This window comes from Streptomyces sp. NPDC047880 (genome assembly GCF_040706515.1).
Classification (GTDB): domain Bacteria; phylum Actinomycetota; class Actinomycetes; order Streptomycetales; family Streptomycetaceae; genus Streptomyces.
The window spans coordinates 522023-579072 of record NZ_JBEZOK010000001.1 but is presented as its reverse complement, the minus strand read 5'-3'; the positions used below and the strand labels follow the sequence as shown (position 1 = coordinate 579072).

Below are 57050 nucleotides of genomic sequence, written 5' to 3'. Positions count from 1 at the left end.
AGTTCGGGCATCCGGGACTTGAGGGAGTCGAGGACGCCGTACGCCGTGCGGGCGAGGACGTGCTGCCGGGCCGCGGGGTCCTGGGCCTGGTGGACCAGCCAGGTGCGCAGCTGGGCGACGGCGGAGGCCGGCAGGAGCCCGCCGCCCCAGGCGGACTCGGGGAGTTCTGGCACGGTGAAGCGGGGCACCTCGCCGAGCCCGGCCTTGGTGAGCAGGGCGCCGTACTGGCGCGACACCTCGTGCACGACCTGGTGGGGCACGCGGTCGAGCACGGTCACCAGGGTGACGTCGTACTCCTTGGCGGTGCGCAGCATGTGCCAGGGGACGGCGTCGGCGTAGCGGGCGGCGGTGGTGACCATGACCCAGATGTCGGCGGCGCAGATGAGTTCGGCGGCCAGGACGCGGTTATCGGAGACCAGCGAGTCGATGTCGGGCGCGTCGAGGAGGGCGAGGCCGGGCGGCAGCGTCTCCGCGGTCTCGACGCGCAGCACGCGCGCGGGGTTCTCGCCGGGGAGCAACAGGTCGTCGGTGGCGTCCTGCTGGGGCACCCACAGGCGGGTGAGATCGGGCAGCACTCTCATCCCGCTGAACCAGTGGTGGTCCTCCGGATGGCAGACCAGCACGGGGGTGCGTGTCGTCGGCCGCAGCACGCCCGCCTCGCTGACCCGCCGTCCCACGAGGGAGTTCACGAGCGTCGATTTCCCGGCTCCGGTGGACCCGCCCACGACGGCCAGAAGCGGCGCTTCGGGCTCCCGCAAGCGGGGCACCAAGTAGTCGTCGAGCTGCGCGAGGAGTTCGTCGCGGTTGGCACGCGCGCGTGGGGCCCCCGCCAGGGGCAGCGGGAAGCGTGCGGCGGCGACACGGTCGCGCAGGGCGGAGAGTGCGTCGAGCAGCTGAGGCCGTACGTCCAAGGTCACCACATGTGAAGAATGCCCAATTTTAGGGGAATTCTGAAGCATATGAGCATGTCTGCGCGCCGACGGAACACAAGGGACGGAAGGGACGACTGGGACACCGGTCCACTCCAGGCATAACGAGTGCACAACACCCGATGCCTGTGACGGCAAAAGCGGTGCACGATTCGTACCTGCCTGCGATTATCAGGACCGCTTCACTGAACCTCCACATCGAGCCACGGAGGCGAAGCAACAGGGACAAGGACGCGGGAGCCCTATCCTTGTCCCCGGCAACGTCACGGATCGGCCCACACCAGGGCACCAGGACAGAGGCCACCACACCCGGCCCCCGTAGCTCAGTGGATAGAGCAGGCGCCTTCTAAGCGCTTGGCCGCAGGTTCGAGTCCTGCCGGGGGCGCTCACACCACTTGACCAGCGGAAACGCTGGTCTCGTCCTTTTTCTCGACCTGTCCACATCGCTATCAGGCCAAGCGCCTTGATCGTCCACGAGCGTGGACACACACCGCCATCGGAGCTGCGGTTCGAGCTGACGGACGCTTGGCTACCGCTCCTCGTCCAGCACTTGGGCAGCCGCGCGTGGGTCCATGAGGTTGGACCACGCCTGTTCGGCCGGGAGCAGGTCCCGCTCGGGCAGGGCGTACTCCGGATACCAGCCCTCAGCCTCGCAGCCGGGGACGTTGCGCAGGATCAGCACGGTCAGGTTCGGCGGTACGGAGCCGGTGATCCGGACGGCGAGGTAGGTCTCGTGGCCGTCGTCCGCCCGCACCTGGAGGCCAAGCGTGAAAGTGTCGAACTCGCGCGTGTGTTCTCGGCCGTCGCGCAGCGTGGCGCGCGCCAGGTCCAGCAGAGTCGCCCGCAGGCGGCGCACGAAGCGGACACCTGCCTCGGCGCGGTACCGGACGTGGTCCTCGCGCGCGGGCAGGAGGTAAGCGGTGTGCGTCGTGGTCTTCAGACCGTCGGAATGTTCCGCGTTGTAGCGCGCACGGGCGGCGCGGCCATCAGCCTCAAGACCTACATAGAAGTCATCGCCCGAGCCGTCCTGTCGCCGACCCGCCGCGACCACCCACGGCAGATCGGCGTCCAGCCATACCGCGCCGCGCCACCGCTGCACCTTGACCTTGAACAGCACCTGGTCGTCCACGGACCGGATGCGTTCGTGCTTGCCGTCCTCGTCCGCGAACTGCTCGGACGCTTTGGCCAGCACCGGGTGGTCGATCTCGTCCAGCGGCGCCGTGACCGGCGGCACCGCGAGGCACAAATCCTCGCGTAAGCAGCGCAGCGTCGGGCGGGCCGGGCGCAGCGGGCTGGGTCCGCTCATTCCTCGATTCCCCCGACCGCGTCGATCTCCTCCGCGGTCAGCCCGGTCAGCAGCATCACATCCGACTTCAGCGATCCATCCAGCACGCTGAGCGCCTCCACCATGCCGGAGCGCAGATCCTCACGGCGCTGCTCCAGATACGCCCGGACCGCCTCGGCCACCAGGTCCTTCTTCGTCAGCCCCAGGAAATGAGCGCCCTGGCTGATCAACTTGTCCGTCGCCGGGTCCACCTTCAGCGGGGACTGGCGTACCGGCTTCGCCGTCGTCGCCATTGTCAACACCTCCGTCGCCATAGTACCTAAATACCTCACAGAGGGTTGCTCCGGCGTCACCGGTGCCGAACGCCCTGGCTCCGGCCGACGGCACGCGCCTTCGCCACCGGAGACGACCATCGAGCAGGCATCCCGGAATCGACAGCAACTTGTCCAGAGCGGCCCGCTTCTCCGTCATGTCGGCGTGCGCGTAGATGTTCGTCGTCACGTCCAGGGCGCTGTGCCCGGCAATGTCCCGGGCGATGTGCGGCGGGCTCCCGAGGCCGAGCAGCTCCATCCACCGCTCTCCGCGGCTTCGCGCTCTTCCGCGCGGCGCTCGACGCGCCGGCGGGGCGCGTCGAGTCACACGGCTGGGAGCGGTACGGGGCGCTCCAAGTGGCGCGTCTTGGGCGCGGTGATCGTCAGCTCTCCGTTGACCCGCTGCAGGGCCGTACGGATCTCCAGCGATCTCCGTCCAGGTCAACGTCCGACCGGTGGAGCCCGAGCAGTTCGCCGCGTCGGAGCCCCAGGTGCCGCTTCTGACCGTTGAACTCGTTCTCCCACAGCCGGGCGATCAAGCCCGTCAGAGCGACCGGGATGCCCATGGCCAGGTCGCGGGTTCTGCCTGCTCGGCTACGGCAACGAGGCGGTAGGGCCGGCCGGAAGGGACACAGAGGGAACGAAGCAGCGCTCGGGTGGTCGGTCTCCCGGCCCCTCGCCGCTGGAGCTCCGGTGCAGCGTTCTCCGCTGGGGGCACTCCTCCTCCCACCCACTCGTCCCACGTGGCACAGGACACGTTCATGACAGGATTGCGCCGGGGAAGGGGCAGGGAAGCCATAGGGGCGCCCATGATTGCCGCGAAGGGATGACCCGTGACGTCCGCTGCGCCTCTCCCCATACCTCGGGCTGCCGGATCGCTACCGTTCATCGGCCACGCGCTGAGAATGCGCGACAACCTCGGCTTCATCGACTCGCTGCGCGACACACGGGAACCGCTCGTCGAGATCGTCCTGCAACCCGGAACGCGCACCGTCGTGGTCCAGGACCCGGCCCTGATCCACCAGATGCTTAAGGCCCTGGCGCCCACTCTCGACAAGGGCCGGCTCTACGACAAGCTGGGCCAGTTGCTGGGCGACAGCGTCGTCACCGCCACCGGCCGGCCTCACGTACGCAAACGCCGCCAGCTGCAACCGGCGTTCGCCCACACCGAGATCAGCCGGTACGTCGACATCATGCGCACCGAGGTCACGGCCACGGTCGCCGGCTGGGAGCGCGGGCGGCCCCTCGACGTACGCGAGGCGATGGTCGGACTCAGCCTCGACATGCTGGCCAAGACGGTGTTCGCCGGCAGCCTCGACGACGCCGTCTTCCGCCGGCTGCGCCGCGACCTGTCGGTGGTGATGAACGGCGTCGGTGTGCGCCTCATGCTGCCCGACTGGGCCGAGCGCCTGCCGTTGCCTTTCAACCGCCGCTTCGACCGGGCCCGGGCCGGCGTACGCGCCACCGTCAACACCGCCGTCGAGGAGTTGCAGGCCTCCGGGCACGACACCGGGGACATGCTCTCCATGTTGCTGCGCGCCGTCGACGAGGAGACAGGCGAGCCGTTGACCGGGCATCAGATCTGCTCCGAGATCCTCACTCTGGCCGTGGCGGGCACCGAGACCACCGCGTCGGTTCTGTCCTGGACCCTGTACGAACTCGCCCGTCACCCCGGCATCGAGGCCCGGGTCCTGGCCGAGCTGGACGAGGTGCTCGGCGAGCGGCCCGTCGCCTTCGACGACATGGCCCGGCTGCCGTACCTGAATCGCGTGATCACCGAGACCCTGCGGCTGCACCACCCCGGCTGGCTGGTCACCCGCCGTACCACCGAGGAGACCCGTCTCGGCGAGTGGACGCTGCCCGCCGGCACCGAACTGGCCTACTGCCAGCACGCCCTGCACCGCGACCCCGAGCGTTTCCCCGATCCGCTCACCTTCGACCCGGACCGGTGGAACGACGCCGCGCAGGAGCCTCCGCCAGGTGCGTTCCTGCCCTTCGGGGACGGCAAGCACAAGTGCATGGGGGACCGCTTCGCCCGCACCGAGATGGTCACGGCGATCGCGACGATGCTGCGTTCGGTACGGCTGGAACTCGCCGAGGGCCAGGCCGTCCGCCAGGTCGCCCGGCTCACCGTACGGCCGCGCGCCCTGCGGATGACCGTCCTCCCCCGGAGCCACCCCCGAGCCGGCGCCCGCCAGTAGCGCATGTCTCTCGGAGGGGCACCCACGGTCCGGCTCAGGCCGGCCGTCCCGACCACCAGTATCACCGGAGAAGAATTCTTAGTTTATGGTCGCAATACACTGAGGGTCCTTCACTCCTTTGCCGCGCATCCGCAGCATTAGTAGTGCGTTATGCCAGGCATGGATCACGAGAACAAGGTGCGGAACTCTGTCTTGCCTGGCAAGCAGTGCCTTCCCGTCCGCCGCAAGACGTGTCCGGCGACGTACTTTCCGCGCGCCGCCATGACCAGCAGCGTCAATCATTCGACGGTTGGGCTCTCGGCCGGCTACGCGCTGCCGCCGCGCCTCCAAGAGGCTGAGCGTGACCTTCGGCGTTTGCTGAACGACCTGATCCGCCTGGAAGACGCTCTCGCCAAGCGTTGGGACGGAAGTAAGGGCGCAGCCGCCGGGCGGGCCAACTGATCTTCCTACCATGTCATTCCAAGCCTATTATCAACCCTCGTCCTCTGCTCGAAACCCGCTGTATCCGGCGGACGACGATCCTGGTCCATACGGAACCCAGAGCCATTGGGACGCGTTCCCTACCGCCTCCAGTGGCTGGGATCCCGCCCAGGAAGTGGCTTACTTGTTGCCCGAGCCGCCCTTCGAACCGCTGGAAGCGGACCCCCTGCGCTACGACCCGGTCTCAGGCGCACCGGTGGCAACCCCGCAGGAGACCACCGCGGAGATGGCTCCGCTCACAGAATCTCGGGTAAGCCATCGCAAGTCGCGGCCGTCGCGCCGCGCTGGTGGCTTTCGAGCAGCCAGTGTGAGCCTGGGCGTACTGATTGCGCTGACCGCGTCCTCGGTCAGTCTCCTCGGAGCGGTGATGGCCTACGAACCGCTCGTGCTGGCCGCTGTCTTCGGCCAGGGGAAGACCCCCGCTGCCTGGTGGCCCCTGCTCGTGTACGGCCCCTACGCGGTGGGCGCCCTGTCAGTGGTGCGAGCGGCACTGCACCGGCGACGTGCCTTCCATTCCTGGGCCGTGGTGCTGCTGTTCTCGATGCTGGCGATGTTGCTCTGTGTCTTCCAAACCCCCCGCGGCATCGGTGCCATGGCAGTCGCGGCGCTGCCCGGTCTGGCGTCGCTGGTCTGCTTCCAGCAGGCCGCCCGCCAGATCACTCTCACCCGCCCACCGCGACGCGCGTTCCCCCGGCACCGGCACGGCCTCTCCCCGCACACCGCTCACAAGGCCGGTGCCCTCAACGGGCCTGCTCACACCCCCCGCGCCGGCGCGATTCCCTCTCCACGCGCGGCAACCATCCAGCGCTAAGCCGCTTCTTGCGGTTCACCACGCCGACCGGATGAAGACGGAGGCGACGTGGAGTCCGGCGGGGTGGACGGCCGCTCGGCGCAGGGCGACTGAAGGCGCCGGTCGTGGTCGCCGATGCCGGCCACGGCGTCAGCACGCTCTTCCGGCTCGGTCCGAGGTGGCGAGTGCCGGCCCCTGTCCTGGCGCTGACCGTGAAGGAAGTCGCCCGCCCGGAGATGGCCCGGACGCACCAGCCCGCTCATGGCGGGCCCGGTTCGCCGACGGTTGCCCCGCTGCCGCCCACCGCCGGCCGTACCGGTCCTCGCCTCGGAGGTCGGTGCCGACCGGTTCACCGAGATGGCCCGGCGCCGCGGCAGCAAGGGCGCGGTGACCGAACGGTTCGCCCGGCCGGCAAGCGAAGCCGCGAGAAGGACAAGCCCGTTGAGACTCACGTCAAAGGACTCGCGGTCACGCGCACCTCGCATGTGCCTCGCTCGCTCTTTCGATCGGCCACCCCAGGGGGGGAGCACGTTCGGCCCCGCCCAGCCGTGCGGTGGTGACCGGTGGGCGTCCGGCTCGTTGGCCAGCGGGACGCGGTGTGCGCCAGCGCGCTCCGCGGCGCCGTCGGCACCCGGCAGCCAGGCGCGTTCCCGCCGTCCCGAGCGCCGTCCCTGAGCGAGGAAAACCGCGCATGCACGTGTCACCGACCGACCCTCCGCCACGGGTCCTGCACCTCACCCAGCCCGTGGACGGCGGCGTCGCGCGCGTCGTGACGGACCTGGTGGGCGCCCAACTCGCCGACGGCCTGCGCGTCACCGTCGCCTGCCCCGACAGCCTCTTCGCGGCCCGGCTGGGGGAACTCGGCGCGGACGTACGGCACTGGGCGGCGACGCGCGCACCGGGAGGCTCCACCGTCGCGGAAACACGCCGGCTGGCCCGGATCGTCGCGGAGGTGAGTCCCGAACTGGTGCACGCGCACAGCGCGAAGGCCGGCTTGGCCGGGCGGCTCGCGCTGCGCGGCCGGATCCCGACGGTGTTCCAGCCGCACGCCTGGTCGTTCGAGGCGGTCGGCGGCACGGCCGCGGCCCTCGCGCGCGGCTGGGAGCGGTGGGGCGCCGGCTGGACGGCCCGGGTGGTGTGCGTGAGCGAGGCCGAGCGCCGGCTCGGTGAGGCGGCCGGGGTCCGTGGGCGGTGGCGCGTCGTGCCCAACGGCATCGACGTCGAACGCTTCCGTCCCGCCGACGCCGACGCCGTACGGGCGGCCCTGCTGCCGCACACCGGCCCGCGAGGGCCGCTCGTGGTGTGCGTGGGGCGGCTGTGCCGGCAGAAGGGTCAGGACGTCCTGCTGACGGCGTGGGAGTCGGTGCTGCGGCGGGTGCCCGGGGCGCGGCTGGTGCTGGTCGGCGACGGCCCCGACCACAGTCGGCTGCGGGCCCTGGCACCCCCGTCCGTGCGGTTCGCGGGGGACGTCGCCGACGTCGTGCCCTGGCACCAGGCGGCGGACCTGGTCGTGCTGCCCTCGCGCTGGGAGGGCATGGCCCTGGCCCCGCTGGAGGCCATGGCATGCGGGCGGCCGGTGGTGGTGACGGACGTGGGCGGGGCCCGGGAGAGCCTGCCGCCCGGGCTCGTGCCGCACTGCCTCGTTCCCGCCCTCGCCCCGGCGGCCCTGGCCGGGGCCGTGGCCGGTCTGCTGCTCGATGCGCCGCTGCGGCGATCCCTCGGCGACCAGGGACGCCGGCATGTCCTGTCCACGCACGACGTGCGCCGCACGGCCCGGGCGGTCGCGGACGTGTACCGCGAACTCCTGGGCGCGCGCGCCGAGTCCACCGAGCGCAGGGAGTCAGTCGTCTCGTGACCGCGGAAAGCACCGTCCCCCCTCCCACCGGGCAGCCCCGCCTGCTCGGACGCCCGTCCGTGTCGCTGCTGCCGTCGCGCGGCACCGCGGCGGGCTTCCGTGTCCCCGAGCGGCGCCCCCCGGGCCGGGCCGTGTCACCGCTGCCGCTTCTCGCCGCCGACGGTACGGCCGCCGTACTGGGCGGTTTGGCGCTGTCCGGTACCCAGCGCCACCCGCTGCTGCTGGCGGTGCTGGTGACCGCGTCGCTGCTGCTGCACTCCCACCGGCCCGCCCGGCTGCCCACGCTGCTCGACGAACTGCCCGCCGTCAGCGGACGGATCGCGGTGGCCTGGCTGGCGCTCGGGGCGTTCACGGCGGCCTGCGTGCCGCGGCACACGCTGTCCCTGCCCACCCTGGCAACCGGGATGCTGCTCCAGACGGCGGCCTGCTGCGCCGGGCGCGCCGCCGTACACGCCTACCGGCGGGCCGAACTGCTCCATCAGCCGCAGGCCGCGCTGGTGGTCGGCCCGGCCGCGACCGCGCAGCGCGTGGCCGCCGCCGTCCTGCGCCACCCCCGCTACGGGGTGCGGCCGGTGGGGGTCGTCACCGACGAACCCGACGGCGGCGCGGGACTGCCCGTGCTGACCACGGGCGAGGAGGTGCAGCGGGCGGTCGTCCAGAACGGGGTGCGCGAGGTGCTGGCCGTGCGCACCTCCGCACGGACCTCACAGGGACCGCTGCTGCGGGCGCTGGCCGAGTCGGGCTGCACGGTGTGGGAGATCGACCCCGACGTGCCCTCCAACTGGCCGGGGGACCGGCTCGCCGGCTTCCCCTGCCGTCGCCTCGACCTCGGGACGCGGCCGCGCGGCAGCGCCGGCAAACGGGCCCTGGACGTCGTGGCGTCCGGCGCGCTGCTCCTGCTGACCGGCCCGCTGCTGCTGGTGTGCGCGGTGGTGCTGCGGCTGACCGGCGGGCCGGGGGTCGTCTTCCGGCAGGAGCGCATCGGCAAGGACGGCCGGCCCTTCACGCTGCTGAAGTTCCGCACCCACCGCCCGGCCGACGAGAACGAGTCGGCGACCCGGTGGAGCGTGGCGGGCGACCGCCGGATGCCCTGGTTCTGCCGGTTCCTGCGCCGCACCTCCCTCGACGAACTGCTCCAGCTGTGGAACGTCCTGCGCGGCGACATGAGCCTGGTCGGCCCGCGCCCCGAACGCCCCTACTTCGTCGCGCAGTTCGGCCAGATCTACCCGGGCTACGCCGCACGCCACCGGGTCCGGGCCGGCGTCACGGGCCTGTCCCAGGTGCACGGGCTGCGCGGCGACACCTCGATCGAGGACCGGGCCCGGTTCGACAACGCGTACATCGACGACTGGTCGTTGTGGCAGGACGTCTGCATCCTGCTGCGCACGGCGGCGGCGCTCGTGCGTCCGACAGGGAGCTGACCGCGCATGACCCGGGTCGGGGCGTACGCGCCCGTACTTCCCCTGCTGGCCGTGGTCGTCCTGCTCGCCCTGCCCCTGGGGCCGGGCGGGGAGGGCGGCGCCGGCCCGGCGGACGCCGTGTCCGCGCTGGTCGTGCTGTACTGCGCGATCCGTCTCGTCCGGGACCGCAAGCGGCCCCTGTCCATCATGGCGGCCCTGGTGCTGGGACTGCCGGTGCTGGGGGTCACCGTCGCGGCGGCCGGGGCACTGTCGCCGGGCGAGGGGCTCATCGGCTTCGGCCGTTATCTGCAGGTCTTCGTGCTGGTGCCGCTGGCCGTGCTGCTGCTCCTGCGGGACCGGGACGATTTCCGGCTGCTGGCGTGGTCGTTCGTGGGGCTGGCGGTGTGGCAGGGGGCCGTCGGCGTGCACCAGTACGCGACCGCGACCGGCGCCTCCTATCAAGGCCGCCCGGTGCGGGCCGTGGGGACGTTCGGGGCGCAGGACGTGATGGGCATGGCCACGGTCGTCTCCCTCGGTCTGGTCTGCGCGGCGGGTCTCGCGCTGGGCAGTGCGCCGGTGCGCCATCGGTTGACCGCCCTCGCCTGCGTGTTACTGCTGCTGCCGCCGCTGGCGGTGTCGTTCAGCCGCGGGGCGTGGATCGCGACGGCGGTGACGTGTCTGGTGCAACTGCTGCTGTCCGGGCTGCGCCGGGCGCTGTCGGCCGCGGCCGTGGTGGTCGCGGCGAGCGTGATCCTGGTGGGCGGTTTCGGCGTCGGTACGGCGATGCTGCAGGAGCGGGTCAGCAGCATCACGCAGGTCGCCGACGCACCCGACCAGTCGGTGACCGACCGGTACACCATGTGGGCGGCTGCGAGGGGCATGTGGGGCGAGCACCCGCTGGCCGGCGTCGGCCTGAAGGGCTTCCCCGAACACCGCGACGGGCACGCCTCGCTGGCCCTGTCCGCGGGCAGCGACACCGAGGGCGCGGGGGAGGCCTTCCGCAAGCAGCCGCTGCTGTCCCCGCACAACATGTACCTGCTGGTCCTGGCCGAGCAGGGGCTGATCGGCCTGCTGGCCATGGCGGGCAGCTGGCTGGCCCTGCTGCTGTGCGCGGTGCGCGCCCTGTGGCGCACCCGCCGCACGGCCGGACCCGGCCTGGACTGCGGCCTGGTCGCTTCCGGCCTCCTGGTGTGGCAGCTGACCGACTTCGCCTACGCCGACATCGGCGGCAGGTCGACGGTCCTGACGGCGATGTGCTTCGGGCTGGCGGCGTGGTGGGGGCTGTCGGACCGGACGGGCCTCGCCGCGACCGGACCGGCCGTCGCCGCGCCGGACGCCCGGGGCGCGGTGCAGGAGGCGCCGACACGATGACGGTCATGCCAGAACAGACGGGTCCGGGCGGGGGAACGGGGCTCCCGGGGCCGGCGCCCGCGACCTCGGGCCCCTCGGCGGTGCCCCGCATTCTGGCGGCCGGGCGGCCCCGAGAAGCCTCATCCGCTGATCCGGCCCCGGCTGCCGGACCGACTCCGGCCACCGGACCGGCTCCGGCCACCGGACCGGCTCCGGCCACGCGACCGACTCCGGGGGCCGGACCAACTCCGGCCACCGAACCGGCTTCGTCGGCCACCGATCCGACTTCGGGTGCCGGACCAACTCCAGCCACCCGACCGACTCCGGCCACCGGACCGGCTTCGTCGGCCACCGACCCGACTTCGGGTGCCGGACCAACTCCAGCCACCCGACCGACTCCAGCCACCGGACCGGCTTCGGTTGCCGGACCGACTCCAGCCACCGGACCGGCTTCGGTTGCCGGACCGGCTTCGGCCACCGACGGAGTACCGCCTCCCGAAGGGCTGGACTTCCCCACCGTGTCGAACGGGCCCGGTACTTCGGCCGGTACGGCGCCGGGCCCGTCTGCCCGGCGTCGCGCCTCCGGCGATGCCGCACCACCTGGCCGCGAGGCGTCACACTCATCCGGACCGGCGCCCGTCGCCGAGGTATCAGCCCAACCCGCGACGGCCCCCGCACCAGAGGCATCACCCGCGGCCGAGCTGCCGATCACCCCTCTTCCGTCACTGGTCGGGGCGTCGTCCGCACCCGAGACGCCCCCCGCCCCGGAGACCGGGGCCTCTCCCCGGCTCGTGGACGCGCCCGTCACCCGTGGGTTCCTCGCCCGGGCCGCCCTGCTCACCGCCGTGCTGTCGGCGGCGGGGGCCCTGCTCGGGCTGGTGCGGGACCAGACGCTGGCACGGATGTTCGGGGCCGGGAGTGCGACGGACGCGTTCCTCGTGGCGTGGACCGTGCCGGAGTTCGCCGCCACGCTGCTCATCGAGGACGGACTGGCGATCGCCCTGATCCCGGCCTTCAGCATGGCACTGGCCCGGCGGGCCGGGGGCGCGGCAGGGGACCCCGTCCGGTCGCTGGTGGCACACACACTGCCCCGGCTGGCCCTGGCCTTCGCCGCCGTGGGCGCGCTCCTGGCCGTCCTCGCGCCACAGGTGGTCGGGGTCCTGGCCCCGGGCCTGCCCGACCCCGGGCTCGCGGTCGACTGCACCCGGCTCACCGCCACTTGTGTGCTGTCGTTCGGACTCGCCGGCTACTGCAGCGCGGCCCTGCGCGCCCACCGCAGGTTCCTCGCTCCGGCGGCGATCTACGTCGCGTACAACACCGGCATCATCACGGCCGTGCTCGTGCTGGGCGGACAGTGGGGCGTGCGGGCGGCGGCGGCCGGCGTGGCGATCGGCGGCTGTCTCATGGCGCTGGTGCAGCTGCCGGTGCTGTGGCGGGAGTTGCGTCACAAGGGCGTGCGGGTCACGCAGCCGGCCGGCGGGGCGGGCGACGAGCGGGCGATGGGTGTCGCGCTGCTGGCCGCGGTCCTGCTGTTCGCACTGTGCCGCCAGGCCCAGGTGCTGATCGAGCGGTTTCTCGGCTCCACACTGCCCGCCGGTGCCATCTCTCGCCTCAACTACGCGCAGAAGATCACCCAGATCCCGATGACGCTCTCGCTGATGCTGTGCACGGTCACGTTCCCGGTGGTCGCCCGGGCCTTGGCCGAGGGGGACACCGAGCGGGCCCGCGACCGGGTCGAGCGCGACCTCGCACTGGCCGCCTCGATGGTGCTGGCCGGCTGGGCGGTGGTCGTGGCCTGCGCACCACAGATCGTCGAACTGCTGCTCCAGCGGGGCGCGTTCACCGCCCAGGACACCGCGGCGACGGCCGGGGTGATGCGCGTCTACGCCCTCGGTCTCCTCGCGCACACTCTGGTAGGGGCCCTGATCCGCTCGTACTTCTCGGCCGGGCGGGTCAGCTGGTTCCCGCTCGGCGCGATGGCCGCGGGCCTGGCCGTCACCGCGGTGGCGGGCGTCTGGGCGGTGGGGCCGTGGGGTGTGCGGGGGATCGCCGCCGCCAACGCGGGCGGCATTACCGTCACGGCCGTACTCCTCCTCGCCGGGCTGGCCGGGCGCGGTGTCCCGATCCGCACCCGGCGGGTCTGGGCCCAGCTGGCCCGGCCGGTGGGCGCGGCGGTGCCCGCGACGCTCGCCGGTGCCTGGGCGGCGGGCCGGTCCGGCTCCCCGCTGCTCGCCCTCGCCGCCGGTGCCGTCACCGTCGCCGCGGTCTTCCTCCCGCTCGGCCGCGCCCTGGGCGACCAGGGCTGCGTCACCGCGCTGCAGTCCCTCCGTTCCGTCTCACGAAGGCTCCCTCATGGCCACACCCGTTGACTCCCCCGACGCCGGATCCGACGCCGGCGCCCAGACCGACGCCGACGCCCGGACCGGCCCCGGCGCCCGGACCCGCACCGACGCGCACACCGGCCCCGGCGCCCGGACGTCCGGCCCGGCACTGTTCGTGGCGATGTACCACTCCGTCGGCGACCCCACGGACGACCCGTACCGCGTGACGGTCTCGCCCGAGCGGCTGGACCAGCAGCTGGGCTGGCTGCGGCGGCGCGGTCTGCGCGGGGTGTCCATGACCGATCTGCTGGCCGCCCGGGCAAGGGGCGCGGGCCGCGGCCTGGTCGGGCTCACCTTCGACGACGGGTACGCCGACTTCGTCGCCGAGGCTCTGCCCGTGCTGCGCCGGCACGACTGCGGCGCCACCCTGTTCGTGCTGCCGGGCCGGCTCGGCGGCGACAACGCCTGGGACCCGCTGGGCCCGCGCAAGCGGCTGCTGACCGCCGAGGGCGTACGGCAGGCCGCGGCCGAGGGCATCGAGATCGGCTCGCACGGCCTGACCCACGTCGACCTGACCAAGGCCGACGACGTCACGCTGAGGTCGGAGACCGAGGGCAGCAGGACCGTGCTCGCGGAGCTGACGGGCGCCGCGCCCGCCGGTTTCTGCTACCCGTACGGCACCCTCGACGCCCGGGCCGTCGAGGCGGTACGGGAGGCGGGTTACACCTACGGCTGCGCGATCGACCCCGGTCCGCTCGGCGGCCCGCACGCCCTGCCCCGGGTGCACATCGGCCAGAACGACACCGGCGTACGGCTGTTCCTGAAGTACCGGCTGCACCGGCTGCGCCGCCGAGCCGTCCAGGAGCCGCGGTGAGGGCCCTGCACATCATCACCGGCCTCGGCGTGGGCGGCGCCGAGCAGCAACTGCGGCTGCTGCTGCGGCACCTGCCCGTCGACTGCGACGTGGTGACGCTGACCAACCCGGGCGCGGTCGCAGCCGGGCTCGCCGCCGACGGGGTGCGCGTGCACCACCTCGGGATGGCGGGCAACCGCGATCTGGCCGCCGTGCCCCGGCTGGTGCGCCTCATCCGACAGGGCGGCTACCAGCTCGTGCACACCCACCTGTACCGCGCGTGTCTCTACGGCCGGATCGCCGCGCGTCTCGCGGGGGTCAAGGCGGTCGTCGCCACCGAGCATTCCCTGGGCGACTCGCAGATGGAGGGCCGGCCCCTGAACGCCGGAGTGCGTGCCCTGTACCTGGCGGGCGAGCGGTTCGGCCGGACAACGGTCGCCGTGTCCCCCACGGTCGCCGAGCGGCTCGAGCGCTGGGGCGTGCCCGGGCCCCGCATCGAGGTCGTGCCCAACGGCATCGACGTGGCCCGCTTCCGCTACGACCCGGCCCGCCGCGCCGAGACCCGCCGCCGGCTGGGCCTGCCGGACGACGCGTACGTCGTCGGCGCGGTCGGCCGCCTCGCCCCCGGCAAGCGCTTCGGGACGCTGATCCGGGCGCTTGCCCACCTGCCCGCCGACCACCGGCTGCTGCTGGTCGGCGCCGGCCCGGAGGAGGACGTGCTGCGCCGCACCGCCCGGGCGGCCGGGGTCGCCGACCGGGTGCTGTTCACCGGCGAACGCCCCTACGTCCCGGACGGCACGCCCGGCCCCGACCTGCCGTCGCTGACCTCCGCGATGGACGTCCTGGCCTCCCCGTCCAAGGAGGAGGCGTTCGGCCTGGCCGTCGTGGAGGCACTGGCGGCCGGACTGCCGGTGCTCTACGCCTCCTGCCCGGCCCTGCAGGACCTGCCCGCGTCCGCCGCGCCCACCGCCCGGCACGTCACCGGCGGCCCGGACGCGTACGCCCGGGCCCTGGCGGACGTACGCCGTCAGGGGCCCGGTCCGCGCACGGTGCCCGAGGCCGCCAGCCACTACTGCATCACCCGCAGCGCCGCACGGCTCATGGACGTCTATGCCGCCGCGGTCTCCCGTCCCCTGTCCGTCCCGTCCCAGGAAGCCCGCACCTCATGACCGACACCCCCGCACGGCAGCACCGCCAGGTCTCCGCCCTCACCCGGTCCCTGCCCTCCTGGTCCCTGCCCTCCTGGTCCCTGCTCGCGGCCGGGGCCGTGGCAGGCGGTCTGCTCGGCGGCGGCTACGGACTGGTCCGGACACCCGAGTACACGGCGACCAGCTATGTCGTGGCCGTGCCGACGGCGAAGTCCGACACCGCCACCGCCCTCGGTTTCGCCCAGGCCTACGGCCGGGTCGCCACGCAGCTCGCGGTGCTCGGGGACGCGCAGGTGCGGGCCGGCGTCCCCGTGGCGACCCTGCGGCGCGGTGTCCGCACCGCGACCTCGCCGGACGCGCCGATGGTGTCGGTCACGGCGACCTCCGATCGCCCGGAGCTGGCCGCCGGCATGGCCAACGCCGTGGCCCGGGCGCTGACCCGGCACGCCGAGGACGCCGAGCCGTCCACCCACGTCGAACTGCGGCAGTTCGCCCGCGCGGTGAACCCGGACGAGCCGTCCTCGGCGTCCGCCGGGGTGACCGGCCTGGTCGGGGCGAGCGCGGGCGGGCTGCTGGGCGGGCTGGCGCTGCTGGCCCGGCCGCGGCGGGCCGGCGCAGGCCCCGGCCGTCCGGCCTCCGTGCCCGGTCCGGCCTTCGCCGCCGACACGCAGCGGCAGCTGTGACGTACCGCGCCGAACTGGTCACCGACGAGCGGGGCTTCGCGGGCCTGGCCGGCGACTGGAACCGGCTGTACCGGCACTGCGCCTGCGCCACCCCGTTCCAGAGCCACGCCTGGCTGCACTCGTGGTGGCGGTCCTACGGCCACCACGCCCGGCTGCGGCTGGTGCTGGTGCGCGCCGCGAGCGGTGAACTGGCCGCGGCGGCCCCGCTGATGCGCGTACGGCATCCACTGCCGGCGCTGGTGCCGCTCGGCGGGGCCATCTCCGACTACGGGGACGTCCTGCTGGCCGACGAGCACGGCGACGAGCCGCTGACGGTGTTGTCCGACGCGCTGTCGGACGCCGCCCGCGGCGCGCTGATCGACCTGCGCGAGGTACGGCCGGGCGGGGCGGCCGAGCGGCTCTACGAGCAGTGGCCCGGGTCGCGGCGGCGGATGGACGACTCGGTGTGCCTGGAACTGCCGGCCGCGCCCATGGGCGAACTGCTGGCCCGGCTGCCGACGAAGACCCAGCAGCGGCTGCGCGCCAAGCTGCGCAAGCTGGACGCGCTCGGCGTCCAGCGCCACGTCGTGGCCCCGGACGAGGTCGAGGCCGCCCTGGTGCGGCTGCTGGAGCTGCACCGGTTGCAGTGGGAGGGGCGGAAGGTGACGTCGGAGCACCTGCGGCCGAGGTTCCGCGAGCACCTGGTGCGGGCGGTCGGCGCGATGGTGCGCTCCGGGGACGCGGTGGTGACCGAGTTCCGGCTCGACGACGAGGTCGTGGCGGTCGACGTGACGCTGCTCTCGCTCCGCCTCGCGGGCGGCTACCTGTACGGCGCGCACCCGGTGCTGCGCGAGCGCAAGGCCGATGTGGCGGCGATGCTGCTGGACTCGACGGCCACCCACGTCAAGGACGGCACACCCGGCACGCTCAGCCTGCTGCGCGGCAACGAGCCCTACAAGCACCACTGGCGTCCGCGTGCGGTGGTGAACCAGCGCCTGCTGCTGGCCCGCCGGCACTCGGCGCCCCTGCTGGCCGCGGCGCTGTGCGACGCGGCGGCACGCCGGCACGGCAAGGAACTGCTGCGCGGACCGCGCGAGCGCGACCGCGGCGGCCGGCCCTGACCGGGCCCGCCGCCGCGGCGCGCGCGACCCTCCCGTGCTACCGCGCGTGGCGCGACCACCAGTCGAGCCGCAGGCAGAGCTTCCCGCCGACCCAGTATTCCACCCAGTCGCCGAGGTCCAGCGGCGAGCAGCCTTCCGGCCGCGACGGGGCGGGCTGACTCGGCTGCGCTGTGGGCGTCGGGGCCGGAGCCGGCATCTGGGCCGGTGCGGTGGACGTGGAAGGCGTGGCGGGGGCGGGGTCCTTGCGGCCGAAGAGGAACGACCGGTAGACCTCGGACGCCCGGGGATTGGACCCGCACTGCCACACGCCGTGCGGGCAGTAGTCCGTCAGCGTCTGGTAGAGCGGCTTGTGCTCGTCCATCCACGCGAGCATGCGCTTCATGTACTCGGGGTTGTCGCCGTTGCGGAACAGTCCCCACTCGGGGAACGAGATGGCCTTGCCGTGCGCCTTGGCGAAGTCCACGTGGTGCTGCAACCCGTACGGCTCCGAGACCTGCTCCTCGAACGACATGCCCTGTGGCTGGTCGTAGGCGTCCAGGCCGATGATGTCGACGGTGTCGTCGCCCGGGTAGCACTCCGTCCAGGGCACGGCGTCCCGGCCCCGGCTCGGCGTGAAGTCGAACCGGAACTTCTGGCCCGGCACCGCGCGCATGGTGGTGACGATCCGGTTCCAGTACTGCTTCCAGGCCTCCGGGTCGGGCCCGCAGCGGTGGGTGTAGGTGATGCCGTTCATCTCCCAGCCGAGCACCAGGACGGTGTCCGGCACGCCCAGCCCGACCAGCCGCTCGCCCAGCGCGCGGAAGTGGTGGTCGAACCGGCCGGCCGCGGCCTCGCGCAGCAGTCCGCGCACCTCGTGGTCGGACAAGCCCTCTTCGTTGCGCTCCATCATCGGAACGTTGAGGACGAACAGCCGGTCGGCTTTCGCGCGGCGCCAGTTGGCCCACACGTCGAGGAAACCGGGGTGGCCCTCGATGTTGCTCCAGAGGTCGCCCGGCAGGTAGGTGTGCCCGACGCGCAGTTCAGCGCCGCCGAGCCAGCTGCTCAGCTGGGCCATGCGGGCCACGCCGAGGGGGCCGTAGTCGAGGTAGGCGCCGAACGTCGGGGTGGTGCTCGCGGGCAGGGTGGACGGTGTGGGCGTGGGGGTCGCCGTGCCCGTGCCGCCGGATGCGGACGTCCCGGTCTCGACCGATGCCGGGGCCGCGGTCGCCGCCGGGGCGGCCGCCACCACCGGTCGTGCCGGTTCGCCGGACCGTGCCGTTCCCGCGCCCGCGGCGATCGTCTGGCCGGACGCCAGGACCGCTGCCGCGGCCACCGCCGCCGCGACGAATGCCAGCCGCCGGGACCGTGCGCGTCGCTGCCGTGTGGCCATGGACGTCCCTTTCGCTCGTCTCCGCTCACTGACACTCAGTCACATGAAACGGATTCACGCCACCGTCGCTGGGGCTTTCGAGTGGCCCCTTCGGCCGCACCGGTGACCGTGTTCGAAGGAATGTGTTCGTGTCGCTGCTCGACGTTCGCGTCCCCGCGGCGGTGCTGCGGCCCGGCGGTGCTGACGCCGGCGGACGACGCGAGCGCCTCGCGGTGGACCGGATGCGCGAGGAACCGGCGCCGGGGTATCGGGCTGCGCAGCACGGTGCCGGTGTGCTTCTCCCGGTGGGCACGGGAGCTGGACACGCGCTCGCACGAGGCCGTCGGCCGGCTGCTTCCGCTGGGACTGGCGGCACTAGGCGTAGCGATAGATCCGGCTGTGGTCTTCCAGGTCCTGAGGTGTCACGTTCCACGGCGGCAGCTTCTGCTTCCGCGCGACGATCCGCCCCCGCTGGGCGTCGCCGCGGGCGGGCGGCTTGGCGGGGAGATACCTGGAACCTGGATGCCGTCGCTGCCAACGGGACCAGAGCAGGTCCACGAAGGCATGGTGCAGCCAGAAGACAGGATCATTGACCGAGGCGCCGCCGACCATGTGGCCTCCGACCCAGCGATGGACCCTGTTGTGAGTGCGCCATGATCCCGGAGGACGCCCGGGCCCCCAGCCTTCGATCTTGTTACGGAACCCCTTTGCTGAAGTCGAGTTCCAGGGGGCTGTGTCGTACAGCGGATCAGCAAGCGCCGCCGCAACGTCCTTGGACGTCGGCAGGCTGATCGGCTGTCGGGGACGACTCAGGTCACGCATGAGAAACTCGGCGTCGGTGACGCTCACCCTGATTTTCCAGGCGCCGTTACGGAAGGCGAAGGGGCCGGTCATCACCTGCCGGTCAGAGCGCCGCCCGGTGCCTCCAAGCAGGTCGTCGGTCCACGGTACGCCAGTACGCGAGCGGTCACGCGTCCAGTCCCAGTACGGCAGGGTGACCGAATCGTCCACGCGGCGCAGCGCGTTCTCCAGGTCCAGGAGGAACTTGCGATGCCATGGCAGGAAAGAAGGCGCCATATGAGCCGCGCGCAGGCCGCTCTCCCCGTCGGGTGCGTAGTACCGCAAGTGCCTGCGTACGAATTCGTCGTACTCACCGCGACGTTTGATTTCGATCAGCGCGTTGACGAACCGACGCCTTTCGGATCGGTTCAGCGTACTGACGTCTTTACGTGTGTAGACCATGGGGATGGTCCTCCCGGAACCTCGTTCCCGCGCTCGCACCATGGCTTTCGTCGGCGCCCCCGCCGCCGTCCCACAACCCGCCCAGTCTCGTGCCCGGACCCAGCTCGTCGACCGCCGCACGCGCGGCAGCGAGCGGGGTGGGGTACGACTGGTAGTGGTCGATCATGGTCATCCAACTACCGTCCGCACGCCGCATCAGATGGAGCGCTTCTCCGTCGACGGTGACGTGCCAACGGACGAGGTCGCTCGTGGAGCCGGCGGAGGTGGGGTAACTGCCGCCGACGATGCGCCGCCCTTTGTACGTTTCGTTGAACCGCTCCGCCGAACTGCGTGCAGTCGGTTCCCTCTTCGGCAAGACCGGGGCGATTACCGCTCCCGTTGCTGACGCGAGCATTGATGCCAGCAGCCACCGTCGGTTCCTGAATCGCGCGTTGGTGACGGAGGCGAACCAACCGCCGGCAGGCGGAGTGGCGCAATCGAGTGAGGACGCGGGGCGGGCCGGAGCAGACGACGATTTCATTCCTGGTCCCACAATCTGGTAAGAGCCGAGGACTCAGTCGACGGGCAGACCACCAAGCAGAGAGAAACGCGTCTCCTGGGTGACGGGACGACCCGAACCCTGCGTCACCTCGGCGAACCTTCCTTCGTCTGGCGTGCCGACGAGGTGTACGGGCCGCTCGTGCGCTCCGCCATGGACGGCCCCCTCCCCGATGCGCTTCGTCGCATCGGTGACGCCGTCGGCAGCGCTCCCCGGCCCCCCATGCGCGACGGCCGACGTGGCTGCAAGGGCCACGACAACGGGCCCGGCAAGGACGGCTGCAGCTTTCAGAGGATTCATGGTTCTCACCTTTTTCGACAATCGCTCACATTGTGACGTCACCTGCTGTGCACAGGCCCACAGGGTCGGTCAGCAACCCCGACGAATACCCCCTGGGGGCCAAGATGCAGAAGGCCCTGAAGGCCGACTCCGTACGGCGCGAAATCGGCCTATGGGGGGCGGTCCCTGACCCACCCGCAGCAGTGGGTCAGCAGCGTTCTCAGCGATTTACGGGCAGACCGCCCAGCAGGGAACCGGAGTTGCTGAGACGGTGAGTCGAGTTCTTCAGCGTCTTGCCCACCCGGCCCTCCTTCGTGAGGCCGAGCTTTTCGGCCTTCTGCTGCAGCGGGGCGCCGTCACCGGTCCGCTCGTCGACGGTTTCGGTAACGGTGCTCAAGTCGACGCTGGCAGCGGCGTCCGCTTCGTTGGCGTATGCGGGCGCGGCAGCGCCGGCGGCGATCACGGTCCCAGCAACGACGGCGACAGTCTTGAGAGCGTTCATCAGTTTCCTTTCCTCGGCACGTATATGCCGGAGTTATGACACCGTGCCTAACGATTACAGGCCACTCCGGTATCGGCCCCCAGGAAATCGCCGAGTCTTCATATGAGACCTTAGAAGTAGTTGGGAACCCAATTGCAATACCCGGGCGGAAAAGGGTGAATAAGGCTTCGTCGGTGCCGGACGGCACCAGCCGTCCGGCACCAAGAGGGGCGTCGCTACTTGCAGGACATCACGCGGCCCCGGCGGTACAGGAGCACACCACCGGTCACTAGCGCCGCAGCGATCCCCGAGGTCGCAAGCGTCCCTCGCCCCGCACCCGTTTCAGCCATGGACGGCGGCTGGTGCGGATTGGCTGCGGGCGGCGTCACCGGAGGGGTGGCATCGGGCGGCGTCACCGGAGGCGTACTGGGCGTGGGAGCCGGCGTTTCACCGTAGCCGCCCCCTGTGTCGCCGTCGTCACCGTAGCCGCCCCCCGTGTCGCCGTCATCGCCGTAGCCACCCCCCGTGGCGCCGTCATCGCCGTAGCCACCCCCCGTGGCGGAGTCATCCCCGTAGCCGCCCTCCTCATCGGGGCGTTCGCCATGTCCGGAGGAGAGGCCTTCGACGACCCTCTCCGCCACTTCGCCCCCTGGGCGGCTGGATGACAAGCTCGCCGCCTCGTCCACGTGCCGGCCAATGCTGCGAACGACGTCAGCCTGGGGAACACTCCGCGGTGCGTCGGCGGTGCCCGGCTGAAGGGCGCCCTCGGTCCGTCGCGTGCCTTCCTCTCCCGGGCTGCTGTCGTCGCCGTAACCGGCGGCGGCGCGCTGATCGTCGGCGATGTTCACATCGCACTCGCGAGGAGCGACTTTTCCTGCGCAAGTGCCTTCCTCCGAGAAAGCGGATGCGCTGCGGGTCGGGGTGCTGAGCCGGTCGCCCGTGGCCTCCTCAGCGCCGGAGTCCGCAAGGGCAGGGACGGCCCACAGGGACAGGATGCTCGACGCGGCGCTCGCCACGATCATTCCCTTGCTGAAGTTTCGTCGCATGTCGTAGTCGTCTTTCTGGTTTGAGGAAGGCTGGGATATTCGATCAGGACCGGGTCAATTCGGGCATCGGCAGAACGATTCCAAGATCGTCACCATGAACATTCCTCAAGCCGGCGCACTTTCGACCGGATCCTGGGAAAGATCAAAAGCGGCCATCGGGAGCGATGACCGCTATGGCTATTCGATTTTGCCCGTTTGCGTGGTCACCGGCTTTCAGGCGTGTGGTGGCGCGCACGCCACTGGGCCTGGTTCAGCGGCCGAGCAACGTGCGTGTTGTGCGATCAGCTTGCGGGCGCAGTCTGCGTGCAGAAGTTGCCGATGTTGGTGACGCTGTCACCGAGGACGCTGATCGGCGCGCTGACCGTGAGAAGGGAACCCCCGTCGAATTCCTGCTCACAGTGCAGAAGCTGGGCATTCTCGACGGTGGGACGGGGCGCGGGCGGGTCACCCGCGCAGTCCGCGTGGGCTGCTCCTGCGGCGACGAGACCGACACCGCTGATCGCACTCGTCATGAGCATTACCTTGTTGAACCTGCGCACCCGTGTCTCCTAGTAACTCTTGGCCGATGCGGCGCCATGGCCTCAATCGGCATGGGTAGGGCGTGACGCTTTGTCCGCCGACGCCCTCTGAACGTTGGCTGCCCGAACCGAGGAGCGGGTCTCGCATCGCGCACGAGACCCTGCCACTCGGCATTCCGCGGGTCAGTCCTCTACGGCGACCTGCGCGCAGAAGTTGCCGGTGTTCTGGTCGTTGTCCTCGCCGACCTCGACCGGGTTGATCGGGGCGAAGGCAAGCCCACCGTCGAACGACTGCTCGCACTCCATGATCTGCACGTTGTCGACGAGGATCGGGCCGTCGCCGGCGCTGGCGACACCGCTGCCGACGACACCCAGGCCGCCGACCATGACCGCCACGGCCGCAACCGTCTTGAGCTTCTGCATTGCTTCTCCGATTTCGTTCACGAACACGGCATCCTTACGCACCGTGTTTGTTTCGTCACAGACGCTAGCATGCGCCGGCTCGGATTCTCCATTCCCGACACACCCATTTGGGCGCACCCATTTCGGCTATACGCCCGGAAATACATATGCAGAGCGGAGGGAATCACTCTGGGTGACGGATAGCCAAGAATTTCGAATACAGACCCGACAACAGATAGAGGGCCTCGCATCGTTCACGCGAGACCCTCTTTTGAAGCTGTGGGGACAATCAGTCCTCTACGGCGACCTGCGCGCAGAAGTTGCCGGTGTTCTGGTCGTTGTCACCGGTGACAGCGCCGGTCACGGGCGCGAAGGCGGCACCAGCGTCGAACTCCTGCTCGCACTGCAGCACCTGCAGGTTTTCGACGGCAACACCCGGGAACGGGTCCGAGGAGTAGCCGCCGTTGGCGCTGGCAACTCCACCGCCGGCCAGGCCAATGCCACCGACCATGACGGCCAGGGCCGCTGCCTTCTTGAACTTGTGCATGGTGTCTCCATTTTTCTCACGCACACGACCCTCCTTACGGGTCGTGTCCGACTGGTTACAGAACATAACACAGGACTCACCTAACGCCTCATTTCCGGCACACCCGATGGAGTGGCCCCAATCGGGCAACTCATCATTTTTTTCTTCCATAGGACTGCCTACCGAGCCTTCGGGTCGCGCGGGTGGCGTTGTTGTAAGGCGCCCAAGAGGGCAGTGGGAAGGCAGCGATCATCAGCGACCGGAGGAGCACAGGTCTGCCGACCGGCGTGTTCACCGAGCTCATCGCGGAGACAGGCCCGTCGTGGCATGAACGGCACCGGGGGCAAGCCCACTTCCAGGCCGCGGGAGCGGGCGCGAGGCACCCATTGGTGTTCGTCGACCCCGCCACGCTGGTGCATCTGCGCCACGCCACCACGCCGCACGATGTGCCGGCTTGCTGGTTCGGCGTCGACCGCTCCACCCTCACTCGTGACGTCCGCGAAATGCGGCCCCTGCGCGCAGCGGGGCACTGCGGATGCGTCTCGAAGCGGCCCCGCGAAGGGCCCGCCGAGACCCGGGGGGATCCTCCGTCGACCTAGGAGACGACGTCCTTGCGGGCGAAACCGCGGAAGGCCAGGGCGAACAACACGAGCGCGTACGTCACCGAGACCGACGCGCCCTGGATCATGTCCGTCCACTCCAGCTGCGGCCGGACGGCGTCCAGCCAGGCGTACTGCCAGTGCGCCGGCAGGAAGTGGCGCCAGTCGCCGAGAGCCGTCACCTCGTCGAGGACGCTGCCGATGATGGTGAGGAACACCGCCCCGCCGACCGCGCCGAGCGGGGCGTCGGTGCGGGTCGACAGGCAGAACGCGAGGGCGGCGGTCACCAGTTGGGACACCATGATGTACGCGACGACGATCAGCATGCGCTGCACCGCGGTGCCGGTGGACAGGCTGCCGCCGGTGGGCAGTTCGAGCGGTCCCCAGCCGTACGCGGCCGTGCCCGCGGCGAGGGCCACGACCGGGAGCAGCACCAACGCGGCCAGGCTCAGGGTGAGTCCGACCGCCAGCTTCGACCACAGCAGCCGGGCCCGGGGCACGGGGGCGGCGAGCAGATAGCGCAGGGACGACCAGCTCGCCTCTGAGGCGACCGTGTCCCCGCAGAACAGGGCGACCGGGATGACGAGCAGGAAGCCCGCGGCGGAGAAGAGGTTGACGGCGGCGAAGTTCGCTCCGGACGCGGTCGCCGTGTCCATGAGATTGACGCGGTTGTTGTTGCCGCCCGGGTCACCGCCGGCCTGGAAGGCGATCAGCAGGATGATCGGCAGGGCGAACAGGACGCCTCCCATCACCATGCTGCGGCGCCGCTTCAGCTGCCGGACCAGCTCGACGCGGAAGGGCAGGGTGCGGCCCGCGCGGTAGCCGTCGGCGACCTCGACGGGCGGCTCGGCGAGCTTGCTCATGCTTCGGCTCCGATCAGGGTGAGGAAGGCGTCCTCCAGACGGCGGTGCGGGCCGACCGATTGCACCGGTACGTCGAGCCGTACGAGCTCGGCGACCAGGCGCTGCGGGGTGCCGTCGGCGTCGAGCCGGACCAGGAGCCCCTCGTCGACACGTACAGCGGAGGCGACTCCGGGCAGGGCTGCGACCTTCTCCACGACGGGTTCGTCCACCGGCGTGGCCGTGCCCACCAGGAGGGTGTCGCCCGAGCCGACGATGTCCGCGACCGGGCCCGCCTGGACGAGCTGTCCGTGGTCCATCACGACCAGGTGGGTGCAGGTCTGCTCGACCTCGGCGAGGAGGTGGCTGGAGACGATGACCGTGCGGCCGGCGGCGGCGTAGCGGATCATCACCTCGCGCATCTCGCGGATCTGGGGCGGGTCCAGGCCGTTGGTCGGCTCGTCGAGGATGAGCAGATCCGGCAGGCCGAGCATGGCCTGGGCGATGGCCAGGCGCTGGCGCATGCCCTGGGAGTAGGTGCGCACCGCGCGGGCGAGGGCGTCGCCGAGGCCCGCGATCACCAGGGCCTCCTCCAGGTGCGCGTCCTCGGCGGGCCGGCCGGTGGCGCGCCAGTACAGCTCCAGGTTCTCGCGGCCGGACAGGTGGGGCAGGAAGCCCGCGCCCTCGACGAAGGCGCCGACCCGGGAGAGGACCGGGGCGCCTGCGCTGATGGCGTGGCCGAAGACGCGGATCTCGCCGCCGTCGGGCCGGATGAGTCCCATCAGCATGCGCAGGGTGGTGGTCTTGCCCGCCCCGTTGGGGCCGAGCAGGCCGAGCACCTGGCCCTGCTCCACGCGGAAGGAGAGGTCCTTGACGGCGTACCGGTCGGCGGACTTCGCGTACCGCTTGGTCAGGTCCGTGATCTGGAGGGGGACTTCGGCCAGGGCCGGGTCCGGCGGGGCGGGTGCGGCCGTGCGGCGGCGGCCGGTGAGGATCAGCGCGAGCGCGATGCCGGCTCCGGCCAGCGGCAGCCACCACACCCAGGCGGGCAACCCGTCCTGGGTGTCGCGCTGCCCGAGGGCCGAGGGGACAGACAGGTCGCCCTCGAGGGAGACGGTGTAGGTCGCCGGGGTGGCCGGGGAGGCGTAGCCGAGGTCCGTCGAGGCCAGGACCAGGCGCAGCCGGTGGCCGTCGTCGACCTCGTGGTCGATCGCCGGGAGGGTGATGGTGACGTCCTTGCCGGCTTTGGCGCCCTCGACCCGGATGGGCGTGACGAGCTGCGAGGGCAGGACCGGACGGGTGCGGCCGCCGGGGCCGACGTCGTAGAGCTTCGCGAAGAGGACGGCGTCGTCGCCGGTGGACTTCACGTGGACGGTCGCGGTGGGCGAGCCGGTGATCTGGAGGTCCTCGCGCAGCGGCGCGGACTCGAACGCGGCGAACTGGCCGGGGAAGTCCAGGGAGACGCCGATGCCGAGGGTGGAGAGCTGGCTGAGGCCTCCGGCGCCGCCGAGGCCGGGCAGGGCGGACACACCGGGCGGGCTGGCGCCGGGCGGATTGTCGAAGCTCTGCTCGCGGCCCGCCAGGGAGAGGGAGCGCTGCTTGCTCTCCAGGCCGGGGTAGCGGTCCGACGTCACCCCGGTCAGGCGGGGTTCGCCGTCGCCGGAGCCCTGGCCGAGGGTGCGGCTGACGCGGAAGGCGGGGCCGGTGTCGGTGCCCTTGTCGTCCTTGAGGTAGCGGTCGAACCAGGACGTCACGCGGGCTTCGATCCGGCCGGTCTCCAGGTCGCCGCCGTCGTGGCCCCCGGCGATCCAGTCGACGTCGACGGGGGCGCCGTTGGCCCGGATGGCCCTCGCGGCCTGGTCGGCCTGGCCGAGCGGGAAGAGGGAGTCGGACTGGCCCTGCGACAGCAGGGTCGGCACCTTGATGTTCTTGCCGACGGCGGACGGCGAGCGCTCGTCGAGCATCTTCCGCGCCTCGGCGTCCGGTGTGCCCGACTCCGCGACCCGCGCGTACATCCGGCACAGTGCGGGCTCGAACTTCCCGCAGCCGCCGCCGGAGTTGACGAAGATGCCGGCCCAGAGCTTCTTGAACACGCCGTTGGGGAAGAGGGCGTCGGCGAGGTTCCAGTAGGTGATCGCCGGGGCGATGGCGTCGACGCGGTCGTCGTGGCCCGCCGTGAGCAGGGCGATGGCGCCGCCGTAGGAGGCACCGGCCATGCCGACGCGGGGGTCGCCCTTCTTGTCGAGTTCGACCTGGGGCTGCTCGGCCAGCCAGTCGATGAGCTTCGAGACGTCGGCGACCTCGCCCTCGGGGTCGTTCAGGCCGATCTTCCCGTTCGACTTGCCGAAGCCGCGGGCCGACCAGGTCAGGACCGCGTAGCCGTCCCGGGCGAGGTCCTGGGCCTGCTGCCGTACGTCGTTCTTGCTGCCGCCGAAGCCGTGCCCGAGCAGGACGGCGGGGCGGCGGCGGTCTCCTCCGGAGGTGAAGAAGGAGGTGTCGATGCGGATGCCGTCGCCGGTGGGCAGGGTCCGGTCCTCGCGGTGGACCGGGGGTGCCTCGTCGTTCGCGACGGCCGTCCACGTTCCCGCGCCGGCGAGGACGACGACGGCGGCCCCGGCGGCGAGGAGCCGCCGGGGCCGCCGCAGCAGCCCGGGGAGGCCGGGCAGTCGAAGATCCATGCGTCAACGGTACGGGGTGAAGCTGTCGAAGAGTTGTCGACCGGAGACCGAAGTGCGGGGCCTTCCAGGGGTGTACACGGAGTTTTGGGCGTACTGCGGGTGGTGTACGGGGGTGAGCTCCGAAAGGTTGCTGTGGTGTGCCGGGTGCGGGTGCTCGGGAGTTGTTCGCGCAGTTCCCCGCGCCCCTGAGGGCATGGCGGCTCCCGGCGCATCACAAAAGAGCCGGCGTTACTCCTCCGGTACCGACACCAGCCACCGCGTTTCCCTGCGCGGGCGGAGGTAGAGGGCCCAGTACAGGGTGGCCGCTGCCGTGATGCCGCCCGTCCAGAGCAGGTACGTCGGGTCCTGCTGGATCAGGATGTAGAGCAGGACCGCGATCAGGAGGACGGGGGCCGTCGGCCACAGCGGCATGCGCCAGGCCCGGGTGTGGCGGTGGGTGCCGCGGCGGGTGAGGAGGGCCGCGGCGGCGACCAGGAGGTACATGCCCGTCACCGACACGCCCGTGACGCCGTACAGGGTGTCCAGGTTCACGAAGCACAGGGCCGCGCCGGGGACGCCGACGGCGAGGGTGGAGACCCAGGGGGAGCCGAAGCGGCCGAGGCGGGAGAAGAGGGTGTTGACCGGTCCGGGCCAGGCCTTGTCGCGGGCCGAGGCGAACAGGACGCGGGAGTTCTGGATGACCATGACGATGCCCGCGTTGATGATCGCGAGGGCCACGCAGAGGCTGACGAACGTGCCGACGGCCGAGTTGGACCAGGCCGTGACCATGGTGCTGATGTCCCCGCCGGTGAGGGCGGCGAGGCCGGGGGCGCCCAGGGTGATGGCGGCGACCGGGACCAGGATGATCACGGTGGACAGGGCGAGGGTGGCCAGGACCGTGCGGGCCACCGAGCGGCGGGGGTTCTCCAGTTCCTCGGAGAGGTAGACCGCCGTGGAGAAGCCCTGCGTGACGAACAGGGCGATCGCAAGGCCGGAGACCACCAGGAGGGCCGTGACGGTGTCCGGGGCGCCGTCCGGGCCCGCCACCCGCATCGAGACCAGGCTGCCGGCGCCGCGCTCGGCGTGCGTGAAGCCCAGGACCGCCACCACCGCCGCCGCGATGACCTCCAGGACCAGGAAGACTCCGGTGATCCAGGCGTTGGCCCGCAGATCGAGCAGACCGGCCAGGGTCGCGAGCAGCATCACCGAGGCGCCCGTCCAGGACGGGTCGAGGTGGACGAGGGGGGCGAGGTAGTCGGCCGTGCCCATCGCGATGACCGGCGGGACGATCATGACGACCAGCAGGGACAGGACGAACACCAGCCAGCCCGCGAGCCGTCCGGCCATCGTCGAGACCATGGCGTACTCGCCGCCGGCGCTGGGGACGAGGGTGCCCAGCTCCGCGTAGCAGAACGCCACCGCCACGCAGAGCAGCGAGCCGATGGCGATGGTGAGGGCGGTGGCGGTGCCGAGCGAGCCGAACAGGTCGGGGACCACCACGAACAGGGTGGAGGCGGGGGTCACGCAGGACAGGGTGAGGAGGGTGCCGCCGACGACTCCGATGGAGCGCTTCAGCTTCTTGGGGCCGCCCGACGCCTGCGCGACGGCGGCCTCGACAGGGGTGAGGGTGTCGGTCACGTGGGGGATGCAACATCGACGGAAACCGTCACGTCAATGGGTGTTGACCTACGAAATCCGTAGCCAAGTGATCTCTATGGCGCGGTTTAGCGTTGCTTCCGCGCTTCTGCGTCACGGATCCGGCCGGTGCGGGAACCGTAGGCGGGGCGCGCAAAAAAGTGGGGCCGTCCGCGATGCGGACGGCCCCGGCACCCGGTGTCAGTGGTTGCGCGGGAAGCCCAGGTCCACGCCCGCCGGGGCATCGGCCGGGTCCGGCCAGCGGGTGGTGACGACCTTGCCGCGGGTGTAGAAGTGCGTGCCGTCGTTGCCGTAGATGTGGTGGTCTCCGAAGAGCGAGTCCTTCCAGCCGCCGAAGCTGTGGTAGCCGACGGGGACCGGGATCGGGACGTTCACGCCCACCATGCCGGCCTCGACCTCCAGCTGGAAGCGGCGGGCCGCGCCGCCGTCCCGGGTGAAGATCGCCGTGCCGTTGCCGAACGGCGACGCGTTGATGAGGTCCAGGGCCTCCTCGTACGTCTCGGTGCGCAGCACGGTCAGCACCGGGCCGAAGATCTCGTCCTGGTAGGCCTTCGCGGACGTGGGCACCTTGTCGAGCAGCGAGATGCCGATCCAGTGGCCGTCCTCGAAGCCGTCGACGGTGAAGCCGGTGCCGTCCAGGACGACCTCGCAACCCTCGGCGGCCGCGCCCTCGACGTAGGAGGCGACCTTGTCGCGGTGGACCTTGGTGATGAGCGGGCCCATCTCGGAGGCCGGGTCGTCGCCGGGGCCGATCTTGATCTTCTCGGCGCGCTCGCGGATCTTCTCCACGAGCTCGTCGCCGATCGAGCCGACGGCGACGACCGCGGAGATGGCCATGCAGCGCTCACCGGCGGAGCCGTACGCGGCCGAGACGGCGGCGTCGGCGGCCGCGTCGAGGTCGGCGTCCGGGAGGACCAGCATGTGGTTCTTGGCGCCGCCCAGGGCCTGGACGCGCTTGCCGTTGGCGGAGGCGGTGGTGTGGATGTAGCGGGCGATCGGGGTGGAGCCGACGAAGGAGACGGCCTTGACGTCCGGGTGCTCCAGGAGGCGGTCGACGGCCACCTTGTCGCCGTGGACGACGTTGAAGACACCGTCGGGCAGGCCCGCCTCGGCGAGCAGCTCGGCGATCTTGACGGACGCCGACGGGTCCTTCTCGGACGGCTTCAGCACGAACGTGTTGCCGCAGGCGATGGCGATGGGGAACATCCACATCGGCACCATCGCCGGGAAGTTGAACGGCGTGATGCCGGCGACGACGCCGAGCGGCTGGCGGATGGAGGACACGTCGACGCGGCTGGCGACCTGCGTGGACAGCTCGCCCTTCAGCTGCACGCTGATGCCGCAGGCCAGGTCGACGATCTCCAGGCCGCGGGCGACCTCGCCGAGGGCGTCGGAGTGGACCTTGCCGTGCTCGGCGGTGATCAGCTCGGCGATCGCGTCCCGGTTGGCGTCCAGCAGGGCGCGGAACGTGAACAGGATCGAGGTGCGCTGGGCCAGCGAGGACTGGCCCCAGGTCAGGTAGGCCTCCTTGGCGGCGGCGACCGCCGCGTCCACCTCGTCGACCGAGGCGTACGCGACCTTCGTCGTCACCTCGCCGGTCGCCGGGTTGGTCACCGGCCCGTGCGTGCCCGAGGCGCCTTCGACGGCCTTGCCGCCGATCCAGTGGTTGACGATCTTCGTCATGGCCGGGAACTCCTTCACAGATGGCGGCGTCGGGTGGAGACGTGCCGTTCGTACAGCTCACGTGCCTTGACCGCGGACGGCCGTGTCGCGGTCTCGGCCACGGGTACATCCCACCAGGCCTGCGCGGGAGGCGCGCCCGACACTGTGTCTGCCGTTTGGGTCTCGACGTAGACACATGTGGGAGTGTCGGCCGCCCGGGCCTCGGCGAGGGCCTCGCGCAGGTCCCGGACGGTCTTCGCGCGCAGGACGCGCATACCGAGGCTGGCCGCGTTGGCGGCGAGGTCGACGGGCAGCGGCGCCCCGGTGTGGGAGCCGTCCTCGGCCGGGAAGCGGTAGGCGGTGCCGAACCGCTCGCCGCCCACCGACTCGGACAGACCGCCGATCGAGGCGTAGCCGTGGTTCTGGATGATCAGGACCTTGATCGCGATGCCCTCCTGCACGGCCGTCACGAGCTCCGTGGGCATCATCAGGTACGTGCCGTCGCCGACCAGCGCCCACACGGGCCGGTCCGGGGCGGCCATCTTGACGCCGATGGCGGCCGGTATCTCGTAGCCCATGCAGGAGTAGCCGTACTCCAGGTGGTACTGGTCGCGCGACCGCGTCCGCCACAGTTTGTGCAGGTCGCCGGGGAGGGAGCCGGCGGCGTTGATCAGGATGTCCGACGCGTCCGCGATCTCGTCCAGGGCGCCGAGAACCTGGGGCTGGGTCGGCCGGGTGTCCGGTTCGTCCACCTCGTAGCAGGCGTCGACGCGCTGCTCCCAGCGCTCCTTGTCCTCCGTGTACTCGGTGGCGTAGGTGCCGCCGACCCGGTGGGCGTGCAGGCGGAGAGCAGCGGTGAGCTCCTGCAGACCGCTGCGGGCGTCCGCGACCAACGGCTGACCGGCGAGCTTGTGGCCGTCGAAGGGCGCGATGTTGAGGTTGAGGAAGCGGACGTCGGGGTTGCCGAACAGCGTGCCGGAGGCGGTGGTGAAGTCGGTGTAGCGAGTGCCGACACCGATCACCAGGTCGGCGGTGCGGGCGAGTTCGTCCGCGGTGGCGGTGCCGGTGTGACCGACGCCGCCGACGTCCTGGGGGTGGTCGTGGCGCAGGGAGCCCTTGCCGGCCTGGGTGGAGGCGACCGGGATGCCGGTGGCCTGGGCGAACTCGGCGAGGGCCTCCTCGGCGCGGCTGTGGTGGACGCCGCCGCCCGCGATGACCAGGGGCCGCTTCGCCGCCCGGATCGTCCGCACCGCCTCGGCGAGTTCGGCCGGGTCCGCGCCGGGCCGCCGTACGGTCCAGACGCGCTCGGTGAAGAACTCCTCGGGCCAGTCGTACGCCTCGGCCTGCACGTCCTGGGGCAGGGCGAGGGTGACGGCGCCGGTCTCGACGGGGTCGGTGAGCACGCGCATCCCGTTCAGCGCGGACGGGATCAGGGCCTCGGGCCGGGTGATCCGGTCGAAGTACTTCGACACCGGGCGCAGGCAGTCGTTGACCGACACGTCGCCCGCGTACGGCACTTCGAGTTGTTGCAGGACCGGGTCGGCGGGGCGGGTCGCGAAGACGTCGCCGGGCAGGAGCAGCACCGGAAGGTGGTTGATGGTCGCGAGGGCGGCGCCGGTGACGAGGTTGGTGGCGCCCGGGCCGATGGACGTCGTCACCGCGTGGGTGGACAGCCGGCCCGACTGGCGGGCGTAGCCGACCGCCGCGTGCACCATGGCCTGCTCGTTGCGGCCCTGGTGGTAGGGCATCTCCTCGGTGTGTTCGAGGAGGGCCTGGCCGATCCCGGCGACGTTGCCGTGGCCGAAGATGCCCCAGGTGGCGCCGATGAGCCGCTGCCGGACGCCGTCGCGTTCGGTGTACTGGGCCGACAGGAAGCGCACGAGCGCCTGTGCGACCGTCAGTCGCGTCGTCGAGGTCATCGGTGTCCCTCCCTCTGGGTGGTCACGGATACGCGACGGTCACCACGAACGTTCACACGGCGGGGCGGCGTGCGCCTCGTACGGGAGACCTCCGGCGCGGGGCCGTAGCGGGCGGGGAGTTGTCGCTCGCACTTCGCTCCTGCCAAAGCAAAGCGGCTTCCCGCGCCGGAGGCGATCTGGACCCGGGACCTGCCCGGGATGGGGAACGGCCGGACTTCCGCGCCGTCCGGAAGAGGGACCTGCCGGACTTCCGCGCCACCGCCTGGGCGAGGGAACTCTCGGTCTTCTGTGCCGTCGGCCGTGGTGAAGGCGTGGGTGGTCATGATGCGGCCCTCACAGCAGTCCGACGGCGGTGTCCACGGCGGCGGCCACATCGCCGTCCGCCGGATACAGCAGCGAACGGCCGACCACCAGCCCGCGCACGGTGGGCAGTTGCAGGGCGCCGCGCCACTTCTCGTACGCCCCGTCCTGATCGTCCCCGACCTCCCCGCCGAGCAGCACGGCGGGCAGGGTGGAGGCCGCCATGACCTCGGCCATGTCGTCGGGGTTCTCGGTGACCGGCACCTTCAGCCAGGTGTAGGCGGAAGTGCCGCCCAGGCCCGAGGCGATGGCGATCGACTTGGTGACGGCCTCGGCGGAGAGGTCGTTCACGACCTTGCCCTCGGGGGTGCGGCGGCTGAGGAACGGCTCGACGAAGACGGGGAGTTTCCGGGCGGCCATGTCGTCGATCGCGCGGGCGGTGGACTCCATCGTGGTGAGGGAGCCCGGGTCGCCGTAGTCGATGCGCAGGAGCAGCTTGCCCGCGTCGAAGCCGAGGCGCTCGATGTCCTCGGGGCGGTGGCCGGTGAAACGGTCGTCGAGTTCGAAGCTCGCGCCCTGCAGACCACCGCGGTTCATCGAGCCGAGGACGACCTTGCCGTCCAGGGCGCCGAGCAGGAGCAGGTCGTCGAGGATGTCCGCCGTGGCGAGGACGCCGTCGACCCCCGGGCGGGACAGGGCCAGGCAGAGGCGTTCGAGCAGGTCGGCGCGGTTGGCCATGGCCATGCTGCGGCCGCCGACCCCGAGGGCGCCGCGGGCCGGGTGGTCGGCGGCGACGACCATCAGGCGGCCGTTGCCGTTCAGCAGTGGCCGACGGGTGCGGCGGGCGGCGGCCTCCGCGATCGCCTCCGGGCGGTGGCTGCGCAGGTTGACGAGTTCGGAGATGTCCACGTTCACCGGACGGCCCCCGCGGTGACGGCCGCCTCGATCTCGGCCGGGGTGGGCATCGCGGAGGAGCACTCCAGGCGGGAGGCGACGATGGCGCCGGCGGCGTTGGCGTGCCGCATGGTCGTCTCCAGGTCCCACCCGGCCAGCAGACCGTGGACGAGACAACCGCCGAAGGCGTCTCCCGCTCCGAGCCCGTTGAGGACGTTCACCGGCAGCGGCGGGACCTCGGCGCTCTCACCGGCGCTGTTCACCGCGAGGACGCCCTTGGGGCCCTGCTTGACGACGGCGAGTTCGACGCCCGCGTCCAGGAGGGCCCGGGCGGCGGTGTGCGGTTCGCGTACGCCCGTGGCGACCTCCACCTCGTCAAGGTTGCCGACGGCGACGGTGGTGTGGCGCAGGGCCTCGGCGTAGAAGGGACGGGCGGCGTCGGGGTCGGTCCAGAACATCGGACGCCAGTCGAGGTCGAAGACGGTCGTGCCGGCCTTGGCGCGGTGGGCGAGGGCCGCGAGGGTCGCCGTACGGCTGGGCTCCTCGCTCAGGCCCGTACCCGTGACCCAGAAGACCCGGGCGTCACGGACGGCGTCGAGGTCGAGCTCGTGGGCGTCGATCTCCAGGTCGGGGGCCTTGGGCCGGCGGTAGAAGTACAGCGGGAAGTCGTCCGGCGGGAAGACCTCGCAGAAGGTGACCGGGGTGGGCAGGCCGGGCACCGGGGTGACCCAGCGGTCGTCCACGCCGAAGTCCCGCAGGGCCTGGCGGAGATAGGTGCCGAAGGGGTCGTCGCCGGTGCGGGTGATCACCGCCGTCCGCCGTCCCAGACGGGCCGCCGCGACCGCGACGTTGCTCGCCGAGCCGCCGAGGAATTTGCCGAAGGACGTGACCTGCGGCAGCGGGACGCCGGTCTGCAGTGGATACAGGTCCACTCCGATCCGCCCCATGGTGATCAGGTCGTACGTCATCGGTGTCCCCTCGATGCTCGGCTCTCCCCGGCTTTCTAGCCCCCTCTCGAAGCCCTGTCAATGTTTTGTCCAGACATTCGGACCAGATCATGACAGCGCTTTCCGCCTGTCGCCGTCCGCTGCGCGCCGTCCGGCGTCCGCGTCTGCGGGCACACCGGGCCTCGCGTTCGTGCCCTCACAGTTCCGTAGTCTTCAGCCCCGCGCCCCGGCCCGCCTCTCCGGACGGCCTGCAACCGGCGGCGTGTGCGGCGTCAAGGCACCCCGCCGCCGATCCCACGCGCTTCTTTGCCCCGGCTGTGTCACAAACACTCCGGCCCTGTCACACATGTCGCGTGTACGCGGGTCTTCCGTCACACCCGGCCCACAGGGCCTGCCCCGTCTCACCGTGGCGTCGTTGACCGGACACAGGCTTGTTGATCGCCAGCGCAGCGCCCGGCTCCCCCGGACGGCCGTCCACGGCCGCCGCCGTGGTGCGCGCGGGGAGGTGCACGTCATGACCGACCGGAGACTCTGGTCCTACAAGGAGATCGCAGCGCACATCCGGGTGCAGCCGGACACCGTACGGTCCTACCGCAAACACGGGCTGCTGCCCCCGCCCGACCACGTCGAGGGCGGCAAGCCCTACTGGTACGCCGACACGGTCCGGGCCTGGGTCGCCTCCCGGCCGGGCAACCGCGGCCGGAGAGCCGACTGACCACCTCGCCCGGCCCCGCCCCCGTGCCCCGCCCTCGCGTGGGGCACGGTCGTCCACCGGTGCGTCAGCTCCACGGTTCGATGACCGTGGCTCCCGCTCCCGGTGCCGTGCCCATCGCCGACAGCGCGGCCGGGGCCTCGTCCAGCGCGATCGTCGACGTCACCAGCAGATCGGGGCGCAGCACACCGCCGCGGACCAGCTCCAGCATCGGCGGGTAGCTGTGCGCGGCCATGCCGTGGCTGCCGAGCAGTTCGAGCTCGAGGGCGATCGCGCGCGCCATCGGCACGGGTGTGGTGCCGTCCGGCGAGGGCAGCAGGCCGACCTGGACGTGCCGGCCGCGGCGGCGCAGGCCGTTCACCGAAGAGGCGCAGGTGACGGGTGAGCCCAGGGCGTCGAGGGAGAGGTGGGCGCCGCCGCCGGTGACGTCCCGGACGGCCGCCGCGGTGTCGGGTACGGACGTGGCGTCCAGGCAGTGCGCCGCCCCGAACGTGCGCGCCAGGTCCAGAGCCGCGGCCGACACGTCGACGGCCACGACCCGCGCGCCCGACGCCGCCGCGATCATCACCGCCGAGAGGCCGACCCCGCCGCACCCGTGGACCGCCACCCACTCCCCCGCCGCGACCCGGCCCTGCTGCACCACCGACCGGTACGCGGTGGCGAACCGGCAGCCGAGCGAGGCCGCCGTCGCGAAGGACAGTTCCCCGGGGAGTGCCACGAGGTTGACGTCGGCGTGGTCCAGCGCGACGTACTGGGCGAAGGACCCCCAGTGAGTGAAGCCGGGCTGGGTCTGGCGCTCGCACACCTGGTGGGCTCCCGCCGCGCAGGACGGGCACGTGCCGCAGGCGCAGATGAACGGCACGGTGACCCGGTCGCCGGGCCGCCATCGGGTCACCCGGGCGCCCGTCGCCTCGACGACGCCGGCGAGTTCGTGCCCGGGTACGTGCGGCAGTGTGATGTCCGGGTCGTGGCCCTGCCAGCCGTGCCAGTCGCTGCGGCACAGCCCCGTGGCCTCCACCCGTACGACGACTCCGTGCTCCGCGGGCTCGGGATCCGCCACGTCCCGCACCTCGGCCGGCTCCCCGTACCGCTCGAACACCACGGCCCGCATGACCTACCGCCTTCCGTTCGTACCCGGGACCCGGGGCCGGCCGCTGTGCACGCGCGGCCCGGTCCGTCCCGCCTCGGGGGCACGCTAGCCCCTGGCACGGACCGGTGTCGGCGAGCCCCGGGCGGCGGGGCGTCAGCTCCGGGAGCCGACCTTGTCCCTGGCCGGTTCCCCGCCCTTCGCCGGTCCCCTGTCCGGCGCCGGTCCCCCGTCCCTCGCCGGTCCCGGATCTGCCTCGCTCAGGCCGAAGCGTGCGTGGAAGCGGCGCAGCGGGCCCGGGGCCCACCAGGTGGCGCGGCCCGTGAGGCGCATGACCGCGGGGACCAGGAGGCTGCGGACGATCATCGCGTCCATCAGGACCGCCAGGGCGATGCCCAGCCCGAGCATCTTGGTGTTGGTCACCCGGGAGGTGCCGATCGCGACCATGACCACGGCCAGGATGACCGCCGCCGCGGTGATCAGCCCGCCCGTGCGCTGCAGGCCGTGCCGCACGGACGCGTCGTGGTCGCCGGTGTGGTCGTACTCCTCCTTGATGCGGGACAGCAGGAACACCCCGTAGTCCATGGACAGGCCGAACGCCACGCAGAACATCAGGACCGGCAGGGTCGTCTCGATGGAGCCCGGGCTGGTGAAACCGAGCAGGCCGGACAGGTGGCCGTCCTGGAAGACCCAGACGACCGCGCCGAACATGGCCGTGAGGCTGAGCGCGTTCAGCACGACCGCCTGGATCGGTATCAGCACGCTGCCCGTGAGGAGGAAGACCAGGAGCAGGGTGACGATCGTGATGAAGACGGCCGCGAGGGGCAGGCGCTCCCCGATGGCGTCCTTGGAGTCGACCAGTACGGCCGCCGTGCCGGTCACCTCGGTGCGGAAGGGGGCGTCCACGTCGCGCAGTTCGCCGACGAGACGCTGCGCCGGATCGCCGACCGCCTCGCCCTTCGGCAGCACCGTGAAGTACGCGGAGTCGCCCTTCACCAGCGGGCCGTCCACCCGCAGCACATCGGGAAGCCGGGCGATCCGCTCCCTGTAGGCGCCGTACTGAGCCTCGGTCGCACGGCCCTCGGCCAGCACTTCGAGGCCGCCGCCGGGGCTTCCCGGGAAGCCCTCCCGGATGTGCTGCTGCACGACGTGGGACTCGGAGGCCGAGGGCAGCTGACGGTCGTCGGCGGTGCCGAACTTCACGCCCAGGAAAGGCAGTCCGAGCAGGACCAGGACGGCTGTCGTGCCCAGTGCGAAGACCGGGGCGCGGCGCATGACGAACGTCGCCGTACGCGCCCAGGCGCCGCCCTCCTCCCCGGTCGGCTCCGGCCGGTGGCCCCGCCGGAACACACGGCGCAGGTCCCAGGAGTTGACCCGGTGCCCGAGCAGCGTCAGTGCGGCCGGGAGCAGGATCAGGGCGGCCGCCGCGGCCAGCAGGACGACCGCGATCCCGGCGTAGGCGAAGGAGCGCAGGAAGTACTGCGGGAAGACCAGCATCGCGGCCAGGGACACCGCGACGGTGAGGGCGGAGAACAGCACGGTGCGGCCCGCTGTGCGCAGGGTGGTGCGGATCGCCGTCACGGGTTCGGCGCCCGTCGACAGTTCCTCGCGGAAGCGGCGGACGATGAACAAGGCGTAGTCGATGGCGAGGCCGAGGCCGAGGGCCGTGGTGAGGTTGATCGCGAACACGGACACGTCGGTGAATTCGGTGAGGGCGCGCAGGATCGCGTTGGTCCCGAGGATGGCGACGATGCCGATGCCGAGCGGCAGCAGGGCCGCGACGGCGCTGCCGAAGACCATCACCAGCAGGACGAGCGTGATCGGCAGGGCGATGAGCTCGGCCCGGGTCAGGTCCTCCTGGATGATCGTCTGCATCTCGTGCCGTACGGCGACGGGGCCGCCGACCGTGACCTCCGCCGGGCCGTGTGCGCCGCGGTAGTGGGGCGCGATGCGCTCCAGGGTCTCGCCGGCGGTCTTCTCGTCGCCGGTGATGCGCGCGGCGATCAGCGCCTCGTGGCCGTCCTGCGAGCGCAGGGCCTCGGCGCGGGTCTGCCAGTAGGAGCCGATGCCGGTGACGCCCCGCTCGCCCGCCAGCCGCTCGGTGAGCCGCTCGGCCTCGGCGGCGACCGCCGGGTCGTCGACCGAGGCGCCACCCGCGTCGACGAGGAGGAGCAGATTGGGCTGGGAGCCGGGGAACTCGCGCTCCAGGGCCTTGGTCGCGTGGGTGGACTCGGCGGCCGGGTCCTCCCAGCCACCGGCGCCGAGCCGGTCGGCCACGCCGCTGCCGGCCAGCACCGCGAGCGCGGTGAGCACCAGCGCCACCAGCAGCGACAGTCTGGGCCGGGCGGTGACGAAACGGGTCCAGCCCCGGACGCGCGGTGGTGTGTTGACTGCGGTCATCGTGCGGTGTCCCCTTCACCGAGACCCGTGTCCAGGCGCAGCCTGACAGCATGGAACTGCCAAGAAACCGGCAAACACGAGAGATCGCTCGTATTTCTGGATCCAGAATGCGAGTGACCGCTCGCGTTTGTCAATCACGTGATCAGACCTGGGGATAACGCGTGCCCGAGAAGCCCGAGAAAGCCGGTACCGAGACGACGGCGGCGGCCACCGAAGACCGGCCGCGCCGCCGCCAGGCCCGCGGCGAGCGCCGCATCACCCAGCTGCTCGAGGCCGCCGCCGCGGTCTTCTCCACGACCGGCTACACGGCCGCCAGCACCAACGCCATCGCCCGCGAGGCAGGCGTCTCCCCGGGCACGCTGTACCAGTTCTTCCCGAACAAGGAAGCGATCGCGATCGAGCTGGGCAGCCGGCTCATGCACGAGATGCGGCAGTCGTACGACGAGGTGCTGACCCCGATCGACCCCGCAGCGACCCCGCTGGAGGAGGTGATCGCCGGGGCCGTCGACCGGTTCATCGAGTTCAACGGCCGCCACCCGGCGTTCTTCGCGCTGATGCACGGCCCCGACATCCCGGGCCGCATCGCCGAGGAGCACGACGCACTGCACACCACCCTGGTCGCCCGGGTCGAGGCACTCCTCGCCCCGTTCGTGCCCGACGCGTCCGCCCCAGCCGTCACGCGCACCGCCCGGATGTGCGTCGGCATCTACAAGGCCGGCCTGGAGCTGGTCCTGGCCCACGAGGGCGCCGAGCGGGAGGCCTACGTACAGGAGCTGAAGGACGCCCTCCTGCGGTATCTGCGACCGCTCGCGGGGGCGTCGTGCGCCGATACCCCCTAGGGGTACAGTGGACGGTGCGGGTCACCAGCGGACCCCACAGCCCCACCTGCCTCTGCGAGGAGTAACGACATGACCGCCCAGACCGACACCACGGGCCCCGTCACCACCGTCTTCAAGGTGAGCGGCATGAGCTGCGGACACTGCGAGGGCGCGGTGTCCGGCGAGATCTCCCGGATCCCCGGCGTGAGCTCGGTGACGGCCGTCGCCAAGTCCGGCGAGGTCACCGTCGTCTCCGCGACCCCGATCGACGACGAGGCCGTGCGCTCCGCCGTCGACGAGGCCGGCTTCGAACTGGCCGGCCGGGCCTGAGCCACCAGAGTCCGGCGGCCGGCGAGGTCTGAGACGCGCCGACCCTGGCACTCGTACCCGTGTACGGGCCGTACGCCGCCGCCGCGGCCCGTACGGCCCGTCGCGCTTCCCGGGCGCGCGCATCACTGGAGTGAGGACATGACCAGCACCACCGCCCCGGCACCGGCCGGCCGTGAGCCGGCCCTCGCCGAGGTCGAGCTGCTCATCGGCGGGATGACCTGCGCCTCCTGCGCGGCCCGCGTCGAGAAGAAGCTCAACCGCATGGCCGGCGTGACGGCCACGGTGAACTACGCGACGGAGAAGGCCCGGATCGCCTACCCGGAGGGCACCGAGGTCGCCGACCTGATCGCCACCGTGGTGAAGACCGGGTACACCGCCGAGGAGCCGGCGCCCCCGCGGGAGGAGACCACCGGGACCACCGAGGCCGACGAGGACCCCGAGCTCTTCGCCCTCCGGCGGCGCCTCACCGTCTCCGCCGCCCTCGCCCTGCCCGTGATCCTGCTGGCGATGGTCCCGGCCCTGCAGTTCGACAACTGGCAGTGGCTCTCGCTCACCCTCGCCGCACCGGTCGTCGTCTGGGGCGGACTCCCCTTCCACCGGGCCGCCTGGACGAACGCCCGGCACGGCGCGGCCACCATGGACACCCTGGTCTCCCTGGGCACCCTGGCCGCGTTCGGCTGGTCCCTGTGGGCGCTGTTCCTCGGTGACGCGGGCATGCCGGGCATGCGGCACCCGTTCGAGTTCGCCGTCTCACGCGGGGACGGCGCCTCCGCCATCTACCTGGAGGTCGCCTCGGGCGTCACCGCCTTCATTCTGCTGGGCCGCTGGCTGGAGGCCCGTTCCAAGCGCCGCGCCGGAGCCGCGCTCAGGGCGCTGATGGAACTGGGCGCCAAGGACGTCGCCGTACTGCGGGACGGGCGCGAAGTGCGGATCCCGGCGCAGCGGCTGGCCGTCGGCGACCGGTTCGTCGTGCGGCCCGGGGAGAAGATCGCCACCGACGGCACGGTCGTCGAGGGAACCTCCGCGGTGGACGCCTCGATGCTGACCGGCGAGTCGGTGCCGGTGGACGTGACGGCCGGGGACACGGTCACCGGCGCCACGGTCAACGCGGGTGGCCGGCTGGTCGTCGAGGCCACCCGGGTCGGCGCCGACACGCAGCTCGCGCGGATGGCGCGGCTGGTGGAGGACGCGCAGAACGGCAAGGCCGAGGTACAGCGGCTCGCCGACCGGGTCGCGGGGATCTTCGTGCCGGTGGTCCTGCTGATCGCCGTCGCGACGGCCGGGGTCTGGCTCGGGCTGACCGGGGACGGTGTCGCCGCGTTCACGGCGGGCGTCGCGGTCCTGATCATCGCCTGCCCGTGCGCCCTGGGTCTGGCGACGCCGACCGCGCTGATGGTCGGCACCGGCCGCGGCGCCCAGCTCGGCATCCTGATCAAGGGCCCGGAGGTCCTGGAGTCCACGCGCCGGGTCGACACCGTCGTCCTGGACAAGACCGGCACGGTCACCACCGGCCGGATGACCCTCCAGCAGGTCCACGTCGCCGACGGCGCCGACGAGAAGGAGGTGCTGCGGCTCGCGGGCGCCGTCGAGCACGCCTCGGAGCACCCCGTCGCCCGTGCGATCGCGAGGGGCGCCGAGGAGAGTTCGGGCCCGCTGCCGGACGTCGAGGGGTTCGAGAACGTCGCCGGGCGGGGCGTACGCGGGCGTGTGGAGGGCCGTGAGGTCGCCGTGGGGCGGCTCTTCGACGGCATACCGCCCGAGCTGGCCCGCGCGCGGGACGAGGCCGAGAAGGCCGGGCGCACGGCCGTCCTGACCGGCTGGGACGGGACGGCACGGGCCGTGCTGGCCGTGGCGGACGCGGTCAAGGAGACCAGCGCCGAGGCCGTGCGGGAGCTGCGCGCGCTGGGGCTCACTCCGGTGCTGCTGACCGGGGACAACCGGGCGGTGGCCGAGGCGGTGGCGGCCTCCGTGGGGATCGAGCAGGTGGTGGCCGAGGTCCTGCCCGAGGACAAGGTCGCCGCGGTACGGCGGCTGCAGGCCGAGGGGCGGGTCGTCGCCATGGTGGGCGACGGCGTCAACGACGCGGCCGCGCTCGCCGCCGCCGATCTGGGGCTGGCCATGGGCACCGGCACGGACGCGGCGATCGAGGCGGGTGATCTGACACTAGTCCGCGGCGATCTGCGGGTGGCCGCGGACGCGATCCGGCTGTCCCGCCGGACGCTGGCCACGATCAAGGGCAATCTGGTGTGGGCCTTCGGCTACAACGTGGCCGCGCTGCCGCTCGCCGCCGCGGGCCTGCTGAACCCGATGATCGCCGGGGCCGCGATGGCGTTCTCGTCGGTCTTCGTCGTGACGAACAGTCTGCGGCTGCGGACATTTCGGTGAAGTCGCCCGAATTCCCCCTAAGTTCACGGCGAACGTGATTTGAGCCCCTCTGGAGTCCCGGGCCCGGCTCACATAAGCTCTTCACAAGGCTCGCGCATCATCCTTACGCTTGGGTCTCGGACGGGATATCCGGGCTCTTGCGCATCTAACGGACATATGCAAGAGACGCAGATCACAGTGATGTGAACGTAACCATCTGAGGGGTTCGACGGTCTAAGTTGACGATGTCGGGGAGCGTCTTGGGGGGCGCCACCTGGCATCTGGAGATGTCTTGGGGGACTTCTCCAGTTGGAGGTACCTCCCTGCTCGAACAGAGTTGAGAGCTTGGGGGAGCGTTGCCGGGGCACGTACACCGGGAAGCTTTGAGCGGCCCTCCCGGGCGTGCGCTGTCCCGGCAGATCGCACCTCACAGAAGTACGGCGAGTTCTGCTCGTTCTGCTCAACAGCGGTTCAGGCGCTGTCCTCACAGACGCCCGGCCGGATCCCGTGGGGGGAATCCGTACCGGGACTGGGAAGGCGCCCTGGTCGTCGGCCCGTGGGGGGACCGACGTCGGGGCGCCTTCTTCATTGCGTAAGAAATCCCGTGAGAGATCACACGACAGCACGCTCCGGCCCCGCCCGTGCCCTCCCCTCCCACCTCGCCCCCGCTCGCCCCGCCCACGCAAAAGCCCCCGCATCCGGCCGGCGGATACGGGGACTGACGCGCTACTGCTCCTGCGCTCAGCGCTCCTCGACGGGAACGAAGTCGCGCTCGACCACGCCCGTGTAGATCTGGCGCGGGCGACCGATGCGGGAGCCCGGCTCCTTGATCATCTCGTGCCACTGGGCGATCCAGCCCGGCAGCCGGCCGAGGGCGAACAGGACCGTGAACATCTCGGTCGGGAAGCCCATGGCCCGGTAGATCAGGCCCGTGTAGAAGTCGACGTTCGGGTAGAGGCTGCGCGAGACGAAGTAGTCGTCGGAGAGCGCGTGCTCCTCGAGCTTCAGCGCGATGTCCAGCAGCTCGTCGGACTTGCCGAGGGCGGACAGCACGTCGTGCGCGGCGGCCTTGATGATCTTGGCGCGCGGGTCGAAGTTCTTGTAGACCCGGTGGCCGAAGCCCATCAGGCGGACGCCGTCCTCCTTGTTCTTCACCTTGCGGATGAAGGTGTCGACGTCGCCGCCGGAGTCGCGGATGCCCTCCAGCATCTCCAGCACGGACTGGTTGGCGCCGCCGTGCAGCGGGCCCCAGAGCGCGTTGATGCCGGCGGAGATCGAGGCGAACATGTTCGCCTGCGAGGAGCCGACCAGGCGGACCGTGGAGGTCGAGCAGTTCTGCTCGTGGTCCGCGTGCAGGATCAGCAGCTTGTCGAGCGCGGAGACCACGGTCGGGTCCAGCTCGTACTCCTGAGCCGGGACCGAGAAGGTCATGCGCAGGAAGTTCTCGACGTAGCCGAGGTCGTTGCGCGGGTAGACGAACGGGTGACCGATCGACTTCTTGTAGGCGTACGCGGCGATCGTCGGAAGCTTGGCGAGCAGGCGGATCGTGGAGAGGTTGCGCTGGCGCTCGTCGAACGGGTTGTGGCTGTCCTGGTAGAACGTGGACAGCGCCGAGACGACCGAGGACAGCATGGCCATCGGGTGCGCGTCGCGCGGGAAGCCCTTGTAGAAGTTCTTGACGTCCTCGTGCAGCAGGGTGTGCTGCGTGATGTCGTTCTGGAACACCGAGAGCTCGTCGACGGTCGGCAGCTCGCCGTTGATCAGCAGGTAGGCGACCTCCAGGAAGGTGGAGCGCTCGGCCAGCTGCTCGATCGGGTAGCCGCGGTACCGCAGGATGCCCGCTTCGCCGTCCAGGTACGTGACGGCGGATTTGTACGCGGCCGTGTTGCCGTAACCGCTGTCCAGCGTCACCAGACCGGTCTGGGCGCGGAGCTTTCCGATGTCGAAGCCCTTGTCACCGACGGTGCTGTCGATCACCGGGTAGGTGTACTCGCCGTCGCCGTACCGCAGTACTACAGAGTTGTCGCTCACGTCTTCCCTCACCGACGTTGTGCCTCATCTTCGAGGTTGCCCTGACTGTCTCTACCATCCCCCACTTGGCTCAGGAGAGTGCACTCGGGGTCGACCATCGGGCCTATTGACGGCACTGAGTGCCGTCAACTTGCTCATCCTGCCCTCTGCGCTCCCCTTCTGGAAGTGGCTTGTGACCTTCACGACTCATTTGATCGATCATTTTTTGCTGAACCGAGGCGGAAGTCGAGTGCCGTGCACCGCCGACCCGCCGAAACGGTGCGCACCGCCTGGCCGATCGCCTTGCGCGAACCGACCAGGACGACCAGCTGCTTGGCCCGGGTGACGGCCGTGTAGAGCAGGTTGCGCTGGAGCATCATCCAGGCGCCCGTGGTGACCGGGATGACGACGGCCGGGTACTCGCTGCCCTGGGAGCGGTGGATCGTCACGGCGTAGGCATGGGCCAGTTCGTCGAGCTCGTCGAACTCGTACGGCACCTCCTCGTCCTCGTCGGTGAGCACCGTCAGGCGCTGGTCGACCGGGTCGAGCGAGGTGACCACACCGACGGTGCCGTTGAAGACACCGTTCTTGCCCTTCTCGTAATTGTTGCGAATCTGGGTGACCTTGTCGCCGACACGGAACACCCGTCCGCCGAATCTCTTCTCGGGCAGGTCGGGACGGCCCGGGGTGACGGCCTGCTGGAGCAGGCCGTTGAGGGTGCCCGCGCCGGACGGGCCGCGGTGCATCGGGGCGAGGACCTGGACGTCACGGCGCGGGTCAAGCCCGAACTTCGCCGGAATGCGCCGGGCAGCCACGTCGACGGTGAGCCGGCCGGCGGCCTCGGTGTCCTCCTCGACGAACAGGAAGAAGTCCTTCATGCCGTCCGTGACGGGGTGTTGGCCGGCGTTGATCCGGTGCGCGTTGGTCACCACGCCGGACTGCTGGGCCTGCCGGAAGACCCGGGTGAGCCGGACCGCCGGGATCGGGCCGCCGTCGGCCAGCAGATCCCGCAGCACCTCGCCCGCGCCGACACTGGGCAGCTGGTCGACATCCCCGACGAACAGCAGGTGCGCCCCCGGCGGGACGGCCTTCACCAGCTTGTTGGCGAGGAGCAGGTCGAGCATGGACGCCTCGTCGACCACCACCAGGTCGGCGTCCAGCGGGCGGTCCCGGTCGTAGGCCGCGTCGCCGCCGGGCTTGAGCTCCAGCAGGCGGTGGACCGTGGAGGCCTCGGCGCCGGTGAGCTCGGACAGGCGTTTGGCGGCCCGGCCGGTCGGGGCGGCGAGCACGACCTTGGCCTTCCTGGCGCGGGCCAGCTCCACGATCGAGCGGACCGTGAAGGACTTGCCGCAGCCCGGGCCGCCGGTGAGGACGGCGACCTTCTCGGTCAGCGCCAGCCTGACGGCGGCCTCCTGCTCGGGCGCGAGCTCGGTGCCGGTGCGCCCCTTCAGCCAGCCCAGCGCCTTGTCCCACGCCACGGTCCGGAAGCCCGGCATGCGGTCCTCGTCGGTGCGCAGGAGGCGCAGCAGCTGGGCGGAGAGGGAGAGTTCGGCGCGGTGGAAGGGGACGAGGTAGATCGCGGTGACCGGCTCCCCGCCGTCCGGGCCGGGGACCTTCTCCCGTACGACGCCGGGGTCCTCGCCGTCCTCCGGGGGCTCGGCCAGCTCCGCCAGGCATTCGATGACCAGGCCCGTGTCGACCTGGAGGAGCTTCACCGCGTCCTTGATCAGCTGCTCCTCCGGGAGGAAGCAGTGGCCCTGGTCGGTGGACTGGGACAGGGCGTACTGGAGGCCCGCCTTGACGCGCTCGGGACTGTCGTGCGGGATGCCGACGGACTGGGCGATCTTGTCTGCGGTGAGGAAGCCGATGCCCCAGACGTCGGAGGCGAGCCGGTAGGGCTGGTTCTTCACGACCGAGATGGAGGCGTCGCCGTACTTCTTGTAGATGCGGACGGCGATGGATGTGGACACCTCGACGGTCTGGAGGAAGAGCATGACCTCCTTGATGGCCTTCTGCTCCTCCCAGGCGTCGGCGATCTTCTTCGTCCGCTTGGGGCCGAGGCCGGGGACCTCGACGAGGCGCTTGGGCTCCTCTTCGATGATCGTGAGGGTGTCGACGCCGAAGTGCTGGGTGATGCGGTCGGCGAAGACCGGGCCGATGCCCTTGACCAGGCCGGAGCCGAGATAGCGGCGGATGCCCTGGACGGTGGCCGGCAGGACGGTCGTGTAGTTCTCGACGTGGAACTGTTTTCCGTACTGCGGGTGGGAGCCCCAACGGCCCTCCATGCGCAGGGATTCGCCGACCTGCGCGCCGAGCAGGGCACCGACGACCGTGAGCAGGTCACCGGCGCCTCTGCCGGTGTCGACACGGGCGACCGTGTAGCCGTTCTCCTCGTTGGCGTACGTGATGCGTTCGAGTACGCCTTCCAGCGTGGCCAGTCGCCGCTCGCCCGTCTGGGCGGCCCCCGCCTGATCGGTCATGATCCGACGGTACCGCCCGGGTACGACAGTGCGGCCGGGGGGCGGAGCGCCGGTGACGAGCACACAAGGCGACCGATCAGTATGCGCGCAGGGGTTCACCTTTCACGGTGAATTCACAAGAAGGCTCGAAGCTTTACGGTTCAAGCATCCCGGTCGTCCCTAATGTGATTTCTTACCGTGGAAGAATTCAGGAGTTCGAGAAATGGGGGTCGGACTCGATTCCGGAGCGACCGTGATGCCGATGCGTCCCCCTGGCCCGAGCGCCCCCGCGTCACGGGCACGCTTCTCGTCGGGCTGTGCGCCGCCGGCACGTTGACGCTGCTGGTGGTGGCTCCGGCGTTTTCCGGGCAGCATGCGATCGTGGCCCCGGGGACTTCCGCGCCACACGGGAACCCGCCCGGCCGTCCGGCGCCGCACCGGGCACCCCTACCGGAATTCCAGCCCCTTCCAGCCCCGGGCCGGGTTGATTTACCGCCCCGCCTGTTTCCTTCCGACCGGCCCCGAATGACGACGAGGAACGATGTCACCCCAGGCCCAGAGCGTCGCCCTGTGGATCATGTCCCTGGCCATCAACGTCACGGCGGCGTGCGCGGGGATCGTCTGGGGCTGGGAGGCCTTCGCGCAGTTCCTGCTGCCGGCCTTCGGGTCGGTGGTGGGGGCGTCGATGGTGAGCTACAGCCTGCGGCGGTGAGGGGGCCTGCGGATGTCCGGGCGGCACGAAACCCGATTGCCGCTCCGTCTCCCGCCTGACTAGCGTCCGCCCCATGTCCCCGACCCTGCACACCCGACGCCTGCTCCTGGACCCCTACACGCCGGACGACGAAGAGGGTTTCGTCGCCCTGTTCCAGGACGTCAGGGTGTCCCGGTGGATGGGTGACGGGCCCTCTTCCGAGGCGGACGACCGGGCTCTGTTCGGGAGGATCTTCAGCAAGGTCTACGCACGGGACCTGTTCGACGTGTGGGCGGTCCGGCGCGAGGGGCGACTGGTCGGGCACGCGGAGATCAAGCGCACCGACGCGGTGGACGGGCACGAGATCGTCTACGCGCTGGCTCCCGAGGCCTGGGGAAGCGGACTCGGGACCGAGCTCGCCGCGGCACTCCTGGCCTACGGCTTCGAAACGCTCGGGCTCGCCGAGGTGCACGCCACCGTCGCCGCGGAGAACGAGGCCTCGCTGCGCCTGCTCGGCCGGATCGGGTTCGCGCACGTGCGCGACGTCGAGGAGGACGACGGGGGCCTCACCCGCGTGCTCACAGCCTGCCGAAGACAACCCCCCGCCAGGTCCAGCCGGCGGTGAGCACGACGTCCCGCAGGGGGTCGCGCAGCTCCGCGCTGTCGAAGCGGTAGGTCTCCGTCGCTTCGAGCCGGCCGCTCTCCCCTCGGCCGATCGTGTAGTGGCGGGAGACGGTCCGGTCGGGCCCGCGCGTGTACTGCCCGGAGATCTTCAGCCGCGGCGGATCGCCGACCCGGGTGACCTCCCGCCCCTCCTCGATGACGCGCACCTCGTGGCTCTCCGGGACCAGGCGCATCCGGAACCGGACGGCGCGCGTCAGCTGCGACCGGACGAAGAGGTGCTGCCAGGCCGGTTCGGCCGTCCGCCACTCCGCGACCACGTCGGCGCCCTGCGCGGCACCGTCGCGGATCACGTACGGCGCGTCGGCGCGGCCCAGCCCGAGCAGGGCCGCGCGCACCTCCTGGGCCGGGCGCGGAGCGACACCGTCGGCGGGGTGGGTGGTCCCGGTGAGCTTGTCGAAGAGGCGCATGGTGTCAACCTAGGGCGGCCTTCCGGAGCCACGGCCGGGGCCCCTCAAAAAAAACCGGCGAGATTTTCTTACTTCGCCGTGCAACCCTTTCGGCCCCACCCCGGTCGTACTAGGCGTCAGGACTTCTGGAGGGGGATCCGGGGGGATCGCGGGGGACCTGACGGGAGGGGAAAGGCCGAGGGGGCCGGGTCGACGGACCGGGCCCCCTCGAAACCGTTCGGGCCAGTTCAGGGGCCCCTTCGAGACCGTCAGAAGAAGACGCCGCACCTCAGCAGGACGTTGGCGTACGGCCGTGCCTCGCCCGTGCGGACGACGAGCCGGGCACCCGCCGACAGCTCCTTGAGGCGCTCGTGCGACACCAGGTCCAGTCCGGGGAAGTGCCCCTCCAGCAGCGACGACGCCTCCGGGTTGGCGTCCCGGATCTCCCGCGCCGCCGTGGCGCCCTCGATCACCAGCTCGGCCAGCAGCCCGTCCAGCACCTCGGCGAACGCCGGCACCCCCGCCCGGAAGGCCAGATCCACCACGCGGGGTCCGTCGGGGATGGGCATGCCCGCGTCGCACACCAGCACCCCGTCGCCGTGGCCGAGTCCGGCCAGCGCACCGGCGAGGTGACGGTTGAGTATCCCGGTCTTCTTCACGGTGCGGGGACCTCCGCCGCCGTCGGGAAGGACGCCTGCGCGCCCTTCCTCGTCACGGTCGCGGCACCCACCCGGGCCGCGTACGCCGCCGCATCCGCCAGCGACTCGCCCGCGCCCAGCCGGCAGGCCAGCGCGGCGGTGAAGGAGTCGCCCGCTCCGGTCGTGTCCACCGCGTCCACCTTCACGGCGGGCACGCGCGAGACACCCTCCGACGACGCCACCAGCGCGCCCTGACCGCCCAGCGTCACCACGACCGACCTCGGGCCCTTGGCGAGCAGGATCCGCGCCCAGTCCTCGGGGCTGTCCCCGACGGCGGAGTCGCCCAGGATGACCTTCGCCTCGTGCTCGTTCACGATCAGCGGGTCGCACGCCGCCAGCACCTCCCGCGGAAGGGGGCGGGGTGGTGAGGGGTTCAGCACGAAACGGCTCCGAGGCGCCAGGTTCCGTACGGCCTCCACCACCGTCTCCAGCGGGATCTCCAGCTGCGCGGACACCACCCGGGACCCCTGGAAGAGGCACCCGGCGGACCTGACGTCCTCGGGCGTGAGGCGGCCGTTGGCGCCGGGCGAGACGACGATGCTGTTGTCACCCGAGGGGTCGACCGTGATCAGCGCGACGCCGGTCGGCGCCCCGCCCACCAGGACGCCGACCGTGTCGACGCCCGCCTCGCGCTGCGAGTCGAGCAGCAGCCGGCCGTGCGCGTCGTCGCCCACCCGGGCCAGCAGTGCCGTGCGGGCGCCGAGCCGGGCGGCGGCGACCGCCTGGTTCGCGCCCTTGCCGCCCGGGTGGACGGCCAGGTCGGAGCCGAGCACGGTCTCACCGGCCCCGGGCCGGCGCTCCACTCCGATCACCAGGTCGGCGTTGGCCGACCCCACGACCAGGAGGTCGTAGTCGTACATGAGTCGTCTCCCCACGTGAGTGACATGGGCGGGCGGTCCGCACATGCCGTGCGGCCGCCCGCCGTTCCCCGATGTCAGCCGCTGAAGCCGGCCACGTTCTCCTTCGTGACCACCTTCACCGGCACCTTCACCGTCTCCCGGACCTTCTTGCCCTGGAGCGCCTTCAGGGCGTTGTCCACGGCGATCTTCCCCAACTGGGAGGGCTGCTGCGCCACCGACGCGTACAGCGTGCCGCCCTCGACCGCCTTCAGTCCGTCAGGCGTGCCGTCGAAGCCCACGACCGAGACCGACTTGCCGGCCTTGGAGCCCAGCGCCTTGATCGCGCCGAGGGCCATCTCGTCGTTGGCCGCGATGACGCCCTGGACGTCCGGGTGGGCCTGGAGCAGGTTCGACATGACGTCGAGGCCCTTGGTGCGGTCGAAGTCGGCCGGCTGCTGGGCGACGACCTGGATGCCCGGGTAGGCCTTGAGGCCGTTCGCGAAGCCCTGCGCCCGCTCCCGGGCCGCGGAGGTACCCGCCTGGCCCTGGAGGATCACGATCTTGCCCTTGCCGCCCAGCTTGCCGGCGATGGACTTCGCCGCGAGCTCACCGCCGGCGACGTTGTCGGAGGCGACCAGGGTGTCCACCGCCGCCTTGTTGACGGTCCGGTCGACGGCGATGACCGGGATGCCGGCCTTGTCGGCGGCCTTCACGGAGTTGCTCGCCGCGTCCGAGTCCACCGGGTTGACGATGATCGCGCCCAGGTTGGAACTGGTGAAGTTCTGCAGCTGGTTGGCCTGCTGGGAGGCGTCGTTCTGGGCGTCGGTGACGGTCAGGTCGACGCCCAGCCTCTTCGCCTCGGCCTGGGCGCCGGACCGGATCTGCACGAAGAAGGGGTTGTTGAGGGTGGAGAGCGACAGGCCCATCTTCGGCCTGTCCGAGGCGGAGGAGCCGTTGTGCAGGAAGGACGTGGCGCCGACGATCGCAACGGTGACGACGGCCGCGAGCCCGTACGTCGCCGCCTGCTTGCCCTTGGGGCCGCCGGCACCGGCCGCCACCGGCGTCGCCCCCGCCTTGCGCCGCAGCGTGTCGAACAGCACCGCCAGCGCGATGACCACACCGATGACGACCTGCTGCCAGAACGCCGAGACGTTCAGCAGGTTCAGCCCGTTGCGCAGCACCGCCAGGATCAGCGCGCCGACCAGCGTCCCGGAGGCCTTGCCCGTACCGCCCGCGAGGGAGGCGCCGCCGATGACGACGGCGGCGATCGCGTCCAGTTCGTAGCCGTCGGCGGCCTGGGGGTGCGCGGAGGAGAGCCGGGCGGCGAGCACGACACCGGCGACGGCGGCGAAGACGCCCGAGAAGGCGTAGATGGCGAGCTTCTGCCGCTTCACGCGCAGGCCGGACAGCCGAGCGGCCTCCTCGTTGCCGCCGATGGCGTACATGGAGCGGCCGATGTAGGTCCGGCCGAGCACGAGGGCCGCGATCAGGCCCATGACGACCATCACCAGGACCGGCACCGGCAGCCAGCCGCCGAGCGTGTCGCCGAGGTGGGAGACGGAGCCGGGGAGGGCGATCGGGGAGCCCTCGGAGATGACGAGGGACAGGCCGCGGGCCACGGACAGCATGGCCAGCGTGGCGATGAACGGCGGCAGCTTGCCGAAGGAGATCAGGATGCCGTTGACCAGGCCGCAGACGATGCCCGTGGCTATGGCGAGCAGCACGGCGAGGAGGACGGGCACGCCCGCCGAGGTGGCGCTCCAGGCGAGGACCGTGGCGGACAGCGCGGCGACCGAGCCGACCGACAGGTCGATGCCCGCGGAGACGATCACGAAGGTCACGCCGAAGGCGAGGATGGCCGTCACGGCTGCCTGGACGCCGACGTTGAGGAGGTTGTCCGTCGTCAGGAAGTCGCCGGACAGCGCCGACATCGCGATGACGAGGACGATGAGCGCGGTCAGCGCCCCGTTGTCGAGCAGGAGGCGGCGCAGGCCCCCGGAGGCGCCACCCGCGCCCGTCGTGCTCGTGAGCGTGTCAGTGGCCACGGGAGGCCTCCGTTCCGGTCGTGGTCGTGGTCGTGTTCGGGATCGTGGGAGTGCTGACGGCGAGGGCCATCACGGCGTCCTGGGTCGCCTCGTCGGCGGCGAGTTCACCGGCGATCCGGCCCTGGGCCATCACCAGCACCCGGTCGCTCATGCCGAGCACCTCAGGAAGGTCGCTGGAGATCATCAGGACGGCCGCGCCGGCGGCGGTGAGTTCGTTGATCAGCTGGTAGATCTCGACCTTGGCGCCGACGTCGATGCCGCGGGTCGGTTCGTCGAGGATCAGCACCTTGGTGTCCGCGAGCAGCCACTTGCCGATGACGACCTTCTGCTGGTTGCCGCCGGAGAGCGTGCGCACGTGCTGGCCGAGGCCGGCCATCCGCACGCCGAGCTGCTTCGCGATCCGCTCGGCGTCCTCGCGCCGGCCCTTGAGGTCGACGAAGCCCGCGCGCGTGCCCGACCGCAGGGTCACCAGGCCGAGGTTCTCCTCGACCGAGGCGTCCAGCACCAGGCCCTGGCCCTTGCGGTCCTCGGGAATGAGCCCGATGCCCGCGGTCATGGCCGCGTTGACGTCGGACTTGGCGACCGGGGCGCCGGAGACCTTCACGGTGCCCTTGTCGTAGGAGTCGGCTCCGAAGACCGCCCGTACGACCTCGGTGCGGCCGGCACCGACCAGACCGGCGATGCCGACGACCTCACCGGCGTGCACCTCGAAGCCGACGTCGTGGAAGACGCCGTCCCGGGTGAGTCCCTCGACGGACAGCAACGCGGCACCGCGTTCGGGGCGTTCGCGCGGGTACTGCTGCTCGATGGAGCGGCCGACCATGAGCCGGACGAGCTCGTCCTCGGGGGTGGAGGCGGGGACCTGCCCGACGCTCTTCCCGTCGCGGATGACGGTCACCCGGTCGCCGAGGGCGGCGATCTCCTCCAGGTGGTGGGTGATGAAGACGATCCCGACGCCGTCCTCGCGCAGCGTGCGCACGATCGCGAAGAGCGTGCCGACCTCCTCGGAGGTGAGCACGGCGGTCGGCTCGTCCATGATCAGCACGCGGGCGTCGAGGCTGAGCGCCTTGGCGATCTCGACCATCTGCAGGCGTGCGATGCCGAGTTCCCGGACCCGGGCCCGGGGCGACACGTCCACGCCGACCCGCTTCAGCAGGACCTCGGCGTCGGCCTCCATCCTCTTCCGGTCGATCATCCCGAACCGGCGTGGCTGGCGCCCCAGGAAGATGTTCTCGGCGACGGTCAGATCCGGTACCAGGTTGAACTCCTGGTAGATCGTGGCGATGCCGAGCCGCTCGGAGTCCTGCGCACCCTGGATGCGGGTCTCCTCGCCGCCGACCAGGATCCGCCCGGCGTCGGGGGTGTAGGCGCCGGAGAGCATCTTGATGAGGGTGCTCTTGCCTGCGCCGTTCTCACCGAGCAGCACGTGCACCTCGCCCCGGCGCAGATCGAAGTCGACGCCGTCCAGCGCGACCACGCCCGGGAAGGTCTTCCGTATGCCCTCGATGCGCAGCAACTCGTCCGCGTTGCTCACGTCGTGCTCCTTTGCACTGGGGTGGGGTTCTCGCCGCACGAGCGGCGTACGACGAGCCGGGCAGGGAGGGTGACGGACTCGCCGGGCCGCCCCTCGATGCGGTCGACCAGGGCCCGTACGGCGGCCCGGCCCAGCTCGCCCGTGGGCTGGGCGATCGCGGTGATCGGCGGATCGGTGTGCACGAACCACCGGATGTCGTCGAACGCGGCCAGCGCGAGGTCGTCCGGGACGCGCAGGCCACGCGCGCGTACGGCGTCCAGCGCGCCGAGCGCCATCAGGTTGTCGGCGGCGAAGACGACCTCGGGCGGCTCGGGCAGGTCGAGGAACCCCTCGGTGACCAGCCGGCCGCTCTCGGCCTGGAAGTCGCCCTGCCCTATGTAGGCGTCGGGCAGTTCGAGACCGTGGGCGCCGAGCGCCTCCCGGAAGGCCTCGACGCGCTCCTGGCCGGTCGTGGTGGCCGCCGGGCCCGCGATGATGGCGAGCCGGCGGTGCCCGAGCCCGTGCAGGTGCGCCACGAGGTCCCGAACGGCGGCCCGTCCGTCCGCCCGCACCACCGGTACGTCCACGCCCGGGATCCACCGGTCGACGAACACCATGGGCGTCCCGGCTCGCGCGGCGTCCAGCATCAACGGCGAGCCGCCGTCCGTGGGTGAGACGAGCAGGCCGTCGATGCGGCGGTCCAGGAGGGTGCGTACGTGGTGGTCCTGGAGGTCGGGCCGCTCGTCGGCGTTGCCGATGATGACGCTGTAGCCGAGGGCGCGGGCCTCCTCCTCGACGGAGCGGGCCAGCTCGGTGAAGTAGGGGTTCAGCACGTCGCTGATGACCAGGCCGAGGGTGCGGGTCTGGTCGGTGCGCAGGGAGCGGGCGACGGCGTTCGGGCGGTAGCCCAGGGTCTCGACGGCGGCCAGCACGCGGGTGCGTGCGTCGGCGCTGACCGACGGGTGGTCGTTCAGGACGCGCGAGACCGTCGCGACGGAGACGCCGGCCTCGGCAGCGACGTCCTTGATGCTGGCCACCGCCGCTCCACCTCCTTGTGGATCAGTCGTGGGAGCACCGCGTGGATGCCCGTGGAATCGATTACATCGACGGATGGATGGAATCGATTACACGCTGGTAAATCAAGACCCCGCCGACACGTCGCAACCGGATCGTGATGTCGCGGGGGACTCCCCCGCGGTTCAGGGTGGAAGGACGAGGTCCGTTTCCACGGCGAGTTCCACGGCGAGCGGAGGAGCCATGACGGCAGCGACTCGCGACGACGTCCCCGTCGCGCTCGGAGGCGACGGCGTAGAGGTACGCACCATGCCGATCGGCGACGGCATGTCGATCAGCTACATCACCCTGCCCCAGGGCGCGGACATGGCCCCGGCCCTCAAAGGGCTGCCCGACGACGCGTGCCAGTGCCCGCAACACTGGGGCTATCTGCTGAAGGGCCGGATCCGGATGCGGGCGGCCTCCGGCGAGGAGGAGTACGAGGCGGGGCAGGCGTACTACTGGGGCCCCGGCCATGTGCCGCTCGCGCCGGCGGACACCGAGCTGGTGGAGTTCTCCCCGGACGCGGACTTCCGGCACGTGATCGACCACGTGGTGGCGCAGGCCGGGTGAGCCGGGTTTTCTGATGCGCCGGGCCCGGACCGATGAGTTTCGACGGCCCGGGCGGTCTTCCTCGTATCGACCACAGGAGGAGCGACGTGTCCCAGTTGCTGCGCGTACAGAACTTCAATGTCTCGAGTGACGGTTTCGGTGCCGGTGAGCACCAGAGCCTGGAGCGGCCCTTCGGCCATGCCGATCCCGGCACGATGTTCGCCTGGGCCGGCGCGACGGCGAGCTGGCCCAACCGCACCGACCCGGGCGGGAGCCGCGGCCTGGACGACTACCTGGTGCGCGACTTCCACCACAACATCGGCGCCGAGATCATGGGCCGCAACAAGTTCAGCCCGCAGCGCGGCCCGTGGCAGGACCACGAGTGGCAGGGCTGGTGGGGTGACGAACCCCCGTTCCACACCCCGGTGTTCGTGATGACCCACCACGAGCGCCCTTCGTTCACCCTCTCCGACACGACATTCCACTTCGTCGGCGGGGATCCGGCCGAGGTCCTCGCCCAGGCGCGCAAGGCGGCCGGGGGCAAGGACGTCCGGCTCGGCGGCGGGGCGGCCACCGTCCGGGAGTTCCTGGACGCCGACCTGGTGGACACGCTGCACGTGGCGGTCTCGCCCGGCGTGGTGCTCGGGTCCGGCTCACGGCTGTGGGAGTCCCCCGGGGAACTGTTCGACCGCTTCCACTGCGATGTGGTGCCGAGCCCGAGCGGGGTGGTGCATCACCTGTTCTGGCGGAAGTGACGGCAGGTCAGGCGCCCTTGCCCCAGTCCAGGCGGTCGGCGAGCCCGGCGGCGGTGAACGCGGCCGCCAGCTCGTCGCCCCCTTCGGTGAAGTGCGCCCAGCTGTCGTAGTGGACGGGGACCACCCGACGGGCACCGAGGATCCGCGCGGCCTCGGCGGCCATCGCGCTGTCCAGGACGATGACCTGGTTGTCGAAGAGGACGGGGAAGCGGGGAGCGCCCGCGAAGAGGACGGCGGTGTCGACGGGGCCGAAGCGGCCGGCGATCTCGCCGACCGCCTCCAGTGAGGCGTTGTCACCGCTGACGTAGACGGTGGGCAGGCCCTCGCCGGTCAGGACGAAGCCGACGACCTGGCCGGTGTACGGCTCGACCTGCTCGCGCGGGCCGGGGCCGTGCAGGGCGGGGACGGCGGTCACGGTGACCGTGCCGCCGCCCGGGCGGTCCAGGGCGACGGACTCCCAGTCGGCGAGGCCCCGGACCCGCTCCCCCAGGCTCTCGCGCAGCCGCTCGCCGCCGCCGGACGTGGTCAGGGTCAGGGGTACGTCGGCGAGCAGGGCCCGGCCGGAGGTGTCGAGGTTGTCGGGGTGCTCGTCATGGGAGAGCAGGACCACGTCGATGGGCCCGAGGTCGCCGGGGGCGGAGGCGGACGGCGCGGTCTTGGTCAGCTGCGGGCGGCCGGGCCGGCCGTAGTCGCCGGGGGCGTCGAAGGTCGGGTCGGTCAGGAAGCGCAGGCCGCCGTACTCGAAGAACGCGGTCGGGCCGCCGAGGACGCGGACGGGGAAGTCGGTCGTCGCAGGAAGGGCAGACATGCAGCACCTCACGGATAGAAGTAATCGAACCGTGAGATGACCGTAGCCGCTTCTCACGGATACAGGCAAGCCGTACCATGAGAGTTATGGAGGAGCCCGTGACCGAACAACCCGCCCCGCCGCCCGCACAGGGCGAGGAGGAGCACCCCTCCCTGGCCCTCGCCAACAGCGCCGTCGCTCTCCCCGGCGGACGCACGCTCGATCTCGTCGGCACCCCTGCGCGGGCGAACCACTGGCTGACCGAGCGCGGCCTCGCCCCCGTCGACGCCGGCATGCGGGAGATGTGC

Annotated in this window: 50 protein-coding genes, 1 tRNA gene and 3 pseudogenes (2 of these 54 running past the window's edge); 22 read left to right on the top strand and 32 right to left on the bottom strand. The window is 71.5% G+C overall.

The features are described from left to right. Positions 1 to 920, bottom strand: the 5' portion of a protein-coding gene (locus AB0937_RS02835) for a dynamin family protein (RefSeq protein ID WP_366709145.1). The gene continues 688 nt to the left of window position 1, outside the view; only the first 920 of its 1608 coding nucleotides appear in the window; it begins with the start codon at positions 918 to 920; its stop codon lies beyond the left edge, outside the window. Positions 921 to 1241: 321 nt separating this feature from the next. Here AB0937_RS02835 and AB0937_RS02830 point away from each other — a divergent pair. Beyond that, positions 1242 to 1314: transfer RNA gene (locus AB0937_RS02830), tRNA-Arg, on the top strand. A 144-nt stretch (positions 1315 to 1458) separates the two neighbouring features. Here AB0937_RS02830 and AB0937_RS02825 read toward each other — a convergent pair. The 3 genes and pseudogenes from AB0937_RS02825 to AB0937_RS02815 form a co-directional block, all read right to left on the bottom strand. Continuing rightward, positions 1459 to 2235, bottom strand: coding sequence for a hypothetical protein (locus AB0937_RS02825; RefSeq protein ID WP_366709144.1), 777 nt, complete (start codon positions 2233 to 2235; stop codon positions 1459 to 1461). Further along, positions 2232 to 2507 (bottom strand): hypothetical protein, encoded by a 276-nt coding sequence (locus AB0937_RS02820; RefSeq protein ID WP_366709143.1) that lies wholly within the window; start codon positions 2505 to 2507, stop codon positions 2232 to 2234. Before AB0937_RS02820 ends, AB0937_RS02825 begins: the two co-directional genes overlap by 4 nt. A 401-nt stretch (positions 2508 to 2908) precedes the next feature. Then, a pseudogene (locus tag AB0937_RS02815) lies at positions 2909 to 3112 on the bottom strand (hypothetical protein); the annotation flags it as partial. Between the two features lie 246 nt (positions 3113 to 3358). Here AB0937_RS02815 and AB0937_RS02810 point away from each other — a divergent pair. From AB0937_RS02810 to AB0937_RS02760, 11 genes are all read left to right on the top strand, one after another. Next, a complete protein-coding gene (locus tag AB0937_RS02810; RefSeq protein WP_366709142.1) occupies positions 3359 to 4726 on the top strand; it encodes a cytochrome P450 in 1368 nt (455 codons plus the stop codon). Positions 4727 to 4885: 159 nt separating this feature from the next. Continuing rightward, positions 4886 to 5167, top strand: a complete 282-nt coding sequence (locus AB0937_RS02805; RefSeq protein WP_366709141.1) for a hypothetical protein — start codon at positions 4886 to 4888, stop codon at positions 5165 to 5167. Positions 5168 to 5177: 10 nt separating this feature from the next. Continuing rightward, positions 5178 to 6017: a hypothetical protein gene (locus tag AB0937_RS02800; protein WP_366709140.1), complete on the top strand. Its 840-nt coding sequence runs from the start codon at positions 5178 to 5180 to the stop codon at positions 6015 to 6017. Between the two features lie 670 nt (positions 6018 to 6687). Continuing rightward, positions 6688 to 7851, top strand: a complete 1164-nt coding sequence (locus AB0937_RS02795) for a glycosyltransferase family 4 protein (RefSeq protein WP_366709139.1) — start codon at positions 6688 to 6690, stop codon at positions 7849 to 7851. After that, complete coding sequence (locus tag AB0937_RS02790) at positions 7848 to 9272, top strand: sugar transferase (protein WP_366709138.1); 1425 nt, start codon at positions 7848 to 7850, stop codon at positions 9270 to 9272. Before AB0937_RS02795 ends, AB0937_RS02790 begins: the two co-directional genes overlap by 4 nt. Before the next feature lie 6 nt (positions 9273 to 9278). Then, positions 9279 to 10622 (top strand): O-antigen ligase family protein, encoded by a 1344-nt coding sequence (locus AB0937_RS02785; protein WP_366709137.1) that lies wholly within the window; start codon positions 9279 to 9281, stop codon positions 10620 to 10622. Positions 10623 to 11392: 770 nt separating this feature from the next. Beyond that, on the top strand, positions 11393 to 12970 hold the full coding sequence (locus AB0937_RS02780; protein WP_366709136.1) for a lipid II flippase MurJ: 1578 nt from the start codon (positions 11393 to 11395) through the stop codon (positions 12968 to 12970). 133 nt (positions 12971 to 13103) lie between these two features. Further along, entirely contained in the window at positions 13104 to 13796 is a 693-nt protein-coding gene (locus AB0937_RS02775; protein WP_366709332.1) for a polysaccharide deacetylase family protein, read from the top strand. Then, complete coding sequence (locus tag AB0937_RS02770; protein ID WP_366709135.1) at positions 13793 to 14944, top strand: glycosyltransferase; 1152 nt, start codon at positions 13793 to 13795, stop codon at positions 14942 to 14944. The genes AB0937_RS02775 and AB0937_RS02770 overlap by 4 nt, the downstream gene beginning before the upstream one ends. Further along, positions 14941 to 15606, top strand: a complete 666-nt coding sequence (locus AB0937_RS02765) for a lipopolysaccharide biosynthesis protein (protein ID WP_366709134.1) — start codon at positions 14941 to 14943, stop codon at positions 15604 to 15606. Before AB0937_RS02770 ends, AB0937_RS02765 begins: the two co-directional genes overlap by 4 nt. Then, positions 15603 to 16706, top strand: a complete 1104-nt coding sequence (locus AB0937_RS02760) for a GNAT family N-acetyltransferase (RefSeq protein WP_366709133.1) — start codon at positions 15603 to 15605, stop codon at positions 16704 to 16706. The genes AB0937_RS02765 and AB0937_RS02760 overlap by 4 nt, the downstream gene beginning before the upstream one ends. Positions 16707 to 16743: 37 nt before the next feature. On the opposite strand, the gene AB0937_RS02755 is transcribed toward AB0937_RS02760, so the two are convergent. The 9 genes from AB0937_RS02755 to AB0937_RS02715 all read right to left on the bottom strand — a co-directional run bounded on the left by AB0937_RS02755 (position 16744) and on the right by AB0937_RS02715 (position 23107). Beyond that, positions 16744 to 18075: a glycosyl hydrolase gene (locus AB0937_RS02755; protein ID WP_366709132.1), complete on the bottom strand. Its 1332-nt coding sequence runs from the start codon at positions 18073 to 18075 to the stop codon at positions 16744 to 16746. 354 nt (positions 18076 to 18429) lie between these two features. Beyond that, complete coding sequence (locus tag AB0937_RS02750; protein WP_366709131.1) at positions 18430 to 19296, bottom strand: tyrosinase family protein; 867 nt, start codon at positions 19294 to 19296, stop codon at positions 18430 to 18432. Then, entirely contained in the window at positions 19280 to 19690 is a 411-nt protein-coding gene (locus AB0937_RS02745; protein WP_366709130.1) for a tyrosinase family oxidase copper chaperone, read from the bottom strand. The genes AB0937_RS02750 and AB0937_RS02745 overlap by 17 nt, the downstream gene beginning before the upstream one ends. A gap of 159 nt (positions 19691 to 19849) precedes the next feature. Continuing rightward, positions 19850 to 20134, bottom strand: coding sequence for a hypothetical protein (locus tag AB0937_RS02740; RefSeq protein ID WP_366709129.1), 285 nt, complete (start codon positions 20132 to 20134; stop codon positions 19850 to 19852). A 199-nt stretch (positions 20135 to 20333) separates the two neighbouring features. After that, a complete protein-coding gene (locus AB0937_RS02735) occupies positions 20334 to 20615 on the bottom strand; it encodes a hypothetical protein (protein ID WP_366709128.1) in 282 nt (93 codons plus the stop codon). Between the two features lie 215 nt (positions 20616 to 20830). Further along, positions 20831 to 21640, bottom strand: a complete 810-nt coding sequence (locus AB0937_RS02730) for a hypothetical protein (protein WP_366709127.1) — start codon at positions 21638 to 21640, stop codon at positions 20831 to 20833. 281 nt (positions 21641 to 21921) lie between these two features. After that, positions 21922 to 22152, bottom strand: coding sequence for a hypothetical protein (locus AB0937_RS02725; RefSeq protein ID WP_366709126.1), 231 nt, complete (start codon positions 22150 to 22152; stop codon positions 21922 to 21924). Between the two features lie 189 nt (positions 22153 to 22341). Continuing rightward, on the bottom strand, positions 22342 to 22602 hold the full coding sequence (locus tag AB0937_RS02720) for a hypothetical protein (RefSeq protein WP_366709125.1): 261 nt from the start codon (positions 22600 to 22602) through the stop codon (positions 22342 to 22344). Positions 22603 to 22849: 247 nt separating this feature from the next. Beyond that, complete coding sequence (locus tag AB0937_RS02715) at positions 22850 to 23107, bottom strand: hypothetical protein (protein ID WP_366709124.1); 258 nt, start codon at positions 23105 to 23107, stop codon at positions 22850 to 22852. Between the two features lie 254 nt (positions 23108 to 23361). On the opposite strand from AB0937_RS02715, the pseudogene AB0937_RS02710 reads away from it, so the two are divergent. Continuing rightward, positions 23362 to 23607: pseudogene (locus AB0937_RS02710) on the top strand (transposase); the annotation flags it as partial. 74 nt (positions 23608 to 23681) lie between these two features. On the opposite strand, the gene AB0937_RS02705 reads toward AB0937_RS02710, so the two are convergent. The 8 genes and pseudogenes from AB0937_RS02705 to iolC form a co-directional block, all read right to left on the bottom strand. After that, the gene (locus AB0937_RS02705) at positions 23682 to 24548 is read right to left on the bottom strand and encodes an ABC transporter permease (protein ID WP_366709123.1); all 867 of its coding nucleotides are present in this window, start codon (positions 24546 to 24548) and stop codon (positions 23682 to 23684) included. Continuing rightward, entirely contained in the window at positions 24545 to 27202 is a 2658-nt protein-coding gene (locus AB0937_RS02700; RefSeq protein WP_366709122.1) for a CocE/NonD family hydrolase, read from the bottom strand. The genes AB0937_RS02705 and AB0937_RS02700 overlap by 4 nt, the downstream gene beginning before the upstream one ends. Before the next feature lie 228 nt (positions 27203 to 27430). Continuing rightward, a complete protein-coding gene (locus tag AB0937_RS02695) occupies positions 27431 to 28819 on the bottom strand; it encodes an APC family permease (protein WP_366709121.1) in 1389 nt (462 codons plus the stop codon). 198 nt (positions 28820 to 29017) lie between these two features. After that, complete coding sequence (gene mmsA / locus AB0937_RS02690) at positions 29018 to 30520, bottom strand: CoA-acylating methylmalonate-semialdehyde dehydrogenase (protein WP_366709120.1); 1503 nt, start codon at positions 30518 to 30520, stop codon at positions 29018 to 29020. Positions 30521 to 30534: 14 nt separating this feature from the next. Next, complete coding sequence (iolD, locus tag AB0937_RS02685) at positions 30535 to 32418, bottom strand: 3D-(3,5/4)-trihydroxycyclohexane-1,2-dione acylhydrolase (decyclizing) (RefSeq protein ID WP_366709119.1); 1884 nt, start codon at positions 32416 to 32418, stop codon at positions 30535 to 30537. Between the two features lie 86 nt (positions 32419 to 32504). After that, positions 32505 to 32618, bottom strand: a pseudogene (locus AB0937_RS02680) (5-deoxy-glucuronate isomerase); the annotation flags it as partial. A 133-nt stretch (positions 32619 to 32751) separates the two neighbouring features. Continuing rightward, positions 32752 to 33633: a deoxyribose-phosphate aldolase gene (locus tag AB0937_RS02675; protein ID WP_366709118.1), complete on the bottom strand. Its 882-nt coding sequence runs from the start codon at positions 33631 to 33633 to the stop codon at positions 32752 to 32754. Further along, positions 33630 to 34580, bottom strand: coding sequence for a 5-dehydro-2-deoxygluconokinase (gene iolC / locus AB0937_RS02670; RefSeq protein WP_366709117.1), 951 nt, complete (start codon positions 34578 to 34580; stop codon positions 33630 to 33632). Before iolC ends, AB0937_RS02675 begins: the two co-directional genes overlap by 4 nt. A gap of 493 nt (positions 34581 to 35073) precedes the next feature. Between iolC and AB0937_RS02665 the strand changes: the two genes are divergently transcribed. Next, complete coding sequence (locus AB0937_RS02665; RefSeq protein ID WP_234847426.1) at positions 35074 to 35274, top strand: MerR family transcriptional regulator; 201 nt, start codon at positions 35074 to 35076, stop codon at positions 35272 to 35274. Positions 35275 to 35338: 64 nt separating this feature from the next. On the opposite strand, the gene AB0937_RS02660 is transcribed toward AB0937_RS02665, so the two are convergent. Together AB0937_RS02660 and AB0937_RS02655 are read right to left on the bottom strand one after the other, a co-directional pair. Continuing rightward, the gene (locus tag AB0937_RS02660; RefSeq protein ID WP_366709116.1) at positions 35339 to 36382 is read right to left on the bottom strand and encodes a zinc-dependent alcohol dehydrogenase family protein; all 1044 of its coding nucleotides are present in this window, start codon (positions 36380 to 36382) and stop codon (positions 35339 to 35341) included. 132 nt (positions 36383 to 36514) lie between these two features. Beyond that, entirely contained in the window at positions 36515 to 38758 is a 2244-nt protein-coding gene (locus AB0937_RS02655; protein ID WP_366709115.1) for an MMPL family transporter, read from the bottom strand. A 161-nt stretch (positions 38759 to 38919) separates the two neighbouring features. Here AB0937_RS02655 and AB0937_RS02650 point away from each other — a divergent pair, with 161 nt between their 5' ends. From AB0937_RS02650 to AB0937_RS02640, 3 genes are all read left to right on the top strand, one after another. Next, positions 38920 to 39597 (top strand): TetR/AcrR family transcriptional regulator, encoded by a 678-nt coding sequence (locus AB0937_RS02650; RefSeq protein ID WP_366709114.1) that lies wholly within the window; start codon positions 38920 to 38922, stop codon positions 39595 to 39597. Between the two features lie 69 nt (positions 39598 to 39666). After that, entirely contained in the window at positions 39667 to 39906 is a 240-nt protein-coding gene (locus AB0937_RS02645) for a heavy-metal-associated domain-containing protein (RefSeq protein ID WP_366709113.1), read from the top strand. A gap of 138 nt (positions 39907 to 40044) precedes the next feature. Continuing rightward, positions 40045 to 42291: a heavy metal translocating P-type ATPase gene (locus AB0937_RS02640; RefSeq protein WP_366709112.1), complete on the top strand. Its 2247-nt coding sequence runs from the start codon at positions 40045 to 40047 to the stop codon at positions 42289 to 42291. 720 nt (positions 42292 to 43011) lie between these two features. On the opposite strand, the gene AB0937_RS02635 is transcribed toward AB0937_RS02640, so the two are convergent. Further along, entirely contained in the window at positions 43012 to 44301 is a 1290-nt protein-coding gene (locus tag AB0937_RS02635) for a citrate synthase (RefSeq protein ID WP_104779851.1), read from the bottom strand. A gap of 179 nt (positions 44302 to 44480) precedes the next feature. Further along, the gene (locus tag AB0937_RS02630) at positions 44481 to 46760 is read right to left on the bottom strand and encodes an ATP-dependent RecD-like DNA helicase (protein ID WP_366709111.1); all 2280 of its coding nucleotides are present in this window, start codon (positions 46758 to 46760) and stop codon (positions 44481 to 44483) included. 520 nt (positions 46761 to 47280) lie between these two features. Between AB0937_RS02630 and AB0937_RS02625 the strand changes: the two genes are divergently transcribed. Together AB0937_RS02625 and AB0937_RS02620 are read left to right on the top strand one after the other, a co-directional pair. Then, positions 47281 to 47451: a hypothetical protein gene (locus AB0937_RS02625; protein WP_159038809.1), complete on the top strand. Its 171-nt coding sequence runs from the start codon at positions 47281 to 47283 to the stop codon at positions 47449 to 47451. A 73-nt stretch (positions 47452 to 47524) separates the two neighbouring features. Beyond that, positions 47525 to 48055: a GNAT family N-acetyltransferase gene (locus tag AB0937_RS02620; protein WP_366709110.1), complete on the top strand. Its 531-nt coding sequence runs from the start codon at positions 47525 to 47527 to the stop codon at positions 48053 to 48055. On the opposite strand, the gene AB0937_RS02615 is transcribed toward AB0937_RS02620, so the two are convergent. From AB0937_RS02615 to AB0937_RS02590, 6 genes are all read right to left on the bottom strand, one after another. Next, entirely contained in the window at positions 48009 to 48521 is a 513-nt protein-coding gene (locus AB0937_RS02615; protein ID WP_366709109.1) for a hypothetical protein, read from the bottom strand. The two genes, AB0937_RS02620 and AB0937_RS02615, sit on opposite strands and share 47 nt — an antisense overlap. A 248-nt stretch (positions 48522 to 48769) precedes the next feature. Continuing rightward, complete coding sequence (gene rbsD, locus AB0937_RS02610) at positions 48770 to 49159, bottom strand: D-ribose pyranase (protein WP_366709108.1); 390 nt, start codon at positions 49157 to 49159, stop codon at positions 48770 to 48772. Beyond that, positions 49156 to 50058 (bottom strand): ribokinase, encoded by a 903-nt coding sequence (locus AB0937_RS02605; protein ID WP_366709107.1) that lies wholly within the window; start codon positions 50056 to 50058, stop codon positions 49156 to 49158. The genes rbsD and AB0937_RS02605 overlap by 4 nt, the downstream gene beginning before the upstream one ends. A 74-nt stretch (positions 50059 to 50132) precedes the next feature. After that, positions 50133 to 52082 carry a substrate-binding domain-containing protein gene (locus AB0937_RS02600; RefSeq protein WP_366709106.1) on the bottom strand — a complete coding sequence of 650 codons (1950 nt, stop codon included), beginning with the start codon at positions 52080 to 52082 and terminating at the stop codon, positions 50133 to 50135. Next, the gene (locus tag AB0937_RS02595; RefSeq protein WP_366709105.1) at positions 52072 to 53616 is read right to left on the bottom strand and encodes a sugar ABC transporter ATP-binding protein; all 1545 of its coding nucleotides are present in this window, start codon (positions 53614 to 53616) and stop codon (positions 52072 to 52074) included. Before AB0937_RS02595 ends, AB0937_RS02600 begins: the two co-directional genes overlap by 11 nt. Then, positions 53613 to 54632, bottom strand: coding sequence for a LacI family DNA-binding transcriptional regulator (locus tag AB0937_RS02590; protein ID WP_366709104.1), 1020 nt, complete (start codon positions 54630 to 54632; stop codon positions 53613 to 53615). Before AB0937_RS02590 ends, AB0937_RS02595 begins: the two co-directional genes overlap by 4 nt. Positions 54633 to 54852: 220 nt before the next feature. Between AB0937_RS02590 and AB0937_RS02585 the strand changes: the two genes are divergently transcribed. Both AB0937_RS02585 and AB0937_RS02580 read left to right on the top strand, forming a co-directional pair. After that, positions 54853 to 55221, top strand: coding sequence for a hypothetical protein (locus AB0937_RS02585; protein ID WP_366709103.1), 369 nt, complete (start codon positions 54853 to 54855; stop codon positions 55219 to 55221). An 86-nt stretch (positions 55222 to 55307) separates the two neighbouring features. Next, positions 55308 to 55955, top strand: coding sequence for a dihydrofolate reductase family protein (locus AB0937_RS02580; RefSeq protein WP_366709102.1), 648 nt, complete (start codon positions 55308 to 55310; stop codon positions 55953 to 55955). Positions 55956 to 55962: 7 nt separating this feature from the next. On the opposite strand, the gene AB0937_RS02575 is transcribed toward AB0937_RS02580, so the two are convergent. Next, positions 55963 to 56763 carry an MBL fold metallo-hydrolase gene (locus AB0937_RS02575; RefSeq protein WP_366709101.1) on the bottom strand — a complete coding sequence of 267 codons (801 nt, stop codon included), beginning with the start codon at positions 56761 to 56763 and terminating at the stop codon, positions 55963 to 55965. Between the two features lie 86 nt (positions 56764 to 56849). Here AB0937_RS02575 and AB0937_RS02570 point away from each other — a divergent pair, with 86 nt between their 5' ends. Beyond that, positions 56850 to 57050: the 5' end (the start) of an ABATE domain-containing protein gene (locus tag AB0937_RS02570; RefSeq protein WP_366709100.1), read on the top strand. It continues 393 nt past the right edge of the window; only the first 201 of its 594 coding nucleotides appear in the window; its start codon is at positions 56850 to 56852; the stop codon falls past the right edge of the window.

What these genes read in the sequence shown, in the direction of transcription:
- AB0937_RS02775 (WP_366709332.1), top strand. Translation starts at nt 13,104, where the DNA reads ATGTACCACTCCGTCGGCGACCCCACGGACGACCCGTACCGCGTGACG.
- AB0937_RS02655 (WP_366709115.1), bottom strand. Translation starts at nt 38,758, where the DNA reads ATGACCGCAGTCAACACACCACCGCGCGTCCGGGGCTGGACCCGTTTC.
- AB0937_RS02615 (WP_366709109.1), bottom strand. Translation starts at nt 48,521, where the DNA reads ATGCGCCTCTTCGACAAGCTCACCGGGACCACCCACCCCGCCGACGGT.
- AB0937_RS02725 (WP_366709126.1), bottom strand. Translation starts at nt 22,152, where the DNA reads ATGACGAGTGCGATCAGCGGTGTCGGTCTCGTCGCCGCAGGAGCAGCC.
- AB0937_RS02705 (WP_366709123.1), bottom strand. Translation starts at nt 24,548, where the DNA reads ATGAGCAAGCTCGCCGAGCCGCCCGTCGAGGTCGCCGACGGCTACCGC.
- iolC (WP_366709117.1), bottom strand. Translation starts at nt 34,580, where the DNA reads ATGACGTACGACCTGATCACCATGGGGCGGATCGGAGTGGACCTGTAT.
- AB0937_RS02585 (WP_366709103.1), top strand. Translation starts at nt 54,853, where the DNA reads ATGACGGCAGCGACTCGCGACGACGTCCCCGTCGCGCTCGGAGGCGAC.
- AB0937_RS02645 (WP_366709113.1), top strand. Translation starts at nt 39,667, where the DNA reads ATGACCGCCCAGACCGACACCACGGGCCCCGTCACCACCGTCTTCAAG.
- AB0937_RS02665 (WP_234847426.1), top strand. Translation starts at nt 35,074, where the DNA reads ATGACCGACCGGAGACTCTGGTCCTACAAGGAGATCGCAGCGCACATC.
- AB0937_RS02605 (WP_366709107.1), bottom strand. Translation starts at nt 50,058, where the DNA reads ATGTACGACTACGACCTCCTGGTCGTGGGGTCGGCCAACGCCGACCTG.
- AB0937_RS02745 (WP_366709130.1), bottom strand. Translation starts at nt 19,690, where the DNA reads ATGCTCGCGTCAGCAACGGGAGCGGTAATCGCCCCGGTCTTGCCGAAG.
- AB0937_RS02640 (WP_366709112.1), top strand. Translation starts at nt 40,045, where the DNA reads ATGACCAGCACCACCGCCCCGGCACCGGCCGGCCGTGAGCCGGCCCTC.
- AB0937_RS02630 (WP_366709111.1), bottom strand. Translation starts at nt 46,760, where the DNA reads ATGACCGATCAGGCGGGGGCCGCCCAGACGGGCGAGCGGCGACTGGCC.
- AB0937_RS02740 (WP_366709129.1), bottom strand. Translation starts at nt 20,134, where the DNA reads ATGAATCCTCTGAAAGCTGCAGCCGTCCTTGCCGGGCCCGTTGTCGTG.
- AB0937_RS02625 (WP_159038809.1), top strand. Translation starts at nt 47,281, where the DNA reads ATGTCACCCCAGGCCCAGAGCGTCGCCCTGTGGATCATGTCCCTGGCC.
- AB0937_RS02735 (WP_366709128.1), bottom strand. Translation starts at nt 20,615, where the DNA reads ATGAACGCTCTCAAGACTGTCGCCGTCGTTGCTGGGACCGTGATCGCC.
- AB0937_RS02755 (WP_366709132.1), bottom strand. Translation starts at nt 18,075, where the DNA reads ATGGCCACACGGCAGCGACGCGCACGGTCCCGGCGGCTGGCATTCGTC.
- AB0937_RS02730 (WP_366709127.1), bottom strand. Translation starts at nt 21,640, where the DNA reads ATGCGACGAAACTTCAGCAAGGGAATGATCGTGGCGAGCGCCGCGTCG.
- AB0937_RS02575 (WP_366709101.1), bottom strand. Translation starts at nt 56,763, where the DNA reads ATGTCTGCCCTTCCTGCGACGACCGACTTCCCCGTCCGCGTCCTCGGC.
- AB0937_RS02800 (WP_366709140.1), top strand. Translation starts at nt 5,178, where the DNA reads ATGTCATTCCAAGCCTATTATCAACCCTCGTCCTCTGCTCGAAACCCG.
- AB0937_RS02805 (WP_366709141.1), top strand. Translation starts at nt 4,886, where the DNA reads ATGGATCACGAGAACAAGGTGCGGAACTCTGTCTTGCCTGGCAAGCAG.
- AB0937_RS02785 (WP_366709137.1), top strand. Translation starts at nt 9,279, where the DNA reads ATGACCCGGGTCGGGGCGTACGCGCCCGTACTTCCCCTGCTGGCCGTG.
- AB0937_RS02825 (WP_366709144.1), bottom strand. Translation starts at nt 2,235, where the DNA reads ATGAGCGGACCCAGCCCGCTGCGCCCGGCCCGCCCGACGCTGCGCTGC.
- mmsA (WP_366709120.1), bottom strand. Translation starts at nt 30,520, where the DNA reads ATGACGAAGATCGTCAACCACTGGATCGGCGGCAAGGCCGTCGAAGGC.
- AB0937_RS02795 (WP_366709139.1), top strand. Translation starts at nt 6,688, where the DNA reads ATGCACGTGTCACCGACCGACCCTCCGCCACGGGTCCTGCACCTCACC.
- AB0937_RS02700 (WP_366709122.1), bottom strand. Translation starts at nt 27,202, where the DNA reads ATGGATCTTCGACTGCCCGGCCTCCCCGGGCTGCTGCGGCGGCCCCGG.
- AB0937_RS02765 (WP_366709134.1), top strand. Translation starts at nt 14,941, where the DNA reads ATGACCGACACCCCCGCACGGCAGCACCGCCAGGTCTCCGCCCTCACC.
- AB0937_RS02715 (WP_366709124.1), bottom strand. Translation starts at nt 23,107, where the DNA reads ATGCACAAGTTCAAGAAGGCAGCGGCCCTGGCCGTCATGGTCGGTGGC.
- AB0937_RS02750 (WP_366709131.1), bottom strand. Translation starts at nt 19,296, where the DNA reads ATGGTCTACACACGTAAAGACGTCAGTACGCTGAACCGATCCGAAAGG.
- AB0937_RS02620 (WP_366709110.1), top strand. Translation starts at nt 47,525, where the DNA reads ATGTCCCCGACCCTGCACACCCGACGCCTGCTCCTGGACCCCTACACG.
- AB0937_RS02820 (WP_366709143.1), bottom strand. Translation starts at nt 2,507, where the DNA reads ATGGCGACGACGGCGAAGCCGGTACGCCAGTCCCCGCTGAAGGTGGAC.
- AB0937_RS02660 (WP_366709116.1), bottom strand. Translation starts at nt 36,382, where the DNA reads ATGCGGGCCGTGGTGTTCGAGCGGTACGGGGAGCCGGCCGAGGTGCGG.
- iolD (WP_366709119.1), bottom strand. Translation starts at nt 32,418, where the DNA reads ATGACCTCGACGACGCGACTGACGGTCGCACAGGCGCTCGTGCGCTTC.